This window comes from Hydrogenovibrio sp. SC-1 (genome assembly GCF_002848135.1).
Lineage (GTDB): Bacteria > Pseudomonadota > Gammaproteobacteria > Thiomicrospirales > Thiomicrospiraceae > Hydrogenovibrio.
Window position 1 is genome coordinate 1 of sequence record NZ_PKGB01000016.1, and the last position, 50769, is coordinate 50769.

Annotated in this window: 53 protein-coding genes and 2 tRNA genes; 40 read left to right on the plus strand and 15 right to left on the minus strand. The window is 43.5% G+C overall.

The genetic code is table 11. From position 1 onward, the window contains the following. The 8 genes from CYQ88_RS08885 to CYQ88_RS08920 form a co-directional block, all read left to right on the plus strand. Nucleotides 1-777, plus strand: a 777-nt coding sequence (locus CYQ88_RS08885; protein ID WP_143483778.1) for a preprotein translocase subunit SecY, incomplete at its 5' end; no start/stop codon positions are given. A gap of 100 nt (nt 778-877) precedes the next feature. Continuing rightward, nucleotides 878-1234, plus strand: a complete 357-nt coding sequence (gene rpsM, locus CYQ88_RS08890) for a 30S ribosomal protein S13 (RefSeq protein ID WP_101841005.1) — start codon at nt 878-880, stop codon at nt 1232-1234. Between the two features lie 20 nt (nt 1235-1254). After that, nucleotides 1255-1644 carry a 30S ribosomal protein S11 gene (gene rpsK, locus CYQ88_RS08895; RefSeq protein ID WP_101841006.1) on the plus strand — a complete coding sequence of 130 codons (390 nt, stop codon included), beginning with the start codon at nt 1255-1257 and terminating at the stop codon, nt 1642-1644. A gap of 16 nt (nt 1645-1660) precedes the next feature. Beyond that, complete coding sequence (gene rpsD / locus CYQ88_RS08900; RefSeq protein WP_101841007.1) at nt 1661-2281, plus strand: 30S ribosomal protein S4; 621 nt, start codon at nt 1661-1663, stop codon at nt 2279-2281. Between the two features lie 25 nt (nt 2282-2306). Continuing rightward, nucleotides 2307-3296, plus strand: coding sequence for a DNA-directed RNA polymerase subunit alpha (rpoA, locus tag CYQ88_RS08905; protein ID WP_101841008.1), 990 nt, complete (start codon nt 2307-2309; stop codon nt 3294-3296). 16 nt (nt 3297-3312) lie between these two features. Beyond that, entirely contained in the window at nt 3313-3699 is a 387-nt protein-coding gene (gene rplQ / locus CYQ88_RS08910; RefSeq protein ID WP_101841009.1) for a 50S ribosomal protein L17, read from the plus strand. Between the two features lie 29 nt (nt 3700-3728). Next, nucleotides 3729-4481 (plus strand): TatD family hydrolase, encoded by a 753-nt coding sequence (locus CYQ88_RS08915; RefSeq protein WP_101841010.1) that lies wholly within the window; start codon nt 3729-3731, stop codon nt 4479-4481. A 1-nt stretch (nt 4482) separates the two neighbouring features. Next, complete coding sequence (locus tag CYQ88_RS08920) at nt 4483-5214, plus strand: ThiF family adenylyltransferase (RefSeq protein ID WP_101841011.1); 732 nt, start codon at nt 4483-4485, stop codon at nt 5212-5214. Here CYQ88_RS08920 and CYQ88_RS08925 read toward each other — a convergent pair. After that, a complete protein-coding gene (locus tag CYQ88_RS08925) occupies nt 5211-5987 on the minus strand; it encodes a DUF2927 domain-containing protein (RefSeq protein WP_101841012.1) in 777 nt (258 codons plus the stop codon). The genes CYQ88_RS08920 and CYQ88_RS08925 overlap by 4 nt on opposite strands. 101 nt (nt 5988-6088) lie before the next feature. Next, nucleotides 6089-8914, minus strand: coding sequence for an excinuclease ABC subunit UvrA (gene uvrA, locus CYQ88_RS08930; protein WP_101841013.1), 2826 nt, complete (start codon nt 8912-8914; stop codon nt 6089-6091). Nucleotides 8915-9205: 291 nt separating this feature from the next. Between uvrA and CYQ88_RS08935 the strand changes: the two genes are divergently transcribed. The 3 genes from CYQ88_RS08935 (at nt 9206) to CYQ88_RS08945 (ending at nt 12032) form a co-directional block, all read left to right on the plus strand. Further along, on the plus strand, nt 9206-10600 hold the full coding sequence (locus CYQ88_RS08935; protein WP_101841014.1) for an MFS transporter: 1395 nt from the start codon (nt 9206-9208) through the stop codon (nt 10598-10600). Between the two features lie 73 nt (nt 10601-10673). Beyond that, nucleotides 10674-11285, plus strand: a complete 612-nt coding sequence (ssb, locus tag CYQ88_RS08940) for a single-stranded DNA-binding protein (RefSeq protein ID WP_101841015.1) — start codon at nt 10674-10676, stop codon at nt 11283-11285. A gap of 123 nt (nt 11286-11408) precedes the next feature. Beyond that, nucleotides 11409-12032, plus strand: coding sequence for a hypothetical protein (locus CYQ88_RS08945; RefSeq protein ID WP_101841016.1), 624 nt, complete (start codon nt 11409-11411; stop codon nt 12030-12032). A gap of 21 nt (nt 12033-12053) precedes the next feature. Here the strand turns inward: CYQ88_RS08945 and ispB are convergent, their stop codons facing one another. Then, nucleotides 12054-13019, minus strand: a complete 966-nt coding sequence (gene ispB / locus CYQ88_RS08950) for an octaprenyl diphosphate synthase (RefSeq protein WP_101841017.1) — start codon at nt 13017-13019, stop codon at nt 12054-12056. Nucleotides 13020-13279: 260 nt separating this feature from the next. On the opposite strand from ispB, the gene rplU reads away from it, so the two are divergent. From rplU to CYQ88_RS08995, 9 genes are all read left to right on the plus strand, one after another. Continuing rightward, nucleotides 13280-13594 (plus strand): 50S ribosomal protein L21, encoded by a 315-nt coding sequence (gene rplU / locus CYQ88_RS08955; RefSeq protein WP_101841018.1) that lies wholly within the window; start codon nt 13280-13282, stop codon nt 13592-13594. 94 nt (nt 13595-13688) lie between these two features. Continuing rightward, nucleotides 13689-13946 carry a 50S ribosomal protein L27 gene (gene rpmA, locus CYQ88_RS08960; protein ID WP_101841019.1) on the plus strand — a complete coding sequence of 86 codons (258 nt, stop codon included), beginning with the start codon at nt 13689-13691 and terminating at the stop codon, nt 13944-13946. Between the two features lie 167 nt (nt 13947-14113). Continuing rightward, on the plus strand, nt 14114-15160 hold the full coding sequence (gene cgtA, locus CYQ88_RS08965; protein WP_101841020.1) for an Obg family GTPase CgtA: 1047 nt from the start codon (nt 14114-14116) through the stop codon (nt 15158-15160). A gap of 2 nt (nt 15161-15162) precedes the next feature. Further along, entirely contained in the window at nt 15163-16299 is a 1137-nt protein-coding gene (gene proB / locus CYQ88_RS08970) for a glutamate 5-kinase (RefSeq protein WP_101841021.1), read from the plus strand. Nucleotides 16300-16608: 309 nt separating this feature from the next. Continuing rightward, nucleotides 16609-16899 carry a co-chaperone GroES gene (locus CYQ88_RS08975; protein WP_101841022.1) on the plus strand — a complete coding sequence of 97 codons (291 nt, stop codon included), beginning with the start codon at nt 16609-16611 and terminating at the stop codon, nt 16897-16899. 52 nt (nt 16900-16951) lie between these two features. Further along, nucleotides 16952-18592 carry a chaperonin GroEL gene (gene groL / locus CYQ88_RS08980; protein ID WP_101841023.1) on the plus strand — a complete coding sequence of 547 codons (1641 nt, stop codon included), beginning with the start codon at nt 16952-16954 and terminating at the stop codon, nt 18590-18592. A 132-nt stretch (nt 18593-18724) separates the two neighbouring features. Then, a complete protein-coding gene (gene argC, locus CYQ88_RS08985; protein ID WP_101841024.1) occupies nt 18725-19774 on the plus strand; it encodes an N-acetyl-gamma-glutamyl-phosphate reductase in 1050 nt (349 codons plus the stop codon). A 122-nt stretch (nt 19775-19896) separates the two neighbouring features. Further along, nucleotides 19897-20238, plus strand: coding sequence for an iron-sulfur cluster insertion protein ErpA (gene erpA / locus CYQ88_RS08990; protein ID WP_101841025.1), 342 nt, complete (start codon nt 19897-19899; stop codon nt 20236-20238). A gap of 127 nt (nt 20239-20365) precedes the next feature. After that, on the plus strand, nt 20366-21556 hold the full coding sequence (locus CYQ88_RS08995; protein ID WP_101841026.1) for a citrate synthase: 1191 nt from the start codon (nt 20366-20368) through the stop codon (nt 21554-21556). Nucleotides 21557-21574: 18 nt separating this feature from the next. On the opposite strand, the gene CYQ88_RS09000 is transcribed toward CYQ88_RS08995, so the two are convergent. The 3 genes from CYQ88_RS09000 to CYQ88_RS09010 form a co-directional block, all read right to left on the minus strand. Continuing rightward, nucleotides 21575-22669, minus strand: coding sequence for an anhydro-N-acetylmuramic acid kinase (locus tag CYQ88_RS09000; RefSeq protein ID WP_101841027.1), 1095 nt, complete (start codon nt 22667-22669; stop codon nt 21575-21577). Continuing rightward, nucleotides 22662-23828: a peptidoglycan DD-metalloendopeptidase family protein gene (locus tag CYQ88_RS09005; protein WP_233188850.1), complete on the minus strand. Its 1167-nt coding sequence runs from the start codon at nt 23826-23828 to the stop codon at nt 22662-22664. The genes CYQ88_RS09000 and CYQ88_RS09005 overlap by 8 nt, the downstream gene beginning before the upstream one ends. A 237-nt stretch (nt 23829-24065) precedes the next feature. Then, on the minus strand, nt 24066-24305 hold the full coding sequence (locus tag CYQ88_RS09010; protein WP_101841029.1) for a sulfurtransferase TusA family protein: 240 nt from the start codon (nt 24303-24305) through the stop codon (nt 24066-24068). Between the two features lie 112 nt (nt 24306-24417). Between CYQ88_RS09010 and glyQ the strand changes: the two genes are divergently transcribed. From glyQ to CYQ88_RS09045, 7 genes are all read left to right on the plus strand, one after another. After that, the gene (gene glyQ / locus CYQ88_RS09015; RefSeq protein WP_101841030.1) at nt 24418-25344 is read left to right on the plus strand and encodes a glycine--tRNA ligase subunit alpha; all 927 of its coding nucleotides are present in this window, start codon (nt 24418-24420) and stop codon (nt 25342-25344) included. Nucleotide 25345: 1 nt separating this feature from the next. Next, nucleotides 25346-27421 carry a glycine--tRNA ligase subunit beta gene (gene glyS / locus CYQ88_RS09020; protein WP_101841031.1) on the plus strand — a complete coding sequence of 692 codons (2076 nt, stop codon included), beginning with the start codon at nt 25346-25348 and terminating at the stop codon, nt 27419-27421. A 177-nt stretch (nt 27422-27598) separates the two neighbouring features. Continuing rightward, nucleotides 27599-28135 (plus strand): D-glycero-beta-D-manno-heptose 1,7-bisphosphate 7-phosphatase, encoded by a 537-nt coding sequence (gmhB, locus tag CYQ88_RS09025; RefSeq protein ID WP_101841032.1) that lies wholly within the window; start codon nt 27599-27601, stop codon nt 28133-28135. Further along, nucleotides 28132-28860, plus strand: a complete 729-nt coding sequence (locus CYQ88_RS09030; RefSeq protein WP_199170182.1) for a 1-acyl-sn-glycerol-3-phosphate acyltransferase — start codon at nt 28132-28134, stop codon at nt 28858-28860. The genes gmhB and CYQ88_RS09030 overlap by 4 nt, the downstream gene beginning before the upstream one ends. Before the next feature lie 25 nt (nt 28861-28885). After that, nucleotides 28886-29710 (plus strand): motility protein A, encoded by an 825-nt coding sequence (locus tag CYQ88_RS09035; RefSeq protein ID WP_101841033.1) that lies wholly within the window; start codon nt 28886-28888, stop codon nt 29708-29710. Between the two features lie 11 nt (nt 29711-29721). After that, nucleotides 29722-30459: a flagellar motor protein MotB gene (locus CYQ88_RS09040; RefSeq protein WP_101841034.1), complete on the plus strand. Its 738-nt coding sequence runs from the start codon at nt 29722-29724 to the stop codon at nt 30457-30459. Then, nucleotides 30446-31153, plus strand: a complete 708-nt coding sequence (locus tag CYQ88_RS09045) for an OmpA family protein (protein WP_101841035.1) — start codon at nt 30446-30448, stop codon at nt 31151-31153. Before CYQ88_RS09040 ends, CYQ88_RS09045 begins: the two co-directional genes overlap by 14 nt. Nucleotides 31154-31155: 2 nt before the next feature. Here CYQ88_RS09045 and ung read toward each other — a convergent pair whose 3' ends face one another. Further along, a complete protein-coding gene (gene ung, locus CYQ88_RS09050) occupies nt 31156-31845 on the minus strand; it encodes a uracil-DNA glycosylase (RefSeq protein WP_101841036.1) in 690 nt (229 codons plus the stop codon). A gap of 189 nt (nt 31846-32034) precedes the next feature. Here ung and parE point away from each other — a divergent pair, with 189 nt between their 5' ends. Next, complete coding sequence (gene parE, locus CYQ88_RS09055) at nt 32035-33921, plus strand: DNA topoisomerase IV subunit B (protein WP_101841037.1); 1887 nt, start codon at nt 32035-32037, stop codon at nt 33919-33921. 14 nt (nt 33922-33935) lie between these two features. Here the strand turns inward: parE and CYQ88_RS09060 are convergent, their stop codons facing one another. The 3 genes from CYQ88_RS09060 to CYQ88_RS09070 all read right to left on the minus strand — a co-directional run bounded on the left by CYQ88_RS09060 (nt 33936) and on the right by CYQ88_RS09070 (nt 35205). Further along, a complete protein-coding gene (locus CYQ88_RS09060; protein ID WP_101841038.1) occupies nt 33936-34289 on the minus strand; it encodes a PilZ domain-containing protein in 354 nt (117 codons plus the stop codon). Nucleotides 34290-34298: 9 nt separating this feature from the next. Then, complete coding sequence (locus tag CYQ88_RS09065; RefSeq protein ID WP_101841039.1) at nt 34299-34646, minus strand: PilZ domain-containing protein; 348 nt, start codon at nt 34644-34646, stop codon at nt 34299-34301. A 211-nt stretch (nt 34647-34857) separates the two neighbouring features. After that, nucleotides 34858-35205: a PilZ domain-containing protein gene (locus CYQ88_RS09070; RefSeq protein WP_101841040.1), complete on the minus strand. Its 348-nt coding sequence runs from the start codon at nt 35203-35205 to the stop codon at nt 34858-34860. Nucleotides 35206-35368: 163 nt separating this feature from the next. On the opposite strand from CYQ88_RS09070, the gene CYQ88_RS09075 reads away from it, so the two are divergent. From CYQ88_RS09075 to CYQ88_RS09090, 4 genes are all read left to right on the plus strand, one after another. Continuing rightward, on the plus strand, nt 35369-35647 hold the full coding sequence (locus CYQ88_RS09075; RefSeq protein WP_101841041.1) for a heavy-metal-associated domain-containing protein: 279 nt from the start codon (nt 35369-35371) through the stop codon (nt 35645-35647). Between the two features lie 28 nt (nt 35648-35675). Beyond that, nucleotides 35676-37904 (plus strand): DNA topoisomerase IV subunit A, encoded by a 2229-nt coding sequence (gene parC / locus CYQ88_RS09080; protein ID WP_101841042.1) that lies wholly within the window; start codon nt 35676-35678, stop codon nt 37902-37904. Nucleotides 37905-37975: 71 nt separating this feature from the next. Next, nucleotides 37976-38818: a motility-associated protein gene (locus CYQ88_RS09085; protein WP_101841043.1), complete on the plus strand. Its 843-nt coding sequence runs from the start codon at nt 37976-37978 to the stop codon at nt 38816-38818. Next, nucleotides 38818-39591: an OmpA family protein gene (locus CYQ88_RS09090; protein WP_101841044.1), complete on the plus strand. Its 774-nt coding sequence runs from the start codon at nt 38818-38820 to the stop codon at nt 39589-39591. The genes CYQ88_RS09085 and CYQ88_RS09090 overlap by 1 nt, the downstream gene beginning before the upstream one ends. Here CYQ88_RS09090 and CYQ88_RS09095 read toward each other — a convergent pair. Genes CYQ88_RS09095 through hemA form a run of 4 tightly spaced genes read right to left on the minus strand, consistent with a single transcriptional unit; the run spans nt 39588 to nt 43635 of the window. Further along, complete coding sequence (locus tag CYQ88_RS09095; RefSeq protein ID WP_199170183.1) at nt 39588-40346, minus strand: molybdopterin-synthase adenylyltransferase MoeB; 759 nt, start codon at nt 40344-40346, stop codon at nt 39588-39590. The genes CYQ88_RS09090 and CYQ88_RS09095 overlap by 4 nt on opposite strands. 39 nt (nt 40347-40385) lie before the next feature. Then, nucleotides 40386-41258: a peptide chain release factor N(5)-glutamine methyltransferase gene (gene prmC / locus CYQ88_RS09100; protein ID WP_233188851.1), complete on the minus strand. Its 873-nt coding sequence runs from the start codon at nt 41256-41258 to the stop codon at nt 40386-40388. Next, nucleotides 41248-42336, minus strand: a complete 1089-nt coding sequence (gene prfA, locus CYQ88_RS09105) for a peptide chain release factor 1 (RefSeq protein WP_101841045.1) — start codon at nt 42334-42336, stop codon at nt 41248-41250. Before prfA ends, prmC begins: the two co-directional genes overlap by 11 nt. A 9-nt stretch (nt 42337-42345) precedes the next feature. After that, the gene (gene hemA, locus CYQ88_RS09110) at nt 42346-43635 is read right to left on the minus strand and encodes a glutamyl-tRNA reductase (RefSeq protein WP_101841046.1); all 1290 of its coding nucleotides are present in this window, start codon (nt 43633-43635) and stop codon (nt 42346-42348) included. 126 nt (nt 43636-43761) lie between these two features. Between hemA and CYQ88_RS09115 the strand changes: the two genes are divergently transcribed. The 7 genes from CYQ88_RS09115 to CYQ88_RS09145 all read left to right on the plus strand — a co-directional run bounded on the left by CYQ88_RS09115 (nt 43762) and on the right by CYQ88_RS09145 (nt 49562). Continuing rightward, a complete protein-coding gene (locus CYQ88_RS09115; RefSeq protein ID WP_158236036.1) occupies nt 43762-45582 on the plus strand; it encodes a lipopolysaccharide assembly protein LapB in 1821 nt (606 codons plus the stop codon). A gap of 160 nt (nt 45583-45742) precedes the next feature. Then, nucleotides 45743-45817, plus strand: a tRNA-Gln gene (locus CYQ88_RS09120). Between the two features lie 62 nt (nt 45818-45879). Further along, complete coding sequence (locus tag CYQ88_RS09125; RefSeq protein WP_101841048.1) at nt 45880-46845, plus strand: ribose-phosphate pyrophosphokinase; 966 nt, start codon at nt 45880-45882, stop codon at nt 46843-46845. Nucleotides 46846-47051: 206 nt separating this feature from the next. Beyond that, nucleotides 47052-47633, plus strand: a complete 582-nt coding sequence (locus CYQ88_RS09130; protein ID WP_101841049.1) for a 50S ribosomal protein L25/general stress protein Ctc — start codon at nt 47052-47054, stop codon at nt 47631-47633. A 33-nt stretch (nt 47634-47666) separates the two neighbouring features. Continuing rightward, nucleotides 47667-48242 (plus strand): aminoacyl-tRNA hydrolase, encoded by a 576-nt coding sequence (gene pth / locus CYQ88_RS09135; RefSeq protein WP_101841050.1) that lies wholly within the window; start codon nt 47667-47669, stop codon nt 48240-48242. A 37-nt stretch (nt 48243-48279) separates the two neighbouring features. Next, on the plus strand, nt 48280-49371 hold the full coding sequence (gene ychF, locus CYQ88_RS09140) for a redox-regulated ATPase YchF (protein ID WP_101841051.1): 1092 nt from the start codon (nt 48280-48282) through the stop codon (nt 49369-49371). A gap of 114 nt (nt 49372-49485) precedes the next feature. Then, nucleotides 49486-49562 (plus strand) — tRNA-Met (locus tag CYQ88_RS09145). A 69-nt stretch (nt 49563-49631) separates the two neighbouring features. Here the strand turns inward: CYQ88_RS09145 and CYQ88_RS09150 are convergent. Next, nucleotides 49632-50024, minus strand: a complete 393-nt coding sequence (locus CYQ88_RS09150) for a homoserine dehydrogenase (protein ID WP_101841052.1) — start codon at nt 50022-50024, stop codon at nt 49632-49634. A 147-nt stretch (nt 50025-50171) separates the two neighbouring features. On the opposite strand from CYQ88_RS09150, the gene CYQ88_RS09155 reads away from it, so the two are divergent. Then, entirely contained in the window at nt 50172-50717 is a 546-nt protein-coding gene (locus CYQ88_RS09155) for a hypothetical protein (RefSeq protein WP_143483779.1), read from the plus strand. Nucleotides 50718-50769: the final 52 nt, after the last annotated feature.

The following is a 50769-nucleotide window of genomic DNA, read 5'->3' on the forward strand; positions in this document are numbered from 1 at the left end:
GGAAATGGTATTTCCTTGATTATTTTCGCCGGGATCGTTGCTGGATTACCTTCTGCACTAGGTGGTACATTTGAGCAAGTTAATACAGGTGCAATGCATGCCATAACAGCATTTGTTCTATTGGCTTTGGTCTTTGTTGTGATTGCATTTGTTGTTTTTGTAGAGCGTGGACAAAGACGTATTCCTATACATTATGCGCAGCGCATGCGTGGTCGTAAAATGTATGGCGGTCAAGAAGGTCATCTGCCACTAAAATTAAATATGGCGGGTGTTATTCCCCCTATCTTTGCTTCAAGTATTATTTTGTTCCCAGCAACACTGGGTGGTTGGTTCGGTACAGCTGAAAACATGGGATGGCTTAAGGATATTGCCACAACGATGTCTCCCGGTCAGCCTTTATATATTATGTTTTATGCAATGGCGATTATTTTCTTTTGTTTTTTCTATACAGCAATTGTTTTTAATCCCAATGAGACAGCAGACAACCTTCGAAAGTCTGGAGCATATATTCCTGGAATTCGACCAGGACAACAGACTGCCAGAAGAATAGATACCATTATGAGTCGATTAACTCTAGCAGGTGCAATTTACATTACGCTTGTATGTTTATTGCCTGAGTTTTTGATCTTATATTGGAATGTACCTTTTTATTTTGGGGGTACATCTTTATTGATTATTGTGATTGTTGTGATGGATTTTATGACGAACATTCAAGCCCATCTTCAATCTGGTCAATATGAAAGTATGATGAAAAAAGCAAATCTAAAGGGTCGGTAAGTTTTAATTGGTTGATAATTAAAGGTTACTACTAGTAATTAATCCATAAAATGAGTATAATCGCTCGTTTTTTGGTAGATGGATAGTTAAGGAGCGCAAAATGGCTCGTATTGCCGGCGTAAATATACCAGTTAACAAGCATGTTGTAATTGGATTGAGATCGATCTACGGTATTGGACAGACCACTGCACAGAAAATTTGTTCAGATGTCAAAATTGATCCAACTACTAAAGTTCGTGAACTGACAGAAGAACAGTTAGAAGCACTTCGTTCCGAAGTGACTAAGTTTAAAATTGAAGGTGATCTTCGTCGTGATGTAACTATGAATATCAAGCGATTGATGGACATGGGATGTTATAGAGGAATTCGTCATCGTCGTAGCTTGCCTTTGAGAGGCCAGCGAACCAAAAATAATGCTCGTACTCGTAAGGGTCCTAAAAAACCTATTAAGCGTTAAGCATAAATTAGAGATTAGATATGGCAAAAGCAAATTCACGTGTTAAAAAGAAAGCAAAACAAGTTGTAACTGACGCAGTTGCACATGTACATGCAACCTTTAATAACACCATCGTGACAATTACTGACCGTCAAGGGAATGCCTTATGTTGGGCAACATCTGGTGGCAGTGGTTTCCGTGGTTCACGAAAAAGTACGCCTTTCGCGGCTCAGGTTGCAGCAGAGCGTGCTGGTCAGATGGCCACAGAGTATGGTGTTAAAAATATGGATGTTATGGTTAAAGGGCCAGGCCCTGGACGTGACTCAGCAGTTAGAGGACTTAATAGTGTAGGTTTCAAAATCAGTTCAATTTCTGATGTAACTCCTATTCCTCATAATGGTTGTCGTCCACCTAAAAAACGTCGTGTTTAAAATTCAGAGGTAGAAGATGGCTAGATATATTGGTCCAAAATGTAAACTATCACGTCGGGAAGGTACAGATCTTTTCTTGAAGAGCGGTGTGAGAAGCATCGAATCTAAATGTAAAATTGATCAACTTCCAGGGCAGCATGGTGCGGGTCGTAAACGTGTTACAGAATATGGTTTACAGTTAAGAGAAAAACAGAAAGTTCGTCGTATGTATGGCGTTCTTGAAAAGAAATTTCGTTTGTATTACAAAGAAGCTGATCGACGTAAAGGGTCAACAGGTGTTAACTTGTTACAACTTTTAGAAAGTCGCTTAGATAACGTTGTTTATCGTATGGGATTTGCATCTACACGTGCTGAAGCACGTCAGTTGGTATCTCATAAGTCGATTCAAGTGAACGGAAAGGCCGTGAATATTCCTTCTTTTGAAGTTTCGGCTGGTGATGTCATTAGTATTAGAGAAAAATCACGTAATCAAACTCGTATTGCTACTGCATTAGAACTCAATGCTCAATCTACAAATGTTGGGTGGGTAGAAGTGGATGCCAGTAAGTTTGAAGGCGTTTTTAAATCTGTACCAGATCGTACTGATTTATCTGCGGATATTTCTGAGAACTTAATCGTTGAGCTTTACTCTAAGTAACCCATAGAAACGGAGATAACTTCTAATGCAAGAGATGTTAGAGCAGCTACTGACACCACGTCTGGTAGATATTAAAACAATTAGCGGTTTTAATAGCCGTGTCACTCTTGAGCCTCTAGAGCGTGGTTTTGGTCACACTTTGGGGAATGCTTTAAGAAGAATCTTATTATCTTCTATGCCGGGTGCCGCCATTGTTGAAGCTCAAATAGATGGCGTTTTGCACGAATATTCTTCAATTGAAGGTGTTCGTGAAGATGTTCTAGAGATCATGTTAAATCTCAAAGAAGTCGCAATTAAACTAAACGAATCGTCTGAGGCAGAACTCACCTTATCTAAGAAGGGTCCTGCTGTCGTTACAGCTGGAGATATTCAGCTAAACCACGATACTGAGATTATGAATCCTGACCTAGTGATTGCTCACTTAGGTGAGGGTGCAGAGCTTTCAATGAAGTTGAGAGTGGAGAAGGGTATTGGTTATCGCGCTGCTGTTCAATCAACGGATGCGGACTCTTCTAGTATCGGTGCTTTAAAACTCGATGCCAGTTTTAGCCCTGTTAAAACAGTCAGCTATGAAGTTCAAAATGCGCGTGTTGAACAACGAACGGATCTTGATAAGCTTATTCTTAATGTTGTCACTGATGGGACACTTGACCCAGAAGAGGCTATTAGACAAGCTGCTACGGTTCTACATTATCAATTAATTGCATTTGTTGACCTTAAGCACAAAGAAATTGTGGTTCAAGAAGAAGAAGAGAATGAATTTGATCCCATTTTCTTACAGCCAGTTGATGATTTAGAGTTAACAGTTCGTTCTGCTAATTGTTTAAAAGCAGAGCAGATCTACTATATTGGTGATTTAGTTCAAAGAGCTGAGTCAAGTTTGTTAAAAACCCCAAACCTTGGTAAGAAATCTTTGCAAGAAATTAAAGATGTTCTTGCACAACGAGGACTAGGTTTAGGTACCAAGCTCGAGAACTGGCCACCTTCAAGTTTGGTCAGTAGAGAGTCAGTATAATTTAAAGGAAACTACCATGCGTCATCGTAAAAGTGGTCGTAAATTAAATCGCAATAGTTCACATCGTAAAGCGATGTTTAGCAACATGTCCGCCTCTCTCATTCAACATGAGTTGATTAAGACAACGGTTGCTAAAGCAAAGGAATTGCGTGGTGTTGCAGAGCCGCTAATTACATTAGCGAAGCAAGACAGTGTTCATAACCGTCGTATCGCTTTTTCTCGTTTGAGAGATAAAGCTGCTGTCGGGAAATTATTTTCAGAGTTAGGTCCTCGCTACGAGGCTAGACCTGGTGGGTATATTCGCATTTTAAAGTGCGGTTATCGTCCAGGTGACAATGCCCCAATGGCTTATGTTGAACTGGTTGATCGACCAGAAGCAACAGATGAAACATCTGAAGATTAAATTATAAACCAGCGAAAGCTGGTTTTTTTATGTCTAGATTATTTGATACCCATTGCCACCTTCTTGCCGTACAATTCAATACTGATTCAGGAACATCCTTAATCCTTCCTTCAGATATTGATTTCCTTAGTGTCGGTACGGAGCCCAAGGATTGGCAAAACACTCTTTCACTCTCTAAAACATACCATCAAGTCTCTGGGGCTATTGGCTTGCATCCTTGGTTTGTAAATGATAACTATCGCTTACATTTACAGTCACTAGAATATCTCATAGTTAACAACTCAACAATAAGCGCAATAGGTGAAATTGGTTTAGATTTTTCAAGCAAGTTCCTGCCCTATAAAAAACAACAATTATCAGTATTTGAACATCAGTTAAGATTAGCTGTCCAAAATGACTTGCCAGTCTCCATTCATTGCTACAAAGCACACAATGAAACGTTACATCTACTAAATGAATGTGCAGGGTTCGGATTTATGCATGGTTTTGCTGGCGGTAGCCAGATGGCCAAGCAATTTATCAAGCAGGGAATGCTTATAGGTGTCAATGGCGTGTTACTCAATCCAAATGCAAGGCGCTATCATCAAATGGTACAAGAGATAGGGTTAGCCAGCTTGGTTCTTGAGACAGATGCCCCTTATGGAAAAAACTTGCCAGCGAGTAACCCATTTGATGCTTTATTACTAATAGCCGAGAAAGTAGCAAGTTTATTAAGTTGTTCTGTTGATGAGGTGATTGACCAAACACGTTATAATGCGCAACAAGTTTTGATGAGGAAGTGATATGCAGGCATTATTTGAAAGAAGTTTATTGGTTTTTGATGAACAGGGAATTGCTCAGTTACAAAAATCACATGTACTCGTTGCGGGTGTTGGCGGTGTTGGTGGTTTTGTTGCAGAGGCTCTGGCAAGAGCGGGTATTGGCAAATTAACGTTGATTGATCATGATGTTGTTTCACCCTCAAATTTGAACCGTCAAATTGTGGCCTTAAATTCTACTTTGGGACAGCCTAAAGTCGAAGTCATGGCGAAGCGTATTTTAGACATTAATCCACAGTGTGAAGTGACGTTGGTTAAAAGCTTTTTAAAGCCAGAGGATATGACATCTGTCTTATCTAGTCAGTTTGATGCCGTTGTTGATGCCATCGATAGTTTGAACTGCAAAGTGGCTTTGGTTGCAACGGCTTATCAACAAGGATTGAAAGTCTATTCAAGCATGGGGGCCGGCCGCAGAATTGATCCTAGCCAGATCACAATAACTGATATTTCAAAAACGCATACTTGTGCTTTAGCTCGTAATATGAGGCAAAGGTTAAAAAAACAGGGGATTAAAAAGGGGATTCCAGTTATTTTTTCACAGGAACTTCCTATGCGCCCAGGGCCAATGGAGTCCATTGAGGGGGCTAGAGGACGGGTTGTTAATGGAACGGCGAGTTATATGCCAGGTATATATGGTTTGATGCTTGCAGGGTTGGTTATCAAAGATATTGCCTCCACAGCTCAGCAGAAAACTTAGTTAACTAACGGATAAAGGCCTGAACGATTGACAATAAAGGGTGCGCGTTTGATGGTTCGGTTTTTTTCCCATTTAATCAACATCTTCTTAATAATCGGTTGGATTTGTTGAGCTTTCATACCCGGTGAAAGTGCTTCAGAATATAGTAATTTTAATAAGATATAATCCAAGCCAGTGAGTAACTCAATTTTACTTTTATCATTTGCAATGCTTGGGAAGACCCAGTCAGAATCATTTGGTAAGCCCATAATCTGTGTCGTCTCTTCAACGATACAGGCAACTAATAGTCCATCCCCCATCACTCTATCAACCGGAATAATAACGGTAGCATGCGTGATTTCACTACGTCGATTGACTTGGAAACTCCCCATGCAGTTACTGTCCTGTGCCAAATTTTTGATCGCACTTTGGGTAAAGCGTTTGATCGCAGTCGCGTAATAATTTCCCTGAGTAAAAATAATATTCAAATTAGCAGTTGTCTGTGAGGGCTGGATGGGGTGTTTAGTGATTTTCTGTAAATGTTTGAGTTGAGCGGTGATTAAATTATTGATGAGAGGGTTGGGGGGCATTTTCAAAAATTCTACAGAATAATGTATTGGCTTTTGCCATCGAATTAACTGTTGATGGCTTGGGTTAAACTCATTTTTGAGTGCCACTTCCAGAAAGGCTTTCTGAATATAGTCAATGGATTGCCATTTTTCGTAGAGGGGCTTGGCAGCCAATTGACTACAATAGAGTAAGGCGCAAAATAAAGGAACGAGTTTAATGGGCATTCACCTATTGCCCTAAAAAGCGTTTTGAATTTGAAGGTATTGAAATCAACAAATCGTATCCTAGCTTTTGCGTTTTAGCCCGCAAAAATGACCAGGCCTGGTCATTTTTGAGAAGGGGGTTTATTGAGCATGATATTTAAGTAATACCCCGTGTGAGAATCGGGTTGGGATGCAAGCATTTCTGGTGTGCCTGTCGCAATGATATACCCTCCGCCTGACCCACCTTCCGGCCCAAGGTCAATAACCCAATCTGCCGTTTTGATCACGTCCAAATTGTGTTCGATAATGACAATAGTATTTCCTTGATCACGTAGATTTTTAATGACTTTCAATAATAACTCTATGTCATGAAAATGCAAGCCTGTTGTGGGTTCATCTAAAATGTAGAGGGTGTTGCCGGTATCTCTTTTAGATAGTTCCTTAGCAAGCTTAACTCTTTGAGCTTCCCCACCAGAAAGTGTCGTCGCGCTTTGTCCCAGTTTTATATAGCCTAAGCCCACTTCCATGAGCATATTCAGCTTTCGAGCAAGCACAGGGATGGCATCAAAAAAGGCGCGGGCATCTTCAACCGTCATGTCGAGAATCTCATGGATGTTCTTACCCTTGTATTGGATCTGTAAAGTCTCGCGGTTATAGCGATGACCATTGCAGACATCACAGGCGACATATACATCCGGCAAGAAGTGCATCTCCACCTTAATCACACCATCGCCTTGACAAGCTTCACAGCGTCCACCTTTAACATTGAAGCTAAAGCGTCCAGGGGTATAACCTCGGGTGCGAGATTCAGGGGTGGCAGCTAATAATTCCCTGATCGGTGTAAAAAGGCCGGTATAGGTCGCTGGGTTAGATCGGGGAGTACGTCCAATCGGGCTTTGATCAATATTGACCACTTTGTCAAAATGTTCAAGACCAGTAACCGCTTGGTAGGGTGCAGGCTCAAGTTGCGCTTTATTAAGGGCATTTGCGGTAATTTTATAGAGTGTTTCATTAATAAGGGTCGATTTACCTGAGCCAGAGACGCCTGTAATACAGGTCAGTAATCCCGCAGGAATTTCCAAATTGACATCTTGTAAATTATTTCCGGACGCCCCTGTGATTTTCAACCAATTTTGGGGTAGGGACAGGCGCTGTTGTGGGATTTCAATGGCCTTTTTGCCGGTCAGATACTGCCCTGTTAAGGAGGCCTCTGTTTGCATCACAGCTTCTGGCGTGCCTTGTGCAATGATGCGTCCTCCATGAATACCCGCACCAGGACCAATATCCAACACATAATCGGCTGAACGAATCGCATCCTCATCATGTTCGACCACAATCACAGTATTGCCCAAGTCTCTTAAATGATTGAGCGTGCTTAAGAGGCGGTCGTTGTCTCGTTGGTGTAATCCAATTGAGGGTTCATCGAGTACATACATTACGCCAACCAGTCCTGCGCCGATTTGGCTGGCAAGGCGGATGCGCTGTGCTTCCCCTCCTGAAAGGGTATCCGCACTTCGGTTTAGATTCAGATAGTTTAAGCCGACATTGACTAAAAAAGATAAGCGACTGTGAACTTCTTTAATAATTTTTTTAGCGATTTGCCCTTTGCTACCCTCCAGTGAAAGTTGTTGAAAAAACGCATGGAGCTCACCAATCGGTTGAGAGGTTAACTCAGGTAACGTATTTTCTGCCACAAAGACATTGCGTGCGGATTCATTTAGGCGAGTTCCACCGCAGCTATGGCAACGGTGGGAAACTCGGAATTTTTCCAACTCATCACGAACGGATTTGCTTTCCGTTTCTAAGAGCCGGCGCTCCATATTGGGAATAACCCCTTCAAAACGGCGAGTATCAGCATAGCGGCCGTGGGGTAACGGCAGTTTTTCCTTACCAGAACCATACAATATTATCTCTTGCTGACCAGCTGTTAGTGCTTGCCAAGGGGTTTCCATATCGAATTGGTAATAATCAGCAACGGCTTTGAGTAGGTCGTAGTAGTATTTGTGGCGACGATCCCACCCCCGAATAGCCCCCCCTGCAAGACTAAGCTCAGGGTGTATGACAATTTTATCGGCATCAAAGGTTTGTTTGACGCCCAATCCGTCACAAGCAGGACAAGCTCCATGCGGGTTATTGAACGAAAATATTCGGGGTTCCAACTCAGCAACAGAGTAACCGCACTCTGGACAAGAAAAACGTTCTGAAAACACCAAACGGAAATCGTCATCAGAATCCATAGGCAGTACCAGTGCAATGCCTTCAGCCAAGTGGAGTGCCGTTTCAAACGATTCTGCTAAGCGTTGTTTAATGTCTTCCCGAACTTTAAATCGATCGACCACCACTTCAATATCATGTTTGAGGTTTTTATTGAGCGCAATAGACCCATCTAGCTCCATGAGTTTGCCGTCAATGCGGGCGCGTAAGTAACCTTGTGCCTGTAGTTCATCAAGCAAATTTTGATGCGAGCCTTTTTTGCCTCTGACAATGGGTGCAACCAAAAGGCATTTACTGCCTTCCGGTAAGGCTAACGTGTGGTCTACCATTTGGCTAACGGTTTGTGCGACTAAATCACAATGGTGTGTTGGGCAGCGAGGAGTGCCGGCTCTTGCATAAAGGAGTCTTAAATAATCATAAATCTCCGTGACGGTTCCGACCGTAGAGCGGGGGTTATGGGAGGTTGATTTTTGTTCAATCGAAATCGCGGGAGATAACCCTTCAATATGGTCAATATCCGGTTTTTCCATCACTGAAAGAAATTGGCGTGCATAGGCCGATAATGACTCGACGTAACGTCTTTGACCTTCTGCATAAATCGTATCGAAAGCCAATGAAGATTTTCCTGAACCCGACAAGCCAGTAATGACTATTAGCTTATCCCGTGGTAAGGTCACATCAATATTTTTGAGGTTATGGGTGCGAGCCCCTCGGACAATAATTTCTTCTAGCATTCGTCGCCAGCCTTATGGTGAAGCAAAACCGTTATTATAGCAAAACCAAGTGTTGCACAGGGTTATAAAGCAGTGCCAAACGATAGGCTGATATTCCAAATAATAGGGGTCGATTTTTAATCAGAAGTTTGAGTCTGGGGCAAAATGTGTTCCCATACCTAAAATCCCTTTAACAGTGATATAATGCCGAACTTTCAATGTGCCGATATCGAAGGGTAGAGTATCAATGATCATTCTAGACTCGATGACAAAAGGTGTTAGTTAATTTCGCCATAAATAGGACCGTATTTGATGTTAGAACAGCGTCGCCAGATGAACCCCGTTGAGAGAAGGGCTGCCTTCTCTATTGCAGGAATTTTTTCAACCCGAATGCTAGGGTTGTTTATGATCTTTCCCGTTTTCGCACTGTTTGCTCAACAAGAGTTCGAAGGGGTTACCGGAACTCAAATTGGGATAGCCATTGGTATTTATGGATTAACGCAAGCGGTATTGCAAATCCCTTATGGAATGTTGTCAGATCGGTTTGGTCGTAAACCGCTCATTATTGTTGGTATGTTGGTGTTTATGGCTGGTTCCATTATCTGTGCCTTAGCTGACTCAATTGAGATGATGATTTTAGGTCGTGCAATCCAAGGGATGGGTGCAGTCGCAGCTGTTTTAATGGCAACGGTCGCGGATTTAGTGTCGGAACAGTTCCGGTTACGGGCTATGTCGATTGTGGGTATCACGATTGGTTTGTCTTTTACCGCCTCGCTGGTTGCTGGCCCTGTTTTGGGAGAGCTTTTTGGTGTTAGAGGGATTTTCTGGATTATTGCAGGCCTGGGCGTTTTAGGCATCTTTTTAGTCCTGTTTGCAGTCCCTGCGATTACCAGTCAATCCTTTCAAAGAGAGGCTGAAGCCGACCCGAGTCAATTTAAAGACGTCATCAAAAATCCACAATTATTGCGTTTAGATATCGGTGTGTTCGTGTTGCATGCAACCTTAACCGCCATGTTTATTGCGGTTCCTTTTATGATTCGTGACCTGGCTGGTCTCAACTCATTAAGTCATTGGGAATTGTATTTGCCAGTGATGTTGTTGTCGTTTGTTTTAATGGTTCCGTTTATTATTCAAGCAGAATCTAAAGGTAGAATGAAACCCATTTTTGTGGGGGCTATTTTAACCATCGCCCTAATGCAGCTGGCGTTGTTGTATGGTGCATCTGGGTTTTGGACGCTTTTCTTGTGGTTATTAATCTTTTTTACCGCTTTTAATTTGCTTGAGGCATCGCTACCTTCTTTGGTTGTTAAGCTGTCGCCAGCTGATAAAAAAGGAACGGCCAGTGGTGTCTATTCCAGTAGTCAATTCTTTGGCGCTGCGGCGGGAGGCTTTATTGGCGGCTGGTTTTATGAGATGTATAGCCTGGAAGGACTGTTCTTATTTACCGCGGCTATCGGATTCGTCTGGTTTGTTATGGCTCAGTCCATGGCCAATCCATTGCCGTTAAGCATTGCCTCAGTACATTACTCGGTCAAATTATCTGATGCGGAACAGGAGCAGCTTAGCGAAAAACTGCTCTCTTATGATGGCGTGCATGAAGTGGTGTTTGTGATGGCTGATCAGCGCGTTTACTTTAAAATTGATCGAAAGAAAATAGATGAAATAGGTTTGGTTGCCTATCTTGAAAAAGGATTGAACGAAGCTTGATTTAAAATCGCATACCCTTTTTGCTGTTAAAAAGGTATGATTTAACACTTAAAAAAGAACATGGAGAAGAACGATGGCAAGAGGTGTCAATAAAGTAATCTTGGTCGGAACCCTTGGTAGAGACCCAGAGGTCAAGTATGCGGCAAATGGAAACGCGATAGCGAATTTAAATGTTGCGACCTCTGAGCAGTGGAATGATAAGGCCACAGGGCAAAAGCAAGAAAAGACCGAATGGCACCGAGTGGTCATCTTTGGTAAGTTGGCAGAGATTGCAGGTCAGTATCTAACCAAAGGTGCTCAGGTTTATTTAGAAGGGAAACTACAAACCCGAAAGTGGCAAGATCCGAATACCGGTCAGGATCGCTATTCCACCGAAGTCGTGCTCGACTTCAATGGTCAGATGCAAATGCTGGGCGGTGGCAATCGTCAAAGTGGTGGTGATGCGCCCTATGATGCAGGTCAAGGTCATGATAATTTTTCAGCACCTGGTGCAGGTATGAATGCGCCGGGTGGTCAGCCGAGACCACAGCCGCAACAGCAGCAGGCTGGAGGATTTGGTCAAGTCCCTCAGCACCAGCAGCCAGCACAGCAAAATTATGGTGGCCAACCACAACAAGCCTCACCAGCGCAGCAGGTTCCTGCTTACACGCCCAATGACTTTGACGATGATGATGTTCCATTCTAGGGTTGCATGGCTCAATGGTTGAAAAAGAATTACAAGAAACCCCTTTTAAAGGGGTTTTTTTATGGATGATTTGACTCAAGCTAGTGGGGTTTTGGCCGATATTGTACATAGAGGTCACGAATTATGAGTAAATCGAATATCACACCGGCATTACGGTATTTTTTCAAAAAATTAGAACGTAAATCGGACGAGTTTTATCAAGTCGAACAGGGTCGAAATGTCAAAGCGAACGAAGTGCCATTTGATGAGGTTGAACGGTTTGCAAGAGCCATTATGACTCAGAATATCTTTATTCATACGGTGGGCATTAATGGAAAGCATGAGTCCACTATTTTAACCAAAGCCATGTTTAGTATTAATAAAGTGGTTAGGCTTTATTACAGTACAACCTTGGATGAAAATAATCAGGGGTATATTCGTATTCGTCCTGATAGTGTTCAACAGCTGATTCTGGTTGAACGCTTGCATGGTTTTAGGCCAACACCAGAATTGCTCTATGCCAGTCTGGATGAATGTCATGTGATCCGGTTTTTTATCAGTTGGCTAATGCGTCGCATTGATTGGGATAAGACGAAGGTGTCTAATCTAGACTTGTATAAAGAGTTTGTGGAAATTGAGCGTAAAGAAATTGAAGACGAAATTGCGGTTCAGCAAGTGGAGAAACAGCAGGCTGAATTAAAGTCGGCAATTAAAAAGCATTTCCCCGATCAGAAAAAGGTGCCGACTAAAGTCTTGTCCGACAAATAACGACTTCAGCTGATGGAGAGCTTAGTGGTTGCGATGAATCGCAAGGTTTGCTAACGAGATTAAAGCGTTTTTGTATGAAGAGTCAGGAAAATCTGAAATGGCTTGTTTGGCTTTTTTCACCTCTTCAGCAGCAACTTGTTGGGTGTAATCAATCGCGCCAGTTCTTTGAATAGCTTCAGTGACTTCTTTTAATAGCGAAATGCCTTCTGTCTCAATGGCTCTACGGACTAGTAATTTGTCTGCTTCTGTGCCGGTTTCCAAGACATAAATTAACGGGAGCGTGGGTTTGCCTTCGGCTAAATCATCGCCTAAATTCTTACCAAGTGTAGAGGCATCCGCCATATAATCGAGAGCATCATCGATAAGCTGAAAGGCGGCACCTAGGTGGCGTCCATATTCAGTTAAACAGTTTTCGAATTCCGGTGTTTCGGCAAGGACGGCGCCAAGATGGGTTGCGGCTTCAAATAGTTTTGCTGTTTTTCGATGAATGACCTCCATATAGCGCTCGGTTGAGGTATCTGCATCATGACAGTTTAAAAGTTGGAGTACTTCGCCTTCAGCAATAACATTGGTGGTTTCGGATAAGATTTCCATGACGCGCATATTGCCGGGTTCAACCATCATTTCAAAAGAGCGCGAATACAAAAAGTCTCCAACAAGTACGCTGGCCGCATTGCCCCAGACTTCGTTTGCTGTTTGGTTGCCTCGACGGGTCGTTGATTCATCGACCACGTCGTCATGTAATAAGGTAGACGTATGGATAAACTCAATCACGGCTGCCAGTGTCAGGTGATGTTGGCCTTGGTAGCCACAAGCTCTTGCTGTGAGTAGAACCAGTAATGGTCTTAAGCGCTTGCCGCCACTATTAATGATGTAATGACCAATTTGATTGATCAGGACAACATCGGAAGCCAATTTTGACAAGATCAACTGATCTGTGGCTTGAATATCATCTTGAATGAGGGCGCGTATTTCAGAGAGTGTCATAGTATTATGAGTTTAAATTAAAACCAATCTCGTTAAAACGCTAAAGTGTAGTATGAATTGCATGATAAGCAAAGCTGTAATTGTTTTTTTGTCAAAAAAAATCATAGCGAAAGCAAGCCTGGTCCGAAAAAGAAAATATTTTTATAATGAAGTTTGACCTGGTGCTTAAAACCATATATAATCCCGCCTTTGCCGTTTCTGACGGTGTGAAAAACAGAATTATTGAATTGGAATATTAACAAAACCGGGAGTTTCCAAATATGTATGCGGTAATTAAAACCGGTGGTAAGCAATATCGTGTTCGTGAAGGACAAGTGATACGCGTTGAGTCCCTAAATGCAAACGAAGGGGATACCGTAGAATTTGATCAAGTCATGATGGTTGGAGAAGGTGCTGACATTCAGTTGGGTGCACCTCTTGTTGAAGGGGCAAAGGTTGCAGCGACTGTTAAAGAAAACGGTCGTGGTAAAAAAGTCACCATTATCAAGTTCCGTCGTCGTAAAAACAGATCACGCACTAAGCAAGGCCATCGTCAAAACTATACTGAAGTTGAAATTACAGGTATTTCAGCTTAATTTTAACGTTTTATTTTTTAGACGTTATTCGATTAATTGAAACTTGATCTTGTTTCTGAGTAGGGAACAAGCAGGTTAAATAGGAGATGTCACCATGGCTCATAAAAAGGCTGCAGGTAGTACTAAAAACGGTCGCGATTCCAATGCCAAACGATTGGGTGTAAAACGTTTTGGTGGTGAACAAGTTTCAGCAGGAAGCATTATCGTACGTCAGCGTGGGACTAAGTTTCATGCGGGCACGAACGTTGGTCGTGGCAAAGATGATACTTTGTTTGCAAAAGAAAGCGGTGAAGTTGCTTTTGTTACCAAAGGTAAGCCACTTCGCACTTATGTAACCATTCAAACAAACTAAGAAATCTGTTTAAATGGTTCTAAAAAAACCCCGGCTGGTTCGGGGTTTTTTTGTTTCTGATCAAAAAATTTGTCAAGGTTGGTTAAAATAGGGCTTTACGGGGTTCTTGTAGCGCTGCGGCGTAGTCGAAGCCTTATAACGATTTCAATTCACTTAGGATTTATATCATGCAATTTGTAGATGAAGCCAGTATTCGGGTTCAAGCGGGGCGAGGTGGAAATGGCGTCGCCAGTTTTCGTCGTGAAAAATACATCCCGTTTGGTGGGCCAAATGGCGGCGATGGCGGCGATGGTGGCAGTGTCTATTTAATTGCAGATCGTAATATAAATACATTGGTCGATTTTCGTTATACGCATGATTACAAAGCGCAAAATGGCCAATCGGGAATGGGGCAGCAAAAAACCGGAAAGGCAGGTCAGGACTTAGAAATTCCTGTACCGGTTGGAACCATTGTTCGAGATATTGATACTCAAGAAGTTATTGGTGATTTGGTCGAGCACGAGCAACGGTTATTGGTGGCGCAAGGCGGGCGGCATGGACTAGGTAATATTCACTTTAAAAGTAGCACGAATCGAACGCCTCGCCAATTTACACCTGGTGAACCAGGGGATGAGCGGAATCTTGGACTAGAATTGGCGGTGCTAGCGGATGTGGGATTACTAGGTCTACCGAATGCTGGAAAATCGAGTTTAATTACCGCGGTTTCGGCAGCCAGACCTAAGGTAGCCAATTATCCTTTTACAACGCTCTATCCTAACCTAGGTGTGGTGAGAGTTTCTCCAGAATCCAGTTTTGTCATTGCGGATATTCCTGGACTGATAGAAGGTGCTTCTGAAGGCGCTGGACTTGGGGTGCAGTTTTTAAAGCACTTGTCTCGTACGGGGTTGCTGCTGCATGTGGTTGATATTGCGCCCATGGATGAGTCTGATCCAGTGGAGGCGGTACGTATTATTGAAAGAGAATTAGAAGCCTATAGTCATGAGCTGTCCGATAAGCCCCGTTGGTTGGTCTTAAATAAGACCGATCTGTTGCTAGAAGAAGAAGCGAATGAAGTTTGTGAGCAAATTATTGACCGTCTAGACTGGACCGATCCCGTCTTTCAAATTTCAGCAGTGAATCGTGAAGGAACCGAATCCTTGGTGAAAGAAGTTGCTTTTGGCTTGGAACAAAACCGGTTGAAAGCACTTGAAGAAGCGCATTCGGAGTCTCGCTAACCATGTTAACTCGTACCGATATTTCCAAAAAATCCCGTCGTTGGGTGGTTAAAATTGGCAGCGCATTACTCACCAATGATGGTCAGGGTTTAAATCGCGCCGCTTTGGCGCAATGGGTTGTGCAAATGGTGGCGTTGCGTGAACAGGGAATTGAATTGGTAATCGTTTCCTCGGGTTCAGTTGCAGAAGGTATGCAACGTTTGGGTTGGGTAAAGCGTCCCTCGGCCATTAACGAGCTTCAGGCAGCAGCAGCAGTTGGGCAGATGGGGTTGGTGCAAGCCTATGAATCGGAATTTGCAAAAAATGGTATTCATACTGCACAAATCCTGATGACGCATGATGACTTATCCAATCGGGCACGTTATCTCAATGCCTCTAATACCCTTCAGACACTACTAGAACATGGTGTTGTTCCTGTCATTAATGAGAATGATACGGTGGTGACGGATGAAATACGGTTCGGAGATAATGATACGCTTGCAGCATTAACGGCGAATTTAGTTTCAGCGGATGTTTTGGTTATTCTGACCGATCAGCAAGGCCTTTATGACGATAATCCCCGTTCAAACCCTCAGGCCAAGCTCATTACTGAGGCTCAGGTCAGTCGTAAAGATATTGAAACCATGGCCAGTCCTGAAGGCGGGCATTTAGGTAAGGGTGGGATGTATACCAAGGTTATGGCTGCGAAGCGTGCAGCGCGCTCAGGTACAGCAACCTATATTGCCTCTGGTCGAGAGGATAACGTCTTGCCTCGGTTGCTTTCCGGTGAAGTCGGTTTGGGAACCTTGTTGATTCCAGACTTAGAGCCAATGACGGCTAAAAAGCGTTGGTTAGCTGGACACTTGCAGGCGAAAGGACAGTTGGTGCTAGATGAAGGTGCTGTCAAAGCACTGCAATCCTCAGGAAAGAGTCTATTGCCAATTGGGGTTGTGGGTTTTTCTGGGCAGTTCAAACGAGGTGAATTGGTTATTTGTGTGAATGAGCATAACCAAGAAATCGCTCGTGGTTTAGTGAACTACGCTTATTTTGAGGTGAAGCAGATTATGGGGCATGCGTCTGCTGAAATTGACGGTTTATTAGGTTATAGCGAAGGTGAGTTTTTAATTCATTGCGATAACTTGGTGATAGCTGAACAGTAAATTTTCTTTTTTGTCGTGAAATCCGCTTTAGCATTTTCTATTTGTCAATATCTATAGTAACCAGGCCTGGTTACTTTCAATGCCATTTTTGCCGGTATTCCACTCTTTTTTCGCTCTGAGCTGGTTCGGAGTCCGCATAAATCAGTTATTTTTTCAATCTGTCTCTTGAAAATAATTTGTTTGTCACTATAAGGGTTGACACTGATTCATCAATCAATAAAATAATTAGCACTCTCTGTGATAGAGTGCTAATTTAACTGTATTTGGTAGTCTAACACCTTGAATTATTTATTTTATTAGGAGAAATACATGAATATTAAACCGCTACATGATCGTGTTGTGATTCGACAAGTAGAAGAACAAAAAGAATCAGCTGGTGGGATTTTATTGCCCGGCTCAGCACAAGAACAAGAAAATATGGGTGAAGTGGTTGCCGTTGGTCCAGGTAAAGCAGCTGACAGCGGTTCGATTGTTGCCATGACGGTCAAAGTGGGTGACAAAGTCATGTTTGGACAATATTCTGGTCAGGAAGTAAAAGATGATAAAGGCGATACGCTAAAAGTGATGCGTGAAGACGATATTATCGCAATCATTGACTAAGTGACCTATCGATTCATAATCGGTTAACGAATTAATAGAAAGGATTTAAAAGATGGCAAAAGATGTAAGATTTGGAATGGATTCCCGAGAAAAAATGGTTGAAGGTATCAATATATTAGCGGATGCCGTAAAAGTCACGCTAGGGCCTAAAGGTCGTAATGTGGTGATTGAAAAATCATTTGGCGCGCCTGCAGTGACTAAAGATGGTGTTACTGTTGCCCGTGAAATCGAACTTGAAGATAAGTTTATGAATATGGGCGCACAAATGGTTAAAGAAGTCTCTTCTCAAACCAATGATGTCGCCGGTGACGGGACAACCACTGCAACCGTATTAGCACAATCGATTGTTCGCGAAGGAATGAAATCCGTTGCTGCCGGAATGAATCCGATGGATTTAAACCGTGGTATTCATAAAGCGGTTGATGCTGTTGTTGAAGAAATTAAACAAATGGCCGTGCCTTGTACTTCTTCGGCTTCGATTGCTCAGGTCGGAACGATTTCTGCAAACTCAGATGCTGCGGTTGGTAAGATGATTGCTGATGCAATGGAAAAAGTTTCCACTGAAGGGGTTATCACCGTTGAAGAAGGTTCTTCACTCCATGATGAATTGGTTGTGGTTGAAGGGATGGAATTTGACCGTGGTTATCTATCACCTTACTTTGTGACCAATCAAGAAAAAATGGTTGCCGAGTTGGAAAATCCATATATTTTGTTACATGACAAGAAAATCTCCAATATCCGTGATTTATTGCCAACCCTAGAAGCCGTTTCTAAAGCTGGACGTCCGTTATTAATTATTGCGGAAGATGTCGACGGTGAAGCGTTAGCAACATTGGTTATTAACAATATGCGTGGCATCGTTAAGGCCACCGCAATCAAAGCCCCTGGTTTTGGTGAGCGTCGTAAAGCGATGTTGCAAGATATGGCTGTTTTAACTGGCGGAACCGTGATTTCTGATGAAGTTGGGTTGACACTGGAAAATGTCACCTTAGATATGCTAGGTGAAACTAAGTCTGCTGTTGTAGCGAAAGACAGTACTAAGCTGATTGATGGTGCCGGTGCTAAAGCCGATATCGAAGCACGTTGTGCACAGATTAAATCTCAAGTTGAAAATACCACTTCAGATTACGATAAAGAGAAGCTTCAGGAGCGTTTAGCTAAATTATCCGGTGGTGTGGCTGTTATCAAGTTGGGTGCAGCGACTGAAATGGAAATGAAAGAGAAGAAAGATCGTGTTGATGATGCATTGCATGCCACACGTGCTGCGGTTCAAGAAGGTATTGTTGCCGGTGGTGGTGTTGCCTTGGTTCGTGCTCGCGCTAAAGTAGATGTGAAAGGGGATAACGATGACCAGCAAGTTGGGATCGAAATTGCCTTACGTGCGATGGAAGAGCCTATGCGTCAAATCGCTGCAAACTGTGGTCTAGAAGGGTCTGTTATCGTAAACAAGGTAATGGAATCGGCTGAAAACATTGGTTTTGATGCTGCATCTGAAACTTACGTTGATATGGTTGAAGCCGGAATCATTGATCCAGCTAAAGTCACGCGTTCTGCATTACAAAACGCTGCGTCTGTTGCTGGTTTAGTGTTAACAACTGGTGCAGCCATAGCGGATTTACCATCTGCTGATAATGGTGCAGATGCCGCTGCCGGTGGTATGGGCGGCATGGGTGGTATGGGCGGCATGATGTAACTTAATCGCTCATCACTTGATGTTCAAAAAGCCCCTCTTGGTTGAGGGGTTTTTTTTGAACTCAAAAAGCTGAGATTTCGTTAGAAACCTATCAGTGATAGAATAAGGCTTCATCTAAATGGAAGAAACCGAATGGAACAAGTGACATATAAAGTAGGAATTGTTGGGGGGACTGGCTACACCGGTGTCGAACTTTTGAGATTACTGGCAAACCACCCTGCAGTGGACGTGGTCGCCATTACATCGCGCAGCGAAGCGGGGATGTCTGTCTCCGATTTGTATCCAAATTTACGAGGCTATTACGATTTGGCTTTCTCGGAGCCCTCTGAAGCCGTATTGTTAGGGTGTGATGTGGTGTTTTTTGCAACCCCTCATGGTGTTGCGATGGAGATGGCCCCGAAGTTAATCGCCGCTGGCGTCAAAGTCATCGATTTAGCGGCTGATTTCCGAATAGAAGATATGGAAACCTTTTCCAAATGGTATGGTTTAGAGCATAGCTGTCCTGACGTTATGTCAGACGTGGCCTATGGATTACCAGAACTCTTTCGAGATCAAATTCGGCAAGCCAAAGTGGTTGCGAACCCTGGGTGTTATCCGACCAGTATTTTGTTGGCTGCTGTGCCTTTATTGCGGTCAGGCCTGGTCAGTTTAGATGGTGTTGTTGCTGATGGTAAGTCTGGTGTCAGTGGTGCGGGTAGAGGTGCCAATGTGGCGATGTTGGGTGCGGAAATGAGTGAAAGCTTTAAAGCTTATGGGGCAAAAGGGCATCGTCATCTACCTGAAATGAAAGAAAAGCTTCACCAACTTGTCGATCAACCCGTTGATTTGACCTTTGTGCCGCATCTGGTACCGATGGTTCGGGGAATGGAGTCGAGTGTGTATTTGACGTTAACTGCCGATGCCAGTGAAGCGGCACTACATTCAATATTGGAGACCACTTATGAAGATGAGCCTTTTGTGGATGTGATGCCATTGGGGAGCTTGCCAGAAACAAGGATGGTCAAAGGGTCGAATATGTGTCGTTTGGCTGTTTATCGTCCCCAAGGTGGTTCAAAGGTTGTGGTGTTGTCCGTGATTGATAATCTAGTGAAAGGCGCAGCCGGTCAAGCCGTGCAGAATATGAATATTCTCTTGGATTTGCCTGAAACGCTTGCCTTAGAACAGGTTGCACTCATGCCGTAGTGGGTTGCTTGTGGTGGCAAGACTCTCAGGGTGTTATCACTTTATTGTGTTTAGATTCGTGACGGCTTGCAATGCATTTGTTACAATTGTTTTTTAGATTGCCATTCAGTTAGGAGACGATCATGTCTGAAATGCCAACCCCTGTTAACTTTACCGAAGCAGCTGCTGAGAAGGTCAGTGGATTAATTCAAGATGAAGGTAATCCTGAATTAAAATTACGTGTCTATATTACGGGTGGGGGCTGTTCTGGATTCCAATATGGCTTCACGTTTGATGAGTCCCAAACAGAAGATGATACCGTTGTCGAAAAAGAAGGTGTGAAGCTTATGATTGATCCAATGAGCTTTCAGTACCTTGTCGGTGCTAAAATTGATTATGTTGAAGACTTGCAAGGCGCGCGCTTTGTGATTGAAAATCCAAATGCCACCACCACCTGTGGTTGTGGTTCCTCTTTTGGTGTTTAACGAAACTCAGTACACCAAGGCAAATCGATTATTTTAACCAAGCGCACAGTTTCTCACTAGCGCTTTATGCTTGGCTCATGCCTGATTGAAAGCAGCCAGCATTTTCACCAATGATTAGGGTTTAGTTATGGAATACATTCCTGGTTTAGCAGGCGTTCCCGCCACCGAGTCTGAAATTTCTTATATTGATGGACAAAAGGGGGAGTTAACCTACCGGGGTTACAACATTATGGAGTTGGCTGAGTATTCCTCATTTGAGGAAACGACCTTACTATTGTTGTTTGGGAATTTGCCAACCGAAACGGAATTAGCCGATTTTGAAACGAAACTGCGAAATGCCAGGCGTGTTAAATATAATTTAAGAGAAATTATGAAAAACCTGCCGGCAACGACGCACCCGATGCATATGCTACAGGTTGCTGTGGCTAGCTTGGCGAGTTTTTATCCCAGTACTGAGTATATGAAGGGTGGGACAGAGAACCAAGACTATATCAACGAAGTAACGGTCAATATTATTTCTCACATGGGAACCCTAGTCGCGATGTGGGAGCATATGCGTAATGGGTTTGATCCGATCGAACCGCGCAAAGACCTGACCTATGCTGAGAACTTTCTGTATATGGTGACGGGTGAAGAACCGGATAAAGATTGGGCAAGACTGTTGGATGCTTGTTTAATTTTGCATGCTGAGCATACCATTAACGCCTCAACTTTTACGACGATGGTCACCGGATCTACCTTGGCGAATCCTTGTTCTGTCATCTCTTCTGCAATTGCTTCTTTATCGGGGCCGCTTCATGGGGGTGCGAATCAAAAAGTCATTGAAATGTTAGATGAGATCGGGTCTCCGCAAAATGCCCGCGCTTATATTGAAAAGCGGTTGTCAGAGAAGAAAGTGATCTGGGGAATGGGGCATCGAGAATACAAAACCAAAGATCCTCGTGCGACGATTTTGCAAAAGTTGTCATCTCAACTGCTGAAAAATAAAAGTCAGCAGGGATCTTTGAGCAAGGCTTTTGAAACAGCAATGGAAGTCGAAAAAGTGTGTGAAGAATTGCTGAGCCATAAAGGGGTTTATCCGAATGTAGATTTTTATTCGGGGATACTTTATAAAGAGATGGGCTTTGATGCGGGGCTTTTCACCCCCATTTTTGCCGTAGCACGTTCAGCAGGTTGGATGGCGCACTGGCGTGAGCAATTACAGAATAATAAGATATTTCGTCCGACTCAAATCTACAAAGGGGTCGGCAACTCTTGTTATTTGCCAATGGAAAAGCGGACAGTTGGATTGCGGCAAGCATTTTGTGAAGACGAGTAATTAACTGGGGATGTTTATTTAAGGCGCCCAGATACCGCCTAGTATTGAATCCGTCTCAGCACCAGTAATGCGTTTTAATGCGATTGGGGTGTTTGAGAGCCGTTGTTTGGCAAGCCAGGCACACATCATGGCCTCAATCGCATCGGGGTCAACATTCAGAGCCTGAGTTGTTTGTACTGAATAGGGTAACTGACCTTGTAATCGGTCGATCAAGGTTTCGTTATTGGCCCCACCCCCGCAAACCCATAGTGATTGAGGTTGTTTCGGTAGGGTTAACAGCGCCATTAATAGCGTTTCAACCGTTAACTGAGTTAAGCTGCTTAGTACATCTTCAGGTGCATAGCGCGCTAGTGAACCGGCAGTTTCTTTTAACCAGTTGGCGTTAAAATATTCTTTACCAGTCGATTTGGGGGCAGGTTTAGAAAAATATGGGTCTGCCATCCATTTCGATAGCAACTGCGGCTTCACCTCGCCTTTCGCTGCCAAAGCACCATTTTTATCAAAGGGTCGCGCTAATGCGGTTTGACAGTAACTGTCCATTAACCCATTGCCAGGCCCTGTGTCAAAGCCAATGACTTGATCATTTTCTAAATAGGTTAAGTTGGCAATGCCACCGATATTAACCACGACGGTGGGTAAATCGGTGTCAAATATAATGCGATGAAATGCTGGTGCAAGTGGTGCGCCCTGACCCTTTTTAGCAAGGTCATCGATTCTAAAATCAGCAACCGTACAAATTCCCGTATTCTTAGCGATAAAAGCAGGGTGACCCACTTGCAAGCTCATAGGGATCTCTGGAGCATGGTATAGGGTTTGGCCGTGACTGCCTACAGCCTGGATTTGCTCAGGTTGTGTCTGAGTAGCCTCTAATAGCGTTAAAGCTGCTTGGCTAAATTGCTGTGCAACTTGATGTTCCAGTTGGCACAAGCTTTTTAGAGAAAGGGTTGGGTTATGGTTTAAGTCATCCAATTGCTGTTTAAGGCTGTCTGGATAAGGGATAGTCATAAAGCCTTTTAATACCGGTTGATGGGCTTGAAAGTCAACCAGTGCCGCATCAACCCCATCAAGGCTGGTGCCAGACATTAAGCCAATATAGAGCGATGATTTATTCAAAATTGGCGGCGATCTGTGTATGCGGGTCAAGTCGACTGAGTTGTGCTGACATTAACCCAGAGAATTGATCAAAGCGGTTTCGATGTTTTCTTGGAACGGGGCTGGCGTCCGGAAACTTCACTTTTAATGGGTCAATATAGCGTCCATTTTTTCGGAATTCATAATGCAAGTGGGGGCCGGATGCCATGCCCGTTTGACCAATATAGCCAATCACTTGGCCTTGTTTGACCCATTGTCCCCGTTTGAAATGACCAAATTTTGACATATGCGCATAAACGGTTGTGTATTTATCGGCATGTCGGATATAAATCACCCGGCCATAGCTGCGGCTCCAATAGCGTTTAATAATTTGTCCATCACCCGTAGCGCGGATGGGGGTACCCGTTGGACCTCCATAATCAACGCCGCGGTGCGCCCGCCATCTTTTTAAGACAGGATGAAACCGTTTGGGTTTATAGCGAGAGGTAATTCGGACATAGTCCACTGGGTTTCTGAGGAAGGCTTTCCGTAAGTTCTGTTTGTTGTGGTCATAGTAGCCTACAGACTGCCCTTTGGCGTCTTTTAGTAAAAATGCAGTATGGCGCTCATCGCCCCCTGTGATGATTTCTGCGGCGAGAATATTGCCATCGCCAATATATTCACCTTGAATATAGCGTTTTTCATAAATGACCTTAAAGGGGTCTCCTGGTCTTAACTGTCGGATGAAATCAATTTCCCAAGAAAAGATGTCGGCCAAGTTCATAATGGTTTTGGCGCTTAATCCTTGTGCTTCTCCACTGAGATAAAAAGAGTGTTGGATTAAACCGCTAGCCGTAACAATCTTGGTTTCAATTGGGTGCTGAAGCTGCTCAATTTTAAAGCCTTCATCATTTGATGTTAATTGATAGTGTGTCTGCTCTGTTTTGGGGTAGAGAATCTTTTTTAACTGATTGTCGCTGTCTAACCAGATTTCTAATGCATCTCCAGCAGCAAGTTGAGTCAGCCATCGGCTGTTCGCAGTTTGGGTGATTTGATAGGTGGTTCTCGGGTCAATACCAACTTCATTTAACACTTCAGAAAGGGAACCATTGGGCTTAACTTGAATCGTCTGCTTTTGCCAGTGTTTTTCAGTCTTATGGGGTTCAGTAGAGATAACTTTTGCCAATGGAGGAAGTGGCATCAATGTTTTTTGAGGTGATTCAGATGCCGTAGCAAATTGGATTGCTAACAAAGATACGGAAATAAAAAGTAGCAAAAAATGCATTAGTGTTTTGTAACGGCTCACAATATCTAAGGTTCGCTTTAGTTGGTTTGATTGATATTTTGGCTGATAATTCTTAAATTATACTGAAAATCACTTGATATTTAAGCCTTTTAAACCAATCTTCCTTTGCTAGTCCCACTTTAAAGTAGTCGACTAACTTTCTTTTGCGTTGACTCTAATGGTCAATAACTGATGTTGAGAGAGGGTTTCGATGCTTAAAAAATCATGTCTATTCAGGCGACACCAACTTCGAACGTCTTTTTCAGCGGCCTTATCCGTGGTAAGCAGTTTTAAGAGTTGACCCGGCTCACAGCGACGGACCTGTTGCTGCAGTTTAATCACTGGCATTGGACATTTTAAACCAGTTGCATCAATCTCAAGGGCTTCAGGCATATTTTTTATTCGTAACTTGTTATAATTGTCGCTATTTTACGTTACTTTCAAGTGTATGGCGACTCTCAAAGGAGAGAAAGGCCACTTATAATTTATTGAACAGGAATCAACAGTGTCAAATAATGCGGCAACCGATATTTCAACATTTCAAGGACTGATCCAAACGCTTCAAGCCTTTTGGGCGGAGCAGGGCTGCGTGATTATGCAGCCTTACGATAATGAGATGGGAGCAGGGACTTTTCACCCATCGACTTTTTTAAGGTCAATTGGGCCAGAGCCTTGGCGAGCAGCTTATGTGCAACCTTGTCGGCGACCCACGGATGGTCGTTATGGTGAAAACCCGAATCGACTGCAGCATTATTATCAGTTTCAGGTGATGTTAAAGCCATCGCCTGATAATATCCAAGACTTGTATTTGGATTCATTAAAAGCGTTAGGCATTGACCCATTAGAGCATGATATTCGTTTTGTGGAAGATAACTGGGAATCGCCAACCTTAGGTGCTTGGGGGTTAGGCTGGGAAGTCTGGATGAATGGCATGGAAGTGACCCAGTTTACCTATTTTCAGCAGGTTGGCGGGTTAGAGTGTCGTCCAGTCACTGGAGAAATAACCTATGGCCTAGAGCGAATTGCTATGTATTTGCAAGGGGTCAATAGTGTCTACGATTTGACCTGGGTGAATGGCCCAGCTGGCAAAGTGACCTATGGCGATGTGTTCCATCAAAATGAAGTGGAGATGTCGACCTACAACTTTGAAAAAGCCGATACCGATATTCTGTTTCGAACTTTTGATGAATGTGAAGCGACGTTCAGTCAATTGGTGTCTGATAAGTTACCCTTACCCGCATATGAGCAGGTATTGAAAGCCTCTCATGCCTTTAATTTATTAGATGCAAGGCATGCGATTAGTGTGACAGAAAGAGCTCGATTTATTGGTCGCGTGCGCAATATGGCCAAACAAATTGCGGAAGCTTACTATGAAGGACGTGAAACACTTGGGTTCCCTTTGGTAAAAACAGTCGAAGCGGAGGGGAAATAATATGACAATGAATACAGCAGATTTTTTAGTTGAAATTGGAACCGAAGAACTTCCGCCAAAAGCGTTAAAAACCCTTTCTGATGCGTTTATGAAGGGTATCACACTCGGGCTAGAGGAAGCAGAGTTAAGTTTTGAAACAGTGACCGCTTTTGCATCCCCCCGTCGTTTAGCCGTGATGGTTAAAGCGTTACAAACCAAACAAGCTGATAAAACGGTTGAGCGTAAAGGGCCAGCAAAAAAAGCCGCGTTTGATGCCGAGGGGGAACCCACTAAAGCCTTGCTGGGCTTTGCAAGAGGTTGTGGCGCAGAGGTTTCTGACCTATCGGAAATTGAAACCGATAAAGGCATTTGGATGGTTTACCACCTAGCCCAAAAAGGACAGATGGCCGCAGAATTATTGCCGAATATTGTCAACAAATCACTGAGCCAGTTACCCATTCCTAAGCGGATGCGGTGGGGAAGTTCGGACGTCGAGTTTGTGCGCCCTGTGCATTGGGTTCTGATGCTGTTAGGGAATCAGGTTGTGCCAGCTACGATATTGGGACACACCGCATCGAATCAAACTTATGGACATCGTTTTCATGCCCCTGGTGCAATTGGCATTGAACAGCCAACTGACTATGTCGACGCGCTTAAACAAAAAGGCTATGTTCAAGCAGATTTTGCCGAACGCAAAGCCGCTATTCGTCAGCAAGTTGAAGCCGCGGCAAAAGCAGTGGGAGGTGTTGCTGAAGTGGATGACGACTTATTAGAGGAAGTCACCGCTTTAAATGAATGGCCGACGGCGGTAGTAGGAGAGTTTGATGAAAGTTTCCTAGCGGTGCCGCCAGAAGCCTTAATATCAGCGATGAAAGGCCATCAGAAGTATTTCCATATTTTAGATGGCAATGGCCGTTTGATGGCGAAATTTATTACGGTTTCGAATATTGAAAGTGTGAATCCAGATTCCGTAAAACACGGTAATGAACGCGTGATTCGACCAAGATTGGCGGATGCCACTTTCTTTTGGAATCAGGATCGAAAGCAACCATTAGATGATTTCTTGCCTCGATTAAAAACTGTCGTGTTTCAGCAGAAGCTTGGTACCCTATATGACAAGACTGAGCGCTTGGAAACCTTAGTGGTCAAAGTTGGACGGTCATTAGGTGAAAGTGCAGAAATCCTAGAAAGAGCGGCACGCTTATCTAAATGTGATTTGATGACAGAAATGGTCGGAGAGTTCCCAGACCTTCAAGGCATCATGGGACGGTATTATGCACAAGCCCAACACGAAGATACCCGCGTGGCTGAAGCTCTGGATGGGCAATATCAACCTCGTTTCGCCGGCGATGATCTGCCGAATGGTGCAGTTTCCCAAGCTCTGGCGATTGCCGATAAGCTAGATACCATTACCGGTATTTACGGCATTGGTCAGATTCCTACTGGAGATAAGGACCCGTTTGGATTGCGCCGTTCGGCCTTGGGTCTGGTGCGTATTATTATTGAAAAAGCGTTGGATTTAGATTTGCAATTAATGATTCGTTATAGTCTTGAATTGCAAGCAAATATCGATGTCAATGATACTTTGGTAATGGATATTTATGAGTTCATTATCAGTCGATTAAAAGCGTATTATGCGGACCAAGGTGTGAGTGCCGAGCAGTTTGAGGCAGTTCGTGTTTGTGGGCCATCACATCCATTGGACTTTGCAAAACGGATTGATGCGGTCTGCCAGTTTAGCAATATGGAAGAAGCCGCCAGTCTCAGCGCTGCCAATAAGCGTATTGCGAATATTCTGAAAAAAGTGACGGTGGCGTTACCGGAAGAGGTTTCTGCCGAACTGTTTTCGGAAGCGGCTGAACAGCAATTGTTTAGCGCATTGGATGCCTTGCGTGAATCGGTCAGCACGAAAATTGCAGAGCGAGACTATACTAGCGCAATGCAGTTATTGGCAACCATTCGTCAGCCAGTCGATGCATTCTTTGATGGTGTGATGGTGATGGCGGAGGATGAAGCGGTCAAACTCAATCGACTGGCTTTACTCAACCAGATTTATCAACTATTTAGACAAGTGGCAGATATTTCAAGGTTGTCATAACCTAAACAGGACTTTTCGAGGTGTTGAACAAAGCATGCTCGGATTTATTGACGGACTCACAGCATTGCTTGCTGTTGAGTCCGTTTTGTTTTGTTTTCCCAGTTATTGGTAGCTTAAAAAGTCAAGAATAACCAGGCCTGGTTATTTTTTTACTGGTTTGAAGGAATAAACCCTACTATGAAAATCATTGTGTTAGATCGGGACGGCGTCATCAATGAAGACTCCGATGACTATATTAAACACCCGGATGAATGGCATCCAATTTCAGGAAGTCTTGAAGCCATAGCCGTGCTGAAACAACGCGGTTGGACCGTAGCGATTGCGACGAATCAGTCTGGCATTCGACGAGGGTATTACAATCGACAAACTTTGCATGCGATGCATCAAAAGTTTCAAGCGTTATTGAAATCGCATTCGGTCAGTGTGGATTGGATTAGTTACTCACCGTATGTCGCTGAGGATTTAAGTCCTTGTCGTAAACCGCAAACGGGCATGTTGAGAGCCATCGAAAACCGATTTGGCTGTGCGTTAAAAGGACAACCAATGGTGGGCGATTCATTGGCCGACATCCGTGTGGCGAAAGCCCATCAGATGCGCCCTTTTTTGGTTAAAACCGGAAAGGGGATGCGAACGCTGGCTTCTAAGGCACCTGAGCTGCAAGGTGTTCCTGTCTATGAGTCCTTGGCAGCAGCCGTAAAGGAAAATTGGTTATGAAATTGATTTATTTATTGCGCTCACTGGTGTTTTCGATTGGTCAAATAACCACCTTAATCTTTTTTTCGGTGTTTGGGTTGTTGCTGTATCCTTTTTCTCACCAGGTCCGCTATCGCTTTATCCATTACTGGGCGCGGTTTTGTATTGTATGGTTGCGATGGACTTGTGGGGTCAAATATCGTGTATTTGGCTCAGAAAATATTGATTTTTCTAAGGCTGGTTTGGTTTTTGCTAGACACGAATCGGCATGGGAAACGTTCGCGTTTCAAGCAATTTTCCCGCAACTGACCTTCGTTTTGAAAAAGGAACTACTTAAAATTCCTTTTTTTGGTTGGGGACTGGCGATGCTGAGTCCGATTGCGATTGATCGGAACGCTGGTCGCAAGGCGATTAAACAAGTGGTCACGGAAGGCTGTCAAAGGATTGACGATCAGGTGTGGGTTGTCATCTTCCCCGAAGGTACGAGAATGCCTGCGGGGGTGCCGGGCGACATTAAGTCCGGTGGCGCTATGTTGGCAAAAAAGGCGTTGGCCCCCGTTTACTTGGTTGCACATAATGCTGGCAGTTGTTGGCCTAAAAATAGTTTTATAAAAAAACCAGGAACGATTGACGTTTATATCAGTCCACCACTGGATGTTGCAGCTTTATCGGTTGCAGAAATTAATCAAAAAACAGAGGAATGGTTGTTTGCGCCTCATAGACCTCCTAAAAAGGAGGCAGTTTAAGTCGGCAAAAGCACTTTGATAATAAATGAGTAAATTGGCAACCTTCATTGGCGTCATTTTAGGACTGATTATTGTTGGTATGAGTATGTTTGACTTTGAAAAAGGTCAGATACTCATGGCTTTTTTTAATTGGCAGGGGTTGTTGGTGGTGCTGGGCGGCACTTTTGCGGCAACCTTTATCAACTATCCTTTAAGTCAAATGGGTTGTGCGTTTAATGGTTTAGGTAAAATCTTTTTTTCAGAACCGCCTTCCGACAATGAAGCCATTGAGCAAATTCTCTATCTAAGTCATATTGTCCAGAAAAAAGGCATTTTAGGCGTTGAGCGTGAAATTGACTTGCTTTCTGATCCTTTCCTGAGGTTTTCGATATCAGAGATGATGGTCTATCGAGATATTGATCTGCTCCGTAATAGTTTAGAAAACCGTTTAAATTCGATGCGACTACGTCATCTGACTTGCCAAGATATGTTCAATAATATGGCCGCATATGCGCCTGCATTTGGCATGATGGGAACGGTAATGGGGTTAATTATGATGATGACGGCTCAAATGGCTCCGACCGACCCTACTGCCTTTTCGGGCGGTACAGATAATATGCTTGCTAACTTGTTGCAAGGGATGGGGTTAGCTCTGGTAACCACCTTCTATGGCGTTTTATTTGCTAACTTTGTATTCATTCCTTCCGCAGGGAAGTTAAAGGTATTGTCTGATGCGGAAATATTTAAAAACGAAATTTTGATTTTTGGGGTGTTGGGTTTAAAACAAGAGCAATCGCCACTGCTGTTAAGAGAAAGCATGATGGCCTTTTTAAATGAGAAAACCAAACAAAAACTGGCTGATGCGGCCTAGGCGAGGCGCCGATGAAAGCGCAAGACATTATTCAATCACAGGAAGGCCAAGCACTTAGACAATTACGCCGCAATAAATCGTGGCAACTGGTTTTTGTGGCCTTGTTTACAGCACTGTTAGCTTTTTTTGTGCTGATTGTCGCGATGATTGAAGTTGAAACCAATGCCAAAAAACGGGATTATCAGCGTCTTGTGAATAGCCTTTACCAAGAAATTAACTTTGAAAAAGAGCGCATGGGGCTGAGTTGGCTGCATACTGAAAACACGCTGACCAAAGGGATTCGGTTGACGATTGCTTCAGAGGTTTTTGAAGAAACACCGTTATTTATGTCTGCTAGAGCTAGGGTCAATCCACGCTACATGCCTTATGTTAACCGCCTAGTCGAATTACTCAATCGAATGCAACTGGAGACGGTTCGGCAACGCTATCCAAATTGGGTTGCGACCTTACGAGAGCCGGGCGATGACTTTGTTGTGACGGTTCGTGTTGAGGGGCATACGGATGCCAATCCCATGACGGGTGCAGGGATGTATCGATCAAACTACGAATTGAGTGCGTTGCGTGCCTATGCCATTATGGAGTTGCTTAGAATCTACACACAACTTCCGAGCCGGCAATTCGCGATAGCAGGTTACGGCCCTTTCTACCCTTTGAACCCGCAGGATCCTTTTGCCGCAGAAAACCGTCGAGTTGAAATCTATATCGTGCCACAAGTGATTCCAGAGGCGATAGACGATGTCAACGGTTAGATCTGAAAAAGCACGGTCTGCTTGGCTATTTTCATTTGGTGATGTGCTCACTTTATTGATTACCTTTTTTATTATGATGATCGTATTGAATAAAGGGGAAATCACGAAGGTGCAACGCTGGAGTGATATTCAGTTAAAAATGGTGTATGACGGCCTAGCAGACGAGATGCAAAGTGCTCAGTTTGTCGAAATCGATTATCAAATGCAGGGTGCAATGATTAATGTCAATAATCCCAATGCGTTCTTGAAAGGGGGGTATGAGCCTTCGCCAGCTTTTGAGGCCGAATTAAATCGGGTTGGTAAAAGGCTCAAAATGATGGGACTCTTTAAGATTCAACCGAGTGAAATGCCCGATTATGTTCAAAACTATATGGAATCCGACGACCTGATCTGGCGGCCGGAAATCGCCATTGAAGGGCATACGGATAGTGATGCAATTGACCCAAACTCTGCATTACGGAATAACTGGTTTCTCAGTACCATGCGAGCTCAAGCGGTGATGCAGATTTTGTTTAATGCCAGTGAGCTTGATCAATCGTTATTTGGTATGGCGGGCTATGGAGAACACCGTCCTAAGGTCAATAATGACAGCTTTCAAGGTAAAGCACAAAATAGACGAGTGCAAATTTTGATTTCTGCAACCTTCGAAAAGGCCTCACAAAGTGGCCGATCCGATTTAAAAAACACTAGATAGGTTTATTTAGGCAGTTGCCAGTCAATCGGCGTCTGTTGGTGATGTTGCAGATAGGCGTTGGTTTGTGAAAAGGGACGACTGCCAAAAAAACCACGGTAAGCTGATAAAGGCGAGGGGTGAGGACTTCGAATAATGAAGTGTTTATCCTTTGGGATAATTTGTCCTTTCTTCTGAGCGTAAGCCCCCCATAAAATAAAAACTAAGTGTGTTTTCTGAGTTGCCAATGATTCAATAATGGCATCTGTAAAGGTTTCCCATCCTCGGCTTTGATGAGAGTTGGGTTTACCTGCTTCGACCGTTAGCACTGAATTGAGTAGTAATACTCCCTGGTCGGCCCAAGGTTGTAAATAGCCACTGTGTTGATTACTGATATTTAAATCGGTTTGTAATTCTTTATTAATATTTTGCAGCGATTTTGGTAACGGCTGAACATCCGGCAATACTGAAAAGCTTAACCCATGCGCATGGCCTGGTGTTGGATAAGGATCCTGTCCCAAAATAATCACTTTCACCTTTTCGAATGGCGTTGAGTTTAAAGCATTAAACCAAAGCTGAGACTTGGGCAAGATTTGTTTGCCAGCCTGCTTTTCAGCGATCAAAAACTGTTTTAACTGTCGCATATAGGGTTTTTCAAATTCCGGTGCTAAAACATTTAACCAGGAAGGCGTGAGTTGAATGGGTTTATTTGGCATGAGAAACCTTTAAGCAGAGTAAAAATGACCAGGCCTGGGCGTTTTAATGAAGCTCTGGTGACGACGAGGTTAAAATTGTACTCGGTAAGTGGTTTGAATCCAAATGTGTTACGGGGTAATATAGCGCCTTGTCTTTATTACGTTTAGATAGACGCAAATAGAATTTCTGACGACTGGGAGAGTCACCAAGTGAGTGAAAAATATAATGCTTCGGAAATTGAGGTTTTAACCGGACTGGATCCTGTTCGAAAAAGACCTGGCATGTACACCGATACCACACGGCCAAATCATTTGGCACAAGAAGTCATTGATAATAGTGTGGATGAAGCGATAGCAGGCCATGCAACACAATTGTCGGTAACACACTATGCGGATGGGTCTATGTGTGTTGAAGACGATGGTCGCGGTATGCCGGTGGATATTCACCCGGAGCAAGGCATTTCAGGCGTTGAAGTGATTCTCACCAAATTGCATGCAGGGGGGAAATTTTCCAATAAAGCCTATCAATTTGCCGGGGGCTTACATGGGGTTGGGGTTTCAGTCGTTAATGCCCTCTCTAAACGGATTGAGATTGAAATTAAACGGGCTGGCAAGCTCCATAAGATTGCGTTTGAAAATGGTGTCGTGGTCGAACCTTTGTCTGAGGAAGGCAAGGTTGGCAAAAAGAATACCGGCACAAAATTACGCTTTTGGCCAGATGCGAGTTTTTTTGACACGCCAAAATATGCATTGACTAAATTAAAACATTTACTGAGAGCTAAGGCCGTTTTAAGTCCTGGATTGAAGGTTTCTTTTTTTGATGAAGCCAGTCAGGAAAGTGATGAATGGTGCTATGAAGACGGATTGAGAGATTATTTGAATCAAGCATTATTGGGGCGGGAGTATGTTCCTAGTGATGGGTTTGTCGGTGAAGTCAATGCAGAGAATGAAGGCGTTTCTTGGGCAATCGCCTGGCTGGTGGAGCCTTCAGAAACGTTGTTGGAAAGTTATGTCAATTTGATTCCTACGCCGCAGGGCGGAACCCACGTCAATGGTTTGCGCGCGGGGGCGACAGATGCCATTCGTGAATTCTGTGAATTTAGAAATCTGTTACCGAGAGGGGTGAAAGTCACGCCGGAAGATGTGTGGCAAAATGTGGCGTTTGTGCTGTCAGCCAAGGTGCGTGAACCGCAGTTTGCTGGTCAAACCAAAGAACGTCTTTCCTCACGAGAATGCGTGCCATTTATTTCTGGGGTCGTTAAAGACAGTTTGAGTCTTTGGTTGAACCAGCATATTGAAGCGGCCGAACGTATTGCTGAAATAGTCATTAATAATGCACATAATCGAAACAAGAAAGCCAAGAAGGTGACTCGTAAAAAAATCACCTCTGGTCCAGCTTTGCCCGGTAAACTTGCGGATTGCACGGAATCGGATTTAACGCGTACAGAATTGTTTTTGGTAGAAGGGGATTCTGCCGGTGGCTCAGCAAAACAAGCCAGAGATAAAAACTTTCAAGCGATTATGCCGTTGCGGGGTAAAATTCTCAATACCTGGGAAGTCGATTCCAGCCAAGTGTTGGCTTCCAATGAAATTCACGATATCAGTGTGGCCATTGGCGTTGACCCTGGATCGGATGATCTTTCTGGGCTGCGCTATGGAAAAGTTTGTATTTTAGCGGATGCCGATTCAGACGGTGCCCATATCGCGACCCTTATTTGTGCGCTATTTGTAAAACACTTCCCTAAGATGGTTGAGCAAGGCCATATTTATGTCGCTATGCCGCCCTTGTATCGGATTGATGTTGGTAAGCGGGTTTTTTATGCCTTGGATGAGTCTGAAAGAACCGGTATTCTCGACCGTATTGAATCTGAAAAAATTCCAGGCAAAATTCAGGTGACGCGCTTTAAGGGCTTAGGAGAAATGAACCCTAAGCAGCTAAGGGAAACAACCATGATGCCGGAGTCTAGACGATTGATTCAATTGAGCATGCCGGTAGAAGAAACCGATTTGATTATGGATAAGCTATTGGCTAAAAAGCGTTCGGCAGACCGTAAGGTTTGGTTGGAGCAAAAAGGGGATTTAGCAGACGTTTCGTAAGGCTGGTTTGATGGTTATTTCGGTTTGGTTTTTAAGCTTAACTCATGAAGCCGTTTTTTATAGTTTATAAAGTCTTCAATAATCGCTTGTTCATGTGGCGTGGTTTCGATAAATTCGATGGCTAAAGAGTACCCATTGGGGGTATCATGCACCGCTCTAACATAGCCGAATAAGTCCATATCATTAAATATCTTGAGCGCTGGGAGTTCGAAAAAGACTTCCAATCGAGTACCGACAGAAGCTCTTTTGTTTGACTCAGCTTCAATTCCGGTTTTGGATATGGCTTTCAACCGACCTTGTGCCGTGACAGTATGACCTTTTAATTCAATGTGTCTATCGGTAGCAACGGATGGTGATTGAAATAGCATAGGCGCTTCTTATTGGTCGTGTAAGTGTTTTCGGACAAAGTCATCGAGAACAGAGGTTAAATAATTCGAGGCATCTTTAAATTGAACACCAATAAGATATTGGTGTTGTACATGTGCCGTTCGAGCAACTATGCCGCATAGAATGATATCTTTGTTATTGATGTTAGGGAGTGAAAAGATGAGTTGTATTTCATTTCCCTTTTCAATCAAGGTATCACTTAGAATGCCGACCCCGATCGTCGATAGGTCAATCATTTTAGCGGTAATGGTTGCTTGAGCAAGTTGTAGAGTGATAGGGCGTTCGGTTGAAACTCTTTCGGCATTTCTTTTCTCAATGTCAAAAGTGGGCTGAGTCATAGCGAAGGTTTAACCTTTAACGTTTATTGTCTAAACCGATATGATAAATTAACTGATCCTATTTGGAAACACATTAAATTAGCTGAAATCGAAACAGCTATTGATTTATGTTGATAGCCGTTTTTAGATTACCTGTTGTTTTGCATGCTGGTTTTGGCATCTAAACAGTATTTGATTGCTCGTGTAGGCACCCCCGAAGAATCATGGGTGTTTACTGGTAGCGTTGGTGGGAGTGGATAAAATCATTTATGACAGATTGAATGTAGTTAGAGAGGTCTTTAAACTGTATGCCAATTAAGTATTGGTGTTGAACGTGGGCAGTTCGAGTGGCAATGCCACACAAGACAAGCTCTTTATTATTAATATTTGGCAGGGAAAACGTAATTTGAATTTCATTCCCTTCTAAAATAGGCTTCTCACTGAGAACCCCAATGCCGACTAAGGATAAATCGATCATTTTGGCGGTAATGGTTGATTGATTAGATTGGACGGTAATTGGGCGTTCGGTTGAAACTCTTTCGGCATTTCTTTTATCGATGTCAAAAGTTGGTTGTATCATAGGGCGGTTTAACCTTTTAAGTTTATTTCCGAAACCGCTATGATAAAGTAACTGAACCAATTTGGGAATAAATTATCCGTTCTAAAATGACTGTTTGTGCAGGTTGTTGGTTTATTCAAATGTGGTGACTTGAGTTGATTCATATTGTCACTAGGAGGTAATCATGTATTTTGAAGTCGTAGTGGAAAATATAAAATGTGGTGGTTGCGCTAACAGCATTCAAAACCAGCTAAACAGTTTGGAGGGGGTGAGCGATGCCCAAGTTGATATCGAGGCTGGAAAAGTCAGCTGTACTTTAGCGACAGAAGCGTTAAAGGAGCCTGTGAAGCTCAGTTTGCTTAAACAAGGTTATCCAGAGGTTGGAATGGTTGAAGGGTTAGGCGCAATGGGTGCCAAAGCAAAGTCCTATGTATCTTGTGCAATCGGAAAGATGCAGAAATAAGTTTAACTGAATCAATTAAGAGAAAGAAATGAGTCAGCAAATGATTAATTATGAAGGGATAGAGCAACAGTCGGTCGCACAGTTTACAGAAAAAGCGTATTTAGACTATGCGATGTACGTTATTTTGGATAGAGCCTTGCCGCATATTGGGGATGGTTTGAAGCCAGTACAACGTCGTATCATATTTGCCATGTCTGAATTGGGATTGAAATCAACCGGCAAGCATAAAAAATCGGCAAGAACGGTTGGGGATGTCTTAGGTAAATTCCATCCACATGGCGATTCGGCTTGTTATGAAGCGATGGTGCTGATGGCTCAATCTTTTTCATTTCGTTACCCTTTGGTTGATGGTCAGGGTAACTGGGGGTCGGTTGATGACCCAAAATCATTTGCAGCGATGCGTTATACCGAAGCTAAACTGTCAAAATTTAGTGATGTTCTGTTGGAAGAAGCCGCCCAAGGAACCGTTGATTGGGTGGCGAACTTTGATGGGAGCTTAGAGGAACCCTCGGTCTTGCCAGCAAGGGTGCCACACGTATTGTTGAATGGCACTTCAGGGATAGCCGTCGGGATGGCGACCGATATCCCACCGCATAATTTAAATGAGGTGGTGGCAGCCTGTATTGCATTGTTAGAGAATGATCAATTAACCGTTGAGCAACTGTGTGATCATGTTCAAGGGCCCGATTATCCAAATAATGCATGGGTTATTACGCCTAAGGCAGAACGCTTAAAACTTTATGAATCGGGCAGTGGTTCGATTCGTCAAAGAGCGCGCTATTTTGTTGAGGATGGCGTGAACGTGGTCATTGATGCGTTGCCTTTCCAGGTTTCAGGGGCAAAAATATTAGAGCAGATTGCGTCACAGATGCGGGCTAAAAAACTGCCAATGGTGGTGGATTTACGAGATGAATCGGATCATGAGAATCCCGTTCGATTGGTCATCGAATTACGATCCAAGCGAGTGGATGCCGAAATGGCAATGTTGCATTTGTTTGCAACTACGGATCTTGAAAAAAGCTACCGAGTGAATTTGAATGTGATTGGTCTCAATGGCCGTCCACAAGTAAAAAGCTTAAAAACCATGCTTTCCGAGTGGTTGGTGTTTCGGACAGAAACTGTTCGTAGGCGGCTACAGTATCGCTTAGATAAAGTGTTAGCACGGTTGCATATCCTGGATGGTTTGTTGATCGCTTTTTTAAATATTGATGAGGTGATTGCCATTATTCGTGAAGAAGACCGCCCCAAGCCGGTTTTGATTGAACGATTTGGTTTGTCGCAAATTCAAGCAGAGGCCGTATTAGAATTAAAACTACGTCATCTTGCTCGATTAGAAGAGATGCGAATTCGTTCTGAGCAGGAAGACTTGGAAAAAGAGCGCCAAAAAATTGAAAAGACGTTGGCTAGTTCAGCTCGAATGAAAACCTTGGTGAAAAAAGAATTATTAGCAGATGCGGATGTGTATGGTAATGAGCGCCGGTCTTTGATTCTAGATGCCCCAGCGGCCCAGGCGCTTAGCGAACAAGATTTGTTACCTTCAGAATCAATTACAGTGGTGTTATCGGATAATGGTTGGGTTAGAGCTGCGAAGGGGCATGATGTTGATGGTCGTTCTCTCAGTTATAAATCCGGAGATGCATTCCGAGCACAGGTATCAGGGCAAAGTCGTCAAATGGCGATCTTTTTAGATTCTACGGGACGAGCTTATAGTGTGGCAGCGCATACGCTACCGTCTGCAAGAAGTCATGGTGAACCTTTAACCGGACGACTCAGTTTAGCGAAAGGTGCTCAGTTTACCCAGGTTTTACTGGGAGCTGGCGAAGAAAAGGTCGTTTTGGCCTCCAGTGGTGGCTATGGTTTTATTACTCAGTTAGCGAATTTGATCTCAAAAAACAAAGCAGGAAAGGCGGTGATGACCTTACCTAAAGGAGGAGCCCTATTGCCTCCTGCAGCATATCAGCAAGGAGACTGGATTGCCGTTGCGACCGATGAGCCTAGGCTGCTGGTGTTTGATGGACAGGAATTGCCGGAACTTGCAAAAGGTAAGGGCAATAAGTTAATTCAGTTGCCAAAAAATTGTCAGGTTACGGCTGTGTTTGCCTTCTCACCTGGCCAAAAGATCGAGTTGGTGGCAGGAGATTATGCGAAGTCGTTTGGTCTCAGTGCGATTGAAGAAGCTTACGCAAATCGGGCAAAACGCGGGATTCCTTTGCCTAGAACTTTAAAGAAATGTACACAGATACGACTCCAAGAATAATATCCATCCAGTTGGTATTGATATTGCTTGTATTCGGCTAGTTTATAGAATACGGTTGAAAAGTAGCCATTATGATTTCAAAAATTATTGCAATACTCATCATTATTGGGAGTTCCGTCGGCGGATTTATCTGGTCCGGCGGATCGCTTGGTTCATTATGGCATCCTGCTGAATTGTTGGTGATACTTGGGCTTGGATTAGGTGTATTTTTAAGTTCAACACCTGTTTATATCTGGAAAAAAACACTGGTGTTTACTGGGCGTTTTTTCAGTGGGGGGCGGGTTAATAAAAAAACCTATGTTGAAGTGCTGAGTTTGTTAGATGATTTGGCCAGATTAGTACGTGCAGACGGTCTTTTGGCATTGGATCGGCATATGGAGGATCCTGACAACAGTACTATTTTTACCAAATACCCGCTTATTATGAAGCATCGGGAGTTGAAGAAATTTATTGTTGATAATTTTAGCTTTCTGCTTTTAAACCCACCGCAGTCACTTAATTTTGAAAACTATCTAGATAATCAGATTCATGATGTTTATCAGTCTATGATGGAAGTTCCGAAAGCGACAGGAAAAATTGCTAACTTGATGCCTGGTTTCGGGATTATTGCGGCGGTAATGGGGGTCATCTTGACAATGAATTTGCTCGGTGGCGATATGGATGTGTCTCTGATCGGGACATCAATTGGTGCCGCATTAGTCGGTACCTTGACTGGGATATTCTTTGCATTTTCGGTGATCGCCCCGTTCACCCATGCGGTTGAAATTATGATTCGCCAGGATAAGGCGATGTTTTCTGTGGTAGCGTCTTTTTTACTCGCCTTTTCTTATGGGGTTTCTCCTGCATTAGCTTTTGAAGTCGGTCGGCAACGAGTGCCGCCCGAATTTGAGATAACTCGGTCAGGAAATGAATAATGTCAAGAAAGGATGACCATGATGTACATGATGAGGGCGGCGCTTGGGAAATCGCTCTAGCCGACCTAATGACGACCTTGATGGTGTTCTTCTTGGTCATGTGGCTGTTGTCCATTGTGGATACGGACAAGCGTAAAGCATTTGTGAATGGCTTAATGGGGGCGGGAACCTCTGGTGATGTCCTTGTGGAAGAGATTACCGGTAAACACGTTCAAACTGACTCTATTGAACCGATTGCCGAGTTAAAACAGCCGATTACCACTGATGAAATTAAGGAAGTCTTGTCTGAAGTTGATCCCAAGGATATCGATGTTGAAGAAACTGAGGACTACACCAAAATTACTTTGCGATCGGATAGCTTTTTTGAAAGTGGTCGCGCGTCAATTACCGATAGTACCCGTGAGCAACTCGAACAATTGGGTGAGTCTTTGGCTGGCCGTGAACAAGGGCTAACGATTACCGGTTATACCGATAGTATTCCGATTAATAATTTACAATTCCCATCAAACTGGGAGCTTTCTGCCGCTCGAGCGGCAACCATCGCTCGTACCTTTATTTATATGGGGGTTGAAGCCGGGTTGGTGACGATTGAAGGGAAAGCGGATAATGAACCCGTCGCGCCCAATTCAACGGCTTATGGTCGATCATTAAATCGTCGTGTTATTATCCTGGTGGATAAGAAAGCTAAAGAAAAGCTCCCTGAAGCGTCTTCAAACAGCAGACCCACTGCTGCGCAAATACCTGCCGCTCGATCAAATAGCATTCGACCTTAAGAACAGGTTGGGCATTGCGGATCTTGTGGTAGTTTTAAGGTGCGGATTTGCATCGTAAGACCATCAATTATCATCAATTTTCCTGTTAGTGTAGGCAGTTTCAACAGGGCTTTAATGGCCTCCATTGCCTGCATGGAACCAATCATGCCAACTAAAGGCGCAACGACACCATTTTGGCTACAGGTTTCATTTTCTGTTGATGATGATTTGTAGAGACATTGGTAGCAGGGCGTATTTTCAACCCTAAAATCGTAGGTGGTTAATTGTCCTTCCCAACGAATTGCAGCACCAGAAACTAAGGGCTTTTTGTGCTGAAAGCAGGCCTTATTCAGAGCATAGCGACTGGTAAAGTTGTCGGTACAATCCAATAGGATGTCGGCTTGCTGTACCAAGTCATTGAGTTCGGTTTCGTTGAGTTGATGGCTGATTGTGTGTATTTGAATATGTCGATTTAAATCTTCTAGTTGTTTTTTGGCAGAAATTACTTTGGCTTGTCCTAGTTGGTTCTCAGTGTGAATGATCTGGCGCTGTAGGTTAGAGTCATCAACGGTATCAAAGTCTACCAATGTAAGGGTACCAATGCCTGCTGCGGCTAAATAGAGTGCTGCGGGAGAACCTAACCCGCCGAGACCAATGATCGCCGCATGAGATTGAGATAGTGTCAGCTGGCCCTGGTAGTCAATTTCAGAGAGTAATACTTGGCGGCTGTACCGGCTAAGTTCGTCATCATTCAGTTCAGTTTTCTGGCTATTCATGGTGGGGGTGTGACTTCCATAAAAAATTTCGGGTGAAAATTACATTTGTCCAAGGGTTATTCTAGGACGATGGCCATAGTCTTGTCGAGTTTCAATGTGCCTAAATCCGGCTTGCTGAAAAAGTGCTTGAACGGGCTTAGCTTGCTGGTAGCCATGTTCAAGAATGAGCCAGCCATTGGCTTTTAAATGCATAGGTGCTTGAAAAATGAGTTTACGAATGTCTTCAAGACCATCTGAACCCGAAACCAATGCTGTTTCAGGTTCGAAACGGACATCGCCTTGGTTTAGGTGGGGGTCTTCGCTTTCAATGTAGGGCGGATTCGATACGATTAAATCAAAAGATTGATCAATCACAGGTTGAAACCAATCGCCTTGTTTAAACGAAATACAAAGTTGGTGTCTCTGAGCATTTTTTTGTGCCACTTCCAGGGCCGCTTGGCTGAAATCAATGGCGGTCGCGTCACAATTCGGCTGTTGGTGCTTGAGCGCGCAAGCGATCGCGCCAGAGCCAGTTCCAAGGTCACAAAACGACCAGGCCTGGTCATTTTTAATTGCCATTTTCTCTAATGCGGTCTCGACCAGTATTTCCGTATCGGGCCTAGGAATTAATGTGGCTTCGGATACATAAAGGTCTAAGCCAAAAAAAGCGCGCTCACCAGTCAGATAGGCGATAGGTTTGCCTGCAAGACGTTGTGCCAATAGCTGTTCGTACTGGGTGTGTTGAGCTTCAGTCAGCAACGTCTCTGGCCAGGTGTAAAGATAGGTTCGGCTTTTATTGAGGACAAATCCCAGTAATAGTTCAGCGTCTAAAGCAATGGTATCCGATTGGGATGTGGACAGTTTTGATTTGGCGTGAACTAACGCCTGGTCAATCCGCATGAAACCTGGATGTGCACTAGCCTTACTCTTCATCGCTTAATTTAGCAAGTTGTTCGGCCTGGTATTCGTTAATGAGTGGATCTATGACTTGGTGAAGTCCACCTTGCATGACTTCATCAAGCTTATAGAGGGTTAAGTTGATGCGGTGATCTGTTACTCGCCCTTGTGGATAGTTGTAGGTTCGAATCCGTTCAGAGCGATCGCCACTCCCCACTAGACTTTTTCGCTCTTGCGCAATTTCTTGGTCGTGAACACGCTGACGTTCATCCATAATTCGCGAAGCCAGTAAAGACATGGCTCTGGCACGGTTCTTATGTTGTGACCGTTCATCTTGGCATTCAACCACGGTGCCCGTTGGTAAATGAGTAATACGAATGGCTGAATCAGTTTTGTTGACGTGCTGGCCACCTGCGCCGGAGGCACGAAAGGTGTCGACTTTTAAATCGGCAGGGTTGAGGTCAATTTGTTCAACGTCCGCCGCTTCAGGCATAATAACCACTGTTGCGGCAGAGGTGTGAACCCGGCCCTGTGTTTCGGTGGCTGGAACGCGTTGTACTCGGTGAGCACCCGATTCAAATTTGAGTTTTGAATAGGCTCCATCCCCGATGATTCGCACAATAATTTCTTTAAAGCCACCATGCTCACCTTCTTGCGAATTGATGATCTCAACTTGCCAGCGTTGGGTTTCGGCATAACGGCTGTACATTCTAAAAAGATCCCCAGCAAAAATGGCTGCTTCGTCGCCACCGGTACCGGCACGTATTTCCAAGAAAATATTCGCATCATCATTGGGGTCTTTAGGCAGCAGCATTTTCTGTAATTCGGACTCTAAAGCAGTTTGATTTTTCTCAAGCAAAGGGAGTTCTTCTTGTCCCATTTCTTTTAATTCGGCGTCACCAGACTTAATCATTTCCTTCGCTTCCTGAAGGTCTGATTCATTTGCTAAAAAGTCGTTAAAAGCGGTCACAACCGGGGTCAATTGAGCATGTTCCTTGCTCAAATTACGAAATTTATTTTGATTGCTGATCACTTCAGGGTCTGAAATGAGGTAGTTAATTTCATCAAGGCGTTCAATCAGGCCTTCAAGCTTAGCGCGAATGGATTGTTTCATAGGGAGTCGTTAGTTTTCTTTTTGCATCGAATTTTTGGATGGTGCAATATCAGGCAGTAACAATTTTTTTGCGGCCTCTAATACTTCGATTTCGCCATTTAACCCTGCTTGATTCAGGTTGTGGGTTGAGGTGTGTAAAATTTTATTGGTTAGTTGATTGGCTAACTTCGTCAGTAGGGTTGAGGGATCAGCACCCAGCTCAAGTTGGTGGTGGGTTTCGCTGAGTAGCTGCTGTTTTAATTCGTGGGCCTGTTGACGGTAGCTCTGAATGATCGGGCTGACCACTTGGGTTGCCTTGTATTGATTGATAAAAGCTTGCGCCTGAGCATCGACAATTTCTTCCGCCGCCAAGGCTGCATCTTGTCGAGATTGTTTGTTTTCTTCGATAATCTCTTGTAAATCGTCGACACTATAAAGATAGGTGTCACTGAAATCCCCAACTTGCGCTTCAATATCTCTCGGAACCGCGATATCGACCATAAACATCGGTTTGTGGCGACGCTGCTTAAGGGCATTTTCAACCATCTTGGTTTTAATAATGGCATCTGGGCAGGCAGTTGAAGCGATAACGATGTCTGCCTCATGCAGGTGATCTTTGATTTCTGCGAGGTTAATAGCATAGCCACCCAGTGTTTCTGCAAGTTGGTGCGCCTTAGAAAGGGTGCGGTTCGCAATAATCAAATTGCCAACCTGATTTTCTTTAAGATGTCGCGCTACCAGTTCAATGGTTTCTCCAGCGCCAATTAACAGCGCATTTTGTTCTTTTAAACACCCAAAAAACTGTTTGGAAAGAGCGACGGCAGCAAATGCGACAGAAACGGGGCTAGATCCAATTTCGGTATCGGTTCTGACTTGTTTTGCTGTCTTAAAAATACACTGAAACAACGCATGTAATGTTTGGTGAATGCTGTCATTTTTGTGAGCGAGCTGAAAGGCATCTTTTATTTGACCAAGGATTTGCGGCTCGCCCAGTACCAGAGAGTTTAGCCCACTTGCCACTCGCATAATATGCTTGATTGCATCCAAGTCATTGTATTCGTATAGATATTGCGAAATGCTTTGTTGCTGCAATTGAAAAAACTGATGAAGCCAGTCGTAAATAGATTGGGTGTCTTCAGTATTTAAGGTCGCATAAATTTCAGTGCGATTGCAGGTCGAAAGGATAACGCATTCTGTGGCGAGCGATTGCTCTTTGAGTTCAGCCAATGCATGCTGTACTTGTTCAGGTGAAAAAGAAATTTTTTCACGAATATCCACTGGTGCCGTTTCGTGGTTTACACCCAAAACAAATAATTTCATAAGGAATCGTTTAGCCAAAAAGGAGAAAAATAATGCAATTTAAGGGATGTAATTTTGCTAAATTATAGCCTTAATTGCAAGTTTTACAGTGTGTTTTTACACTTTTATCAAATTATGGGGAAAGATTTGTCTGGATTCGTTGTATTCAAACCCGTTATTTTACGGGTTCTATTGTTGGTTATCGGGTTGGTTTTAAGTGGTTGTGCTCAACTGAAACCCAAGGTCGAGTCTGCTTTCGGATTAGATGCAGCTCAAACCCAGCCAGAGTCCGTATCAAAGCCAGAAGACTCCCAGCAGTCCGGTAAGGATGTGTCCAAAATTGAGTTGACCGCTGCAGAAATGTATCGTGTTATGTTGGCGGAAATGCTAGTGGTGAAAGGAGATGTGCGTACTGGGTTTTCAGTCATGCATGAAGTCGCAACGCTAACGAGACAACCGGAGCTGGCTGAGCGAGCTTTTAAACTATCAATGGCGACTTATGATTTAGCATCAATTGCTTCTGCGGCCGCTTTGTGGCGTGATGTTTCACCGGATGAACCCTTAGCTTGGAAAGCGTCCTATATTATGCAGGCGCGTGACGGTCGAATTGAAGAGGCTATTTCGAGTTGGTCACGCTTTCAGCAATTGTCGGGCAAGGATTTAGTTCATGTTCTGATGGAAACGGGGGTGCGTATTACCCAAGCCGTTCCGGTTGAGCATGGTACGGCTTTTTTACAGCAATTACACCAGAAGTATCCACAAAGCTTAGTCATGCGCTATGTGTTAGGGATGGCATCAGAAGCATATAAGCAGTATGCATTAGCCATTAGGCAGTTAGAAAGCACGATTGCGCAAATTGATTCTGAAACTTCAAATGAAATGGGCGCTGAGTTAAGGCAGCAGCTTTATCGAGAATCCCATTATTTATTGGCGAATGCTTATTTGAAGTCGGGGCAATCGGAGTTGGGGTTGGTCCGTTTAGCGGATTATATTAAGGCGCACCCTAAAGATTGGAAGTTTCAAGAGCGTTATGCGCGAATGGAAGTAAAGGTTGGGCGATTTGATTTGGCAGAGTCGCGTTATTTGAAAGTGGTCGAAAATGAACCCGATGCAAACACTTCTAAGTTATCAGCGGCTTTGTTGATGTTGGAAAGGGAAGCGTATGATAAAGCTGAGGTACTGTTGATTGAGCTGGAGTCCGTGTTGCCGTATCGCTCGAGTGCACTTTATTATTTGGGGGTGTCGGCGCAAAGACAGCATCAGTTGACTCAAGCAAAGCGCTATTTTCAGCAAATTACCACGCATGACTACTTGCTCGATGCACGATTGCATATGGCCGAAATTGATTATCCCGAAGTTGGTCTGGTCAAAACGCTTGAGGCGTTAGATGCAATAGATGTGACTGAAACGGCAGACAAGGTGAAATTATTGCAGGCCAAAGCCATCTTTTATAATAAAGCTGGTGAAAAGCAAAAATCGATTATGGTTTATGATCAGGCTATTGCATTGCAAGATCAAAAAGTAGAACTGTATTTGATGCAGGCGATGTTGTTTTATGATTTAGCTCAGTTTGAACAATATGAAGCGAATCTAAAGCAGGCACTTGCGATTGATGGCGATGATGTCGAAATAATGAATGCATTGGGCTACTTCTATGCCGAACAAAAAAGAGAATTCGTTTATGCGCAGCAATTGTTGGATAAAGCTCTGACCCTAGCGCCAAATCGCTATTACATTTTGGACAGCCGGGGTTGGCTGGCCTATCAGCAAGGGCAATACCAAGAAGCAGAAAAATTCCTTTCGCGCGCACTGGCATTGCAGGTAGATGAAGAAGTGTTGATTCATTTAATTCATGTCCTTTGGAAGCTTGAGCGTCAGGAAGAAGCAAAAAAGCTCTGGGTTGACTATCGAAATCAGTATCCCCAAAATGAAGTTTTACAAACTTTAATTCTGGATTTGATGAAATAAGACGGTTAGAGATGTTGGCAATATTATGTTTTTCTTGCATTTAAATATTATTGAAAGCTTGTTATTATGGGGTCTCTTAATTTTTTTAGTAAAAAACGCTTGATTTGCGGCTTTTAAAATGGATAATACGCACCTGTCTTAGATGACAGCGATAAACAGTTGGGCTATAGCCAAGCGGTAAGGCAACGGGTTTTGATCCCGTCATGCGCAGGTTCGAATCCTGCTAGCCCAGCCATTATCCTCCCTGAATTCTTCAAATCATTTTTTTCCTGGTTTTCGCCATAGGAGTTGCCATTCATGGCTTACAAAAATGTCCGATTATTTGCCGGAAACGCAAATGTCAGCTTAGCTGAAAAGATTTCCTCCTCGATTGAAATTCCATTAGGTAAAGCAGATGTCGGCCGCTTTAGTGATGGCGAGATTATGGTTCAAATTAATGAATCAGTACGCGGAAAAGATGTTTACGTTTTACAGCCTACCTGTACCCCTGAACCCGCCGTTAATTTAATGGAACTGCTGGTTATGATTGATGCGCTAAAACGCGCTTCTGCAAAGCGGATTACCGCAGTGGTGCCCTATTACGGTTTTGCTCGGCAAGATCGTCGTCCTCATTCAGCTCGTGTACCAATTACAGCGCGCTTAGCAGCGGATATGATTACGGTTGCCGGTGCCGATCGTTTGATCACAGTGGATTTGCATTCGGATCAAATCCAAGGATTTTTCGATATTCCGGTCGACAATATTTATGCCTCACCGACGCTTGTTGATGACATGCGTACTTCGGGTCATATCGCTGGCGATAATATGATGGTGGTTTCGCCTGATATGGGTGGTGTCGTGCGTGCTCGCGCTGTCGCCAAAGCCCTAGGGTGTGATATGGCCATTATCGATAAGCGACGTCCAAAAGCGAATGTCGCTCAAATTATGAATATTATTGGTGATGTATCCGGTCGTGATTGTATCTTAGTTGATGATATGGTGGACACAGCCGGTACGCTTTGCAAGGCTGCGGCTGCATTGAAAGAGCATGGCGCAAAAAGTGTAACGGCTTATGTTGTTCATGCCGTTTTGTCTGGCTCTGCCGTTGATACGATAAATAATTCTTGCCTAACAGAACTCGTCGTAACAGACACCATCCCATTGTCCGAAGCGGGTATGGAATCTAATCGCATTCGTCGCGTTTCAGTTGCTCCTGTACTCGGTGAAACCATTCGACGTGTCCATCAGGAAGAATCAGTTTCCGAGTTAATGCCTATTCGTTAAAGGCCTTATTGCACGTCAAAACGACCAGGCCTGGTCGTTTTGGCAGTTTAAGGTCTTGTTTTCTTACGTTAATCTCTTTTGTTTCTAAAAAAAATCGGTATAATACCGCTCTTTGTTTCTGTGCTTGGTCGCGAGCATGGAGTTTTGGGGCTTGCCCCGGTTTATTTATTAGGTGAACGACGCCTAAGATTTATGGAGTAATTAAAATGGATCAAGTTTGGACAGCAGAGCTGCGTACAGAGGAAGGGAAGGGTGCGAGCCGCCGTCTTCGTCTGGCAGGCAAAGTACCAGCCATCGTATATGGTGGTGAGCAGGAAGCAAAATCAGTTGCTTTGAAAAGTAATCAAATTGAACGTGCTTTAAGAATAAATGTTGATTTGTATAACACCGTTTTAACGCTAGAAGGCGAAGGTGTTGCTGAGCAATGTATTATTAAAGACTTACAGCGTCATCCTGCAACAGGCTTTATTTCTCACATTGATTTTCAACGTGCAAGTGATAAGTCAGCTATCGTAAAACGTGTTCCACTTAAGTTTGTTGGTAAAGAAGTTGCACCAGGTGTGAAAATCGGTGGGATTATGTCTTTCATGCAATCCAGCGTTGAAGTGAGTTGCTTAACTAAAGATTTACCAACTGCAATTGAAATTGACGTTTCTAATTTAGAAGCAGGTCAGAACTTGCGTCTATCTGAGTTAGAAATTCCTGCTGGTGTTAAGTTAACCGCGTTAACGCACGGTAACACTGATTATGATCAGGCCGTTGTTGGTATCAGCAAAGTAAAACGTTAATTTTAAGCGTTTAAGATAACAGAAAGCCCGCATATGTCCTGTATAAAGCTAATTGTTGGTCTGGGAAATCCTGGAAAACAATATGAGCAAACTCGACATAATGCGGGTTTTTGGTTTGTGGAGGAAGTTGCTCGTCAATATCAAGTGCAATTTCGTCCAGAGACCAAATTTTTAGGTGATGTGGCTCGAGTTCAGTCAAATGGCATGGATGTTTGGTTGCTTAAACCCATGACTTTTATGAATCGAAGTGGTCAGTCTATCCAATCTTTAGCCAATTTCTATAAAATATCAGCCGATGAAATTCTCGTGGTGCATGATGAACTTGATTTAGCACCCGGTGTTGCCAAGCTTAAGTCTAATGGCGGGCATGGTGGTCATAATGGATTACGTGACACCATTGCCGCATTGGGCACGCGAACCTTTCATCGTCTTCGGTTGGGGATTGGGCATCCAGGTCACAAGGATCAAGTGGTGGATTATGTCTTACGTGCACCCTCTAAACCGGATTTTCAAGCGATTGAAGATGCAATTTATGATGCTTCACACGTCTTGCCGGAACTGCTAAGTGGCGAGATGGAAAGGGCAATGCATCAACTTCACACGCAGTAATTCAATAAATTAATCATGACGCTATTAGGAGTTCAAAATGGGAATTAAATGTGGCATTGTTGGCCTACCCAATGTTGGAAAATCGACCTTGTTCAATGCCTTAACAAATGCAGGGATTGAATCAGCCAACTATCCATTTTGTACCATCGAACCCAATGTTGGCGTAGTGCCGGTTCCAGATGAAAGGGAAGATGCGTTGGCAGAGATTGTGAACCCTGAGCGCGTGTTATCAGCAACGGTCGATTTTATGGATATCGCAGGCTTGGTCGAAGGTGCTTCAAAAGGGGAAGGGCTTGGCAACAAATTTTTAGCCAATATTCGCGAGACCGATGCAATTGTTCAAGTTGTGCGTTGCTTTGAAAATGATGATATTGTGCATGTCGCCGGTAAAATTGACCCCATTTCAGATATTGAAATTATCAATATGGAACTTATCCTAGCAGATATGGAGTCTTTGCAAAAAGCGGTTCAAAAAGTACAGCGTGTTGCAAAAAGCGGTGATAAAGAAGCGGTTGCCAAGCAAGTTGTCTATGAAAAGGTGTTGCACGAAGTTGAAAACGGCAAGCTCGTTCGTCTGGTTGAATTGAATGAAGATGAACTTAAAGTCTTGCAAGATTTGCACCTCTTAACCATTAAGCCGATGATGTATGTTGCGAATGTGAATGAAGATGGGTTTGAAAATAATCCCATGTTAGATAAGGTTGAAGCGCTTGCTGCGGAACAAGGTGCCGTGGTGGTGCCAATTAGTGCGGAAATCGAAGAACAGGTTGCAGAACTTGATGATGAAGACAAGGCTGAATTCCTTGCGGAAATGGGGCAAGAAGAACCTGGTCTAAACCGAGTTATTCGTGCTGCTTATCAGTTACTCGGCTTGCAAACCTATTTCACAGCAGGCGTAAAGGAAGTTCGAGCTTGGACGGTTAAAAAAGGCGCAACCGCACCGCAAGCGGCAGGCGTGATTCACACCGACTTTGAAAAAGGGTTTATTCGTGCAGAAGTCACGGCCTATGAAGATTTTATTGCCTATAAAGGTGATGCCGGTGCAAAAGCAGCTGGAAAGCAACGCTTAGAAGGTAAAGAATACATTGTTCAAGATGGCGATGTAATGCATTTCCGTTTTAATGTTTAACGCTATCGCGCGCTTAAAATGACCAGGCCTGGTCATTTTAGCTGAAAAAGTGATAAAACTCCTGTTACAAGGTTGACAAGGCCGATAAAAATTCTATAATACCGCAATCTTTTTGGCTACATAGCTCAGCTGGTTAGAGCACATCACTCATAATGATGGGGTCCCAGGTTCAAATCCCGGTGTAGCCACCATATTTCTAAAAAACCCGCCTAGTGCGGGTTTTTTTATGTCTGTGATTTCTAGATTTTGGCTAGTATGGTTTAGTGATAGCCAATGTCATGGTGGTGTGATTGTGGAAGGTTCTCCGCATCAGGAAGCAGATACCAAATAAGGTAATCAACGACCATTGGCACGATTACGCTATGTTCATTACCGCTTTCTTGAAGTATTTTTCGGATGTTTTGTTTTATTTCAGGGCGGTTTGAGGTATCCATAATGATGTCTATATCGGATCCGAAGTATTCAATAGCCTCTTCATATTTTGGGTAGTTCGGTATGCCTCGGTCGAGCGCGTCATCAATGAGTGCATTTTCCATGTTGGGTTCACTGATCGCTAGAATTTCCACTTGATCAGGGTTTAGGGTGGTAAACTTTTGATAGAATTTACCGCCGACTCGACCAAGACCGATCATTAGAATGTTGATTTTTTTCATGAGATTCCTCTTTTGTTTTTTTGTCATAAACGTAAATCGGACGTCATTAAGTATAGAATAATCAATAGGTTTTTGCTAGCTGAGTCAATAAGTTGATTCAGCTAAGTAATAGAAGGGCTGAACAATTTATAATTGAGTGAGGAAGTTTTGAAAAATAGAATTCGATTCTTGGTGTTGAATGTATTGCTGATTGTTTCTGTCAAAAGTTTCGCTTTTACTCAGTCGTGTCAGCTGGTGGCAAAAATGGCTGGAGATGCGTATGAAGCTCGTCCAGATTGGTTTGCTAGCTTATCTTCCCCATCCTTGTTAAATGGTCAGCTAGGGTCGTTAGTGGAAAGGAATGGAGCTTGGTATATTTATAAAACATCGGCAGTAAGTTTTAAGCAAGAGCAATGCACGACCCAGAAGTTGGTTGTAAATGGTCACAGTGTGGAGATAGTTCCTGTTTTATATAATAGAAAGACGCACCAGAGCGCAGTTATTAATGGGCGGTTTTTGATTAAGGTTTATCGTGTAAAGAATCTGAGTCAGTTGGTTGGCCGGTATGGATTTAAAAAAGTTTCCGTATTACCAAATCGGTTTACGGCCATTTTTGATGTTAGACCACAAAAATCTTACGATTATTTAATTGAGCGTTTAGATCAAGATCGAGACGTTGAGTGGGTTGCCCCTATATTAAGTGAACCTAATTAACAAATAAGCTAGATTGTTCTATTTTGTTAAAACAAGGTAACTGACTGGCATA

What these genes read in the sequence shown, in the direction of transcription:
- rpsM (WP_101841005.1), top strand. Translation starts at nt 878, where the DNA reads ATGGCTCGTATTGCCGGCGTAAATATACCAGTTAACAAGCATGTTGTA.
- rpsK (WP_101841006.1), top strand. Translation starts at nt 1,255, where the DNA reads ATGGCAAAAGCAAATTCACGTGTTAAAAAGAAAGCAAAACAAGTTGTA.
- rpsD (WP_101841007.1), top strand. Translation starts at nt 1,661, where the DNA reads ATGGCTAGATATATTGGTCCAAAATGTAAACTATCACGTCGGGAAGGT.
- rpoA (WP_101841008.1), top strand. Translation starts at nt 2,307, where the DNA reads ATGCAAGAGATGTTAGAGCAGCTACTGACACCACGTCTGGTAGATATT.
- rplQ (WP_101841009.1), top strand. Translation starts at nt 3,313, where the DNA reads ATGCGTCATCGTAAAAGTGGTCGTAAATTAAATCGCAATAGTTCACAT.
- CYQ88_RS08915 (WP_101841010.1), top strand. Translation starts at nt 3,729, where the DNA reads ATGTCTAGATTATTTGATACCCATTGCCACCTTCTTGCCGTACAATTC.
- CYQ88_RS08920 (WP_101841011.1), top strand. Translation starts at nt 4,483, where the DNA reads ATGCAGGCATTATTTGAAAGAAGTTTATTGGTTTTTGATGAACAGGGA.
- CYQ88_RS08925 (WP_101841012.1), bottom strand. Translation starts at nt 5,987, where the DNA reads ATGCCCATTAAACTCGTTCCTTTATTTTGCGCCTTACTCTATTGTAGT.
- uvrA (WP_101841013.1), bottom strand. Translation starts at nt 8,914, where the DNA reads ATGCTAGAAGAAATTATTGTCCGAGGGGCTCGCACCCATAACCTCAAA.
- CYQ88_RS08935 (WP_101841014.1), top strand. Translation starts at nt 9,206, where the DNA reads ATGTTAGAACAGCGTCGCCAGATGAACCCCGTTGAGAGAAGGGCTGCC.
- ssb (WP_101841015.1), top strand. Translation starts at nt 10,674, where the DNA reads ATGGCAAGAGGTGTCAATAAAGTAATCTTGGTCGGAACCCTTGGTAGA.
- CYQ88_RS08945 (WP_101841016.1), top strand. Translation starts at nt 11,409, where the DNA reads ATGAGTAAATCGAATATCACACCGGCATTACGGTATTTTTTCAAAAAA.
- ispB (WP_101841017.1), bottom strand. Translation starts at nt 13,019, where the DNA reads ATGACACTCTCTGAAATACGCGCCCTCATTCAAGATGATATTCAAGCC.
- rplU (WP_101841018.1), top strand. Translation starts at nt 13,280, where the DNA reads ATGTATGCGGTAATTAAAACCGGTGGTAAGCAATATCGTGTTCGTGAA.
- rpmA (WP_101841019.1), top strand. Translation starts at nt 13,689, where the DNA reads ATGGCTCATAAAAAGGCTGCAGGTAGTACTAAAAACGGTCGCGATTCC.
- cgtA (WP_101841020.1), top strand. Translation starts at nt 14,114, where the DNA reads ATGCAATTTGTAGATGAAGCCAGTATTCGGGTTCAAGCGGGGCGAGGT.
- proB (WP_101841021.1), top strand. Translation starts at nt 15,163, where the DNA reads ATGTTAACTCGTACCGATATTTCCAAAAAATCCCGTCGTTGGGTGGTT.
- CYQ88_RS08975 (WP_101841022.1), top strand. Translation starts at nt 16,609, where the DNA reads ATGAATATTAAACCGCTACATGATCGTGTTGTGATTCGACAAGTAGAA.
- groL (WP_101841023.1), top strand. Translation starts at nt 16,952, where the DNA reads ATGGCAAAAGATGTAAGATTTGGAATGGATTCCCGAGAAAAAATGGTT.
- argC (WP_101841024.1), top strand. Translation starts at nt 18,725, where the DNA reads ATGGAACAAGTGACATATAAAGTAGGAATTGTTGGGGGGACTGGCTAC.
- erpA (WP_101841025.1), top strand. Translation starts at nt 19,897, where the DNA reads ATGTCTGAAATGCCAACCCCTGTTAACTTTACCGAAGCAGCTGCTGAG.
- CYQ88_RS08995 (WP_101841026.1), top strand. Translation starts at nt 20,366, where the DNA reads ATGGAATACATTCCTGGTTTAGCAGGCGTTCCCGCCACCGAGTCTGAA.
- CYQ88_RS09005 (WP_233188850.1), bottom strand. Translation starts at nt 23,828, where the DNA reads ATGCCACTTCCTCCATTGGCAAAAGTTATCTCTACTGAACCCCATAAG.
- CYQ88_RS09010 (WP_101841029.1), bottom strand. Translation starts at nt 24,305, where the DNA reads ATGCCTGAAGCCCTTGAGATTGATGCAACTGGTTTAAAATGTCCAATG.
- glyS (WP_101841031.1), top strand. Translation starts at nt 25,346, where the DNA reads ATGACAATGAATACAGCAGATTTTTTAGTTGAAATTGGAACCGAAGAA.
- gmhB (WP_101841032.1), top strand. Translation starts at nt 27,599, where the DNA reads ATGAAAATCATTGTGTTAGATCGGGACGGCGTCATCAATGAAGACTCC.
- CYQ88_RS09030 (WP_199170182.1), top strand. Translation starts at nt 28,132, where the DNA reads ATGAAATTGATTTATTTATTGCGCTCACTGGTGTTTTCGATTGGTCAA.
- CYQ88_RS09035 (WP_101841033.1), top strand. Translation starts at nt 28,886, where the DNA reads ATGAGTAAATTGGCAACCTTCATTGGCGTCATTTTAGGACTGATTATT.
- CYQ88_RS09040 (WP_101841034.1), top strand. Translation starts at nt 29,722, where the DNA reads ATGAAAGCGCAAGACATTATTCAATCACAGGAAGGCCAAGCACTTAGA.
- CYQ88_RS09045 (WP_101841035.1), top strand. Translation starts at nt 30,446, where the DNA reads ATGTCAACGGTTAGATCTGAAAAAGCACGGTCTGCTTGGCTATTTTCA.
- ung (WP_101841036.1), bottom strand. Translation starts at nt 31,845, where the DNA reads ATGCCAAATAAACCCATTCAACTCACGCCTTCCTGGTTAAATGTTTTA.
- CYQ88_RS09060 (WP_101841038.1), bottom strand. Translation starts at nt 34,289, where the DNA reads ATGCTATTTCAATCACCATCCGTTGCTACCGATAGACACATTGAATTA.
- CYQ88_RS09065 (WP_101841039.1), bottom strand. Translation starts at nt 34,646, where the DNA reads ATGACTCAGCCCACTTTTGACATTGAGAAAAGAAATGCCGAAAGAGTT.
- CYQ88_RS09070 (WP_101841040.1), bottom strand. Translation starts at nt 35,205, where the DNA reads ATGATACAACCAACTTTTGACATCGATAAAAGAAATGCCGAAAGAGTT.
- CYQ88_RS09075 (WP_101841041.1), top strand. Translation starts at nt 35,369, where the DNA reads ATGTATTTTGAAGTCGTAGTGGAAAATATAAAATGTGGTGGTTGCGCT.
- parC (WP_101841042.1), top strand. Translation starts at nt 35,676, where the DNA reads ATGAGTCAGCAAATGATTAATTATGAAGGGATAGAGCAACAGTCGGTC.
- CYQ88_RS09085 (WP_101841043.1), top strand. Translation starts at nt 37,976, where the DNA reads ATGATTTCAAAAATTATTGCAATACTCATCATTATTGGGAGTTCCGTC.
- CYQ88_RS09090 (WP_101841044.1), top strand. Translation starts at nt 38,818, where the DNA reads ATGTCAAGAAAGGATGACCATGATGTACATGATGAGGGCGGCGCTTGG.
- CYQ88_RS09095 (WP_199170183.1), bottom strand. Translation starts at nt 40,346, where the DNA reads ATGAATAGCCAGAAAACTGAACTGAATGATGACGAACTTAGCCGGTAC.
- prmC (WP_233188851.1), bottom strand. Translation starts at nt 41,258, where the DNA reads ATGAAGAGTAAGGCTAGTGCACATCCAGGTTTCATGCGGATTGACCAG.
- prfA (WP_101841045.1), bottom strand. Translation starts at nt 42,336, where the DNA reads ATGAAACAATCCATTCGCGCTAAGCTTGAAGGCCTGATTGAACGCCTT.
- hemA (WP_101841046.1), bottom strand. Translation starts at nt 43,635, where the DNA reads ATGAAATTATTTGTTTTGGGTGTAAACCACGAAACGGCACCAGTGGAT.
- CYQ88_RS09125 (WP_101841048.1), top strand. Translation starts at nt 45,880, where the DNA reads ATGGCTTACAAAAATGTCCGATTATTTGCCGGAAACGCAAATGTCAGC.
- CYQ88_RS09130 (WP_101841049.1), top strand. Translation starts at nt 47,052, where the DNA reads ATGGATCAAGTTTGGACAGCAGAGCTGCGTACAGAGGAAGGGAAGGGT.
- pth (WP_101841050.1), top strand. Translation starts at nt 47,667, where the DNA reads ATGTCCTGTATAAAGCTAATTGTTGGTCTGGGAAATCCTGGAAAACAA.
- ychF (WP_101841051.1), top strand. Translation starts at nt 48,280, where the DNA reads ATGGGAATTAAATGTGGCATTGTTGGCCTACCCAATGTTGGAAAATCG.
- CYQ88_RS09150 (WP_101841052.1), bottom strand. Translation starts at nt 50,024, where the DNA reads ATGAAAAAAATCAACATTCTAATGATCGGTCTTGGTCGAGTCGGCGGT.